49 protein-coding genes (1 of these 49 running past the window's edge) are annotated in these 57,671 nt (G+C 39.4%); 24 read left to right on the top strand and 25 right to left on the bottom strand.

Annotated elements, in window-relative coordinates:
• The 3 genes from F8B77_RS13565 to folA form a co-directional block, all read left to right on the top strand.
• Positions 1-767, top strand: the 3' portion of a protein-coding gene (locus F8B77_RS13565; RefSeq protein WP_151655829.1) for a threonine/serine exporter family protein. 1 nt of this gene lie to the left of the window's left edge; 767 of the gene's 768 nt are visible here — the last part of the coding sequence; only part of the start codon is in view: it crosses the left edge, with 2 bases visible at positions 1-2; the stop codon is at positions 765-767.
• On the top strand, positions 767-1,255 hold the full coding sequence (locus F8B77_RS13560; RefSeq protein ID WP_151655827.1) for a threonine/serine exporter family protein: 489 nt from the start codon (positions 767-769) through the stop codon (positions 1,253-1,255). The genes F8B77_RS13565 and F8B77_RS13560 overlap by 1 nt, the downstream gene beginning before the upstream one ends.
• A gap of 66 nt (positions 1,256-1,321) precedes the next feature.
• Positions 1,322-1,843 carry a type 3 dihydrofolate reductase gene (gene folA, locus F8B77_RS13555; RefSeq protein ID WP_167512825.1) on the top strand — a complete coding sequence of 174 codons (522 nt, stop codon included), beginning with the start codon at positions 1,322-1,324 and terminating at the stop codon, positions 1,841-1,843.
• A 203-nt stretch (positions 1,844-2,046) separates the two neighbouring features.
• On the opposite strand, the gene apaH is transcribed toward folA, so the two are convergent.
• The 5 genes from apaH to lptD form a co-directional block, all read right to left on the bottom strand.
• Complete coding sequence (apaH, locus tag F8B77_RS13550) at positions 2,047-2,862, bottom strand: bis(5'-nucleosyl)-tetraphosphatase (symmetrical) ApaH (RefSeq protein ID WP_151655825.1); 816 nt, start codon at positions 2,860-2,862, stop codon at positions 2,047-2,049.
• A 105-nt stretch (positions 2,863-2,967) separates the two neighbouring features.
• The gene (gene rsmA / locus F8B77_RS13545; protein WP_151655823.1) at positions 2,968-3,801 is read right to left on the bottom strand and encodes a 16S rRNA (adenine(1518)-N(6)/adenine(1519)-N(6))-dimethyltransferase RsmA; all 834 of its coding nucleotides are present in this window, start codon (positions 3,799-3,801) and stop codon (positions 2,968-2,970) included.
• Positions 3,798-4,787 (bottom strand): 4-hydroxythreonine-4-phosphate dehydrogenase PdxA, encoded by a 990-nt coding sequence (gene pdxA / locus F8B77_RS13540; RefSeq protein WP_167512824.1) that lies wholly within the window; start codon positions 4,785-4,787, stop codon positions 3,798-3,800. Before pdxA ends, rsmA begins: the two co-directional genes overlap by 4 nt.
• The gene (gene surA, locus F8B77_RS13535) at positions 4,780-6,090 is read right to left on the bottom strand and encodes a peptidylprolyl isomerase SurA (RefSeq protein ID WP_151655821.1); all 1,311 of its coding nucleotides are present in this window, start codon (positions 6,088-6,090) and stop codon (positions 4,780-4,782) included. Before surA ends, pdxA begins: the two co-directional genes overlap by 8 nt.
• Positions 6,091-6,160: 70 nt before the next feature.
• Entirely contained in the window at positions 6,161-8,518 is a 2,358-nt protein-coding gene (gene lptD / locus F8B77_RS13530) for an LPS assembly protein LptD (protein ID WP_151655819.1), read from the bottom strand.
• A gap of 290 nt (positions 8,519-8,808) precedes the next feature.
• Between lptD and djlA the strand changes: the two genes are divergently transcribed.
• Positions 8,809-9,657 carry a co-chaperone DjlA gene (djlA, locus tag F8B77_RS13525; protein WP_151655817.1) on the top strand — a complete coding sequence of 283 codons (849 nt, stop codon included), beginning with the start codon at positions 8,809-8,811 and terminating at the stop codon, positions 9,655-9,657.
• A gap of 13 nt (positions 9,658-9,670) precedes the next feature.
• Here the strand turns inward: djlA and F8B77_RS13520 are convergent, their stop codons facing one another.
• The 5 genes from F8B77_RS13520 to leuA all read right to left on the bottom strand — a co-directional run bounded on the left by F8B77_RS13520 (position 9,671) and on the right by leuA (position 15,312).
• Positions 9,671-10,450 carry a DUF547 domain-containing protein gene (locus tag F8B77_RS13520; RefSeq protein ID WP_151655815.1) on the bottom strand — a complete coding sequence of 260 codons (780 nt, stop codon included), beginning with the start codon at positions 10,448-10,450 and terminating at the stop codon, positions 9,671-9,673.
• Between the two features lie 96 nt (positions 10,451-10,546).
• On the bottom strand, positions 10,547-11,149 hold the full coding sequence (gene leuD, locus F8B77_RS13515; RefSeq protein ID WP_151655812.1) for a 3-isopropylmalate dehydratase small subunit: 603 nt from the start codon (positions 11,147-11,149) through the stop codon (positions 10,547-10,549).
• Between the two features lie 11 nt (positions 11,150-11,160).
• A complete protein-coding gene (leuC, locus tag F8B77_RS13510) occupies positions 11,161-12,576 on the bottom strand; it encodes a 3-isopropylmalate dehydratase large subunit (RefSeq protein ID WP_151655810.1) in 1,416 nt (471 codons plus the stop codon).
• Between the two features lie 15 nt (positions 12,577-12,591).
• Complete coding sequence (gene leuB / locus F8B77_RS13505; protein WP_151655808.1) at positions 12,592-13,683, bottom strand: 3-isopropylmalate dehydrogenase; 1,092 nt, start codon at positions 13,681-13,683, stop codon at positions 12,592-12,594.
• Positions 13,684-13,764: 81 nt separating this feature from the next.
• Positions 13,765-15,312 carry a 2-isopropylmalate synthase gene (gene leuA, locus F8B77_RS13500; protein WP_151655806.1) on the bottom strand — a complete coding sequence of 516 codons (1,548 nt, stop codon included), beginning with the start codon at positions 15,310-15,312 and terminating at the stop codon, positions 13,765-13,767.
• A 421-nt stretch (positions 15,313-15,733) separates the two neighbouring features.
• Here leuA and F8B77_RS13495 point away from each other — a divergent pair, with 421 nt between their 5' ends.
• Together F8B77_RS13495 and F8B77_RS13490 are read left to right on the top strand one after the other, a co-directional pair.
• Complete coding sequence (locus F8B77_RS13495; RefSeq protein WP_151655804.1) at positions 15,734-17,053, top strand: efflux RND transporter periplasmic adaptor subunit; 1,320 nt, start codon at positions 15,734-15,736, stop codon at positions 17,051-17,053.
• The gene (locus F8B77_RS13490; RefSeq protein WP_151655802.1) at positions 17,050-20,154 is read left to right on the top strand and encodes an efflux RND transporter permease subunit; all 3,105 of its coding nucleotides are present in this window, start codon (positions 17,050-17,052) and stop codon (positions 20,152-20,154) included. The genes F8B77_RS13495 and F8B77_RS13490 overlap by 4 nt, the downstream gene beginning before the upstream one ends.
• Positions 20,155-20,165: 11 nt before the next feature.
• Here F8B77_RS13490 and F8B77_RS13485 read toward each other — a convergent pair whose 3' ends face one another.
• Positions 20,166-20,882 (bottom strand): DUF481 domain-containing protein, encoded by a 717-nt coding sequence (locus tag F8B77_RS13485; RefSeq protein WP_242504803.1) that lies wholly within the window; start codon positions 20,880-20,882, stop codon positions 20,166-20,168.
• Positions 20,883-21,113: 231 nt separating this feature from the next.
• On the opposite strand from F8B77_RS13485, the gene F8B77_RS13480 reads away from it, so the two are divergent.
• The 4 genes from F8B77_RS13480 to pgi all read left to right on the top strand — a co-directional run bounded on the left by F8B77_RS13480 (position 21,114) and on the right by pgi (position 26,731).
• Positions 21,114-22,511 (top strand): replicative DNA helicase, encoded by a 1,398-nt coding sequence (locus F8B77_RS13480; protein ID WP_151655800.1) that lies wholly within the window; start codon positions 21,114-21,116, stop codon positions 22,509-22,511.
• A 9-nt stretch (positions 22,512-22,520) separates the two neighbouring features.
• The gene (gene alr / locus F8B77_RS13475) at positions 22,521-23,603 is read left to right on the top strand and encodes an alanine racemase (RefSeq protein ID WP_151655797.1); all 1,083 of its coding nucleotides are present in this window, start codon (positions 22,521-22,523) and stop codon (positions 23,601-23,603) included.
• A 10-nt stretch (positions 23,604-23,613) separates the two neighbouring features.
• Positions 23,614-24,840 (top strand): BamA/TamA family outer membrane protein, encoded by a 1,227-nt coding sequence (locus F8B77_RS13470; RefSeq protein ID WP_151655795.1) that lies wholly within the window; start codon positions 23,614-23,616, stop codon positions 24,838-24,840.
• A gap of 238 nt (positions 24,841-25,078) precedes the next feature.
• Entirely contained in the window at positions 25,079-26,731 is a 1,653-nt protein-coding gene (gene pgi, locus F8B77_RS13465; protein WP_151655793.1) for a glucose-6-phosphate isomerase, read from the top strand.
• Positions 26,732-27,108: 377 nt separating this feature from the next.
• Here the strand turns inward: pgi and F8B77_RS13460 are convergent, their stop codons facing one another.
• Both F8B77_RS13460 and zur read right to left on the bottom strand, forming a co-directional pair.
• Entirely contained in the window at positions 27,109-27,570 is a 462-nt protein-coding gene (locus tag F8B77_RS13460) for a chemotaxis protein CheX (RefSeq protein ID WP_151655791.1), read from the bottom strand.
• Positions 27,571-27,589: 19 nt separating this feature from the next.
• Positions 27,590-28,039 (bottom strand): zinc uptake transcriptional repressor Zur, encoded by a 450-nt coding sequence (gene zur / locus F8B77_RS13455; RefSeq protein ID WP_151655789.1) that lies wholly within the window; start codon positions 28,037-28,039, stop codon positions 27,590-27,592.
• A 179-nt stretch (positions 28,040-28,218) separates the two neighbouring features.
• Between zur and dusA the strand changes: the two genes are divergently transcribed.
• The 6 genes from dusA (at position 28,219) to F8B77_RS13425 (ending at position 34,836) form a co-directional block, all read left to right on the top strand.
• On the top strand, positions 28,219-29,205 hold the full coding sequence (gene dusA / locus F8B77_RS13450) for a tRNA dihydrouridine(20/20a) synthase DusA (RefSeq protein WP_151655787.1): 987 nt from the start codon (positions 28,219-28,221) through the stop codon (positions 29,203-29,205).
• Between the two features lie 119 nt (positions 29,206-29,324).
• The gene (locus F8B77_RS13445) at positions 29,325-30,020 is read left to right on the top strand and encodes a TIGR04219 family outer membrane beta-barrel protein (RefSeq protein ID WP_151655785.1); all 696 of its coding nucleotides are present in this window, start codon (positions 29,325-29,327) and stop codon (positions 30,018-30,020) included.
• Positions 30,021-30,163: 143 nt separating this feature from the next.
• A complete protein-coding gene (locus F8B77_RS13440) occupies positions 30,164-30,394 on the top strand; it encodes a hypothetical protein (protein WP_151655783.1) in 231 nt (76 codons plus the stop codon).
• A gap of 134 nt (positions 30,395-30,528) precedes the next feature.
• Positions 30,529-32,352: an assimilatory sulfite reductase (NADPH) flavoprotein subunit gene (locus tag F8B77_RS13435; protein WP_151655781.1), complete on the top strand. Its 1,824-nt coding sequence runs from the start codon at positions 30,529-30,531 to the stop codon at positions 32,350-32,352.
• Positions 32,352-34,082, top strand: coding sequence for an assimilatory sulfite reductase (NADPH) hemoprotein subunit (gene cysI, locus F8B77_RS13430; RefSeq protein ID WP_151655780.1), 1,731 nt, complete (start codon positions 32,352-32,354; stop codon positions 34,080-34,082). The genes F8B77_RS13435 and cysI overlap by 1 nt, the downstream gene beginning before the upstream one ends.
• Positions 34,075-34,836 carry a phosphoadenylyl-sulfate reductase gene (locus F8B77_RS13425; protein WP_151655778.1) on the top strand — a complete coding sequence of 254 codons (762 nt, stop codon included), beginning with the start codon at positions 34,075-34,077 and terminating at the stop codon, positions 34,834-34,836. The genes cysI and F8B77_RS13425 overlap by 8 nt, the downstream gene beginning before the upstream one ends.
• Before the next feature lie 172 nt (positions 34,837-35,008).
• Here F8B77_RS13425 and bamJ read toward each other — a convergent pair whose 3' ends face one another.
• Positions 35,009-35,629, bottom strand: a complete 621-nt coding sequence (bamJ, locus tag F8B77_RS13420) for a BamJ family beta-barrel-assembly machinery protein (RefSeq protein WP_151655776.1) — start codon at positions 35,627-35,629, stop codon at positions 35,009-35,011.
• Between the two features lie 139 nt (positions 35,630-35,768).
• On the opposite strand from bamJ, the gene F8B77_RS13415 reads away from it, so the two are divergent.
• Entirely contained in the window at positions 35,769-36,431 is a 663-nt protein-coding gene (locus F8B77_RS13415) for a LysM-like peptidoglycan-binding domain-containing protein (protein WP_151655774.1), read from the top strand.
• 18 nt (positions 36,432-36,449) lie between these two features.
• On the opposite strand, the gene F8B77_RS13410 is transcribed toward F8B77_RS13415, so the two are convergent.
• The 3 genes from F8B77_RS13410 to cpdB all read right to left on the bottom strand — a co-directional run bounded on the left by F8B77_RS13410 (position 36,450) and on the right by cpdB (position 39,936).
• On the bottom strand, positions 36,450-37,301 hold the full coding sequence (locus tag F8B77_RS13410; RefSeq protein WP_151655772.1) for a DMT family transporter: 852 nt from the start codon (positions 37,299-37,301) through the stop codon (positions 36,450-36,452).
• An 11-nt stretch (positions 37,302-37,312) separates the two neighbouring features.
• A complete protein-coding gene (locus F8B77_RS13405) occupies positions 37,313-37,765 on the bottom strand; it encodes a GNAT family N-acetyltransferase (protein ID WP_151655770.1) in 453 nt (150 codons plus the stop codon).
• Between the two features lie 191 nt (positions 37,766-37,956).
• Positions 37,957-39,936, bottom strand: a complete 1,980-nt coding sequence (gene cpdB, locus F8B77_RS13400) for a 2',3'-cyclic-nucleotide 2'-phosphodiesterase (RefSeq protein WP_151655768.1) — start codon at positions 39,934-39,936, stop codon at positions 37,957-37,959.
• A 370-nt stretch (positions 39,937-40,306) separates the two neighbouring features.
• Between cpdB and cysD the strand changes: the two genes are divergently transcribed.
• From cysD to cysC, 4 genes are read left to right on the top strand one after another with little or no spacing between them, the layout of a single operon-like run.
• Positions 40,307-41,215: a sulfate adenylyltransferase subunit CysD gene (cysD, locus tag F8B77_RS13395; protein ID WP_151655766.1), complete on the top strand. Its 909-nt coding sequence runs from the start codon at positions 40,307-40,309 to the stop codon at positions 41,213-41,215.
• Between the two features lie 28 nt (positions 41,216-41,243).
• Positions 41,244-42,680, top strand: coding sequence for a sulfate adenylyltransferase subunit CysN (gene cysN / locus F8B77_RS13390; RefSeq protein WP_130049117.1), 1,437 nt, complete (start codon positions 41,244-41,246; stop codon positions 42,678-42,680).
• A gap of 21 nt (positions 42,681-42,701) precedes the next feature.
• Entirely contained in the window at positions 42,702-44,429 is a 1,728-nt protein-coding gene (locus F8B77_RS13385; protein ID WP_130045940.1) for an SLC13 family permease, read from the top strand.
• 14 nt (positions 44,430-44,443) lie between these two features.
• On the top strand, positions 44,444-45,061 hold the full coding sequence (gene cysC / locus F8B77_RS13380; protein WP_151655764.1) for an adenylyl-sulfate kinase: 618 nt from the start codon (positions 44,444-44,446) through the stop codon (positions 45,059-45,061).
• 87 nt (positions 45,062-45,148) lie between these two features.
• Here the strand turns inward: cysC and F8B77_RS13375 are convergent, their stop codons facing one another.
• The 7 genes from F8B77_RS13375 to F8B77_RS13345 all read right to left on the bottom strand — a co-directional run bounded on the left by F8B77_RS13375 (position 45,149) and on the right by F8B77_RS13345 (position 50,421).
• Entirely contained in the window at positions 45,149-46,042 is an 894-nt protein-coding gene (locus F8B77_RS13375) for a TIGR03899 family protein (protein ID WP_151655762.1), read from the bottom strand.
• A gap of 307 nt (positions 46,043-46,349) precedes the next feature.
• Positions 46,350-46,835, bottom strand: a complete 486-nt coding sequence (locus F8B77_RS13370; RefSeq protein ID WP_130045943.1) for a DUF3299 domain-containing protein — start codon at positions 46,833-46,835, stop codon at positions 46,350-46,352.
• Between the two features lie 8 nt (positions 46,836-46,843).
• Entirely contained in the window at positions 46,844-48,103 is a 1,260-nt protein-coding gene (locus F8B77_RS13365; protein WP_130045944.1) for an ABC transporter permease, read from the bottom strand.
• On the bottom strand, positions 48,100-48,786 hold the full coding sequence (locus F8B77_RS13360; RefSeq protein ID WP_151655760.1) for an ABC transporter ATP-binding protein: 687 nt from the start codon (positions 48,784-48,786) through the stop codon (positions 48,100-48,102). Before F8B77_RS13360 ends, F8B77_RS13365 begins: the two co-directional genes overlap by 4 nt.
• A gap of 36 nt (positions 48,787-48,822) precedes the next feature.
• Complete coding sequence (gene zrgA, locus F8B77_RS13355) at positions 48,823-49,461, bottom strand: zinc uptake protein ZrgA (protein ID WP_151655758.1); 639 nt, start codon at positions 49,459-49,461, stop codon at positions 48,823-48,825.
• Positions 49,462-49,511: 50 nt separating this feature from the next.
• Positions 49,512-49,802, bottom strand: a complete 291-nt coding sequence (locus tag F8B77_RS13350) for a DUF2607 family protein (protein ID WP_122032932.1) — start codon at positions 49,800-49,802, stop codon at positions 49,512-49,514.
• 67 nt (positions 49,803-49,869) lie between these two features.
• Positions 49,870-50,421: a YtfJ family protein gene (locus F8B77_RS13345; protein WP_151655756.1), complete on the bottom strand. Its 552-nt coding sequence runs from the start codon at positions 50,419-50,421 to the stop codon at positions 49,870-49,872.
• A gap of 249 nt (positions 50,422-50,670) precedes the next feature.
• On the opposite strand from F8B77_RS13345, the gene F8B77_RS13340 reads away from it, so the two are divergent.
• Positions 50,671-50,889: a DUF1107 domain-containing protein gene (locus F8B77_RS13340; RefSeq protein ID WP_151655754.1), complete on the top strand. Its 219-nt coding sequence runs from the start codon at positions 50,671-50,673 to the stop codon at positions 50,887-50,889.
• Between the two features lie 52 nt (positions 50,890-50,941).
• On the opposite strand, the gene msrA is transcribed toward F8B77_RS13340, so the two are convergent.
• Positions 50,942-51,520 (bottom strand): peptide-methionine (S)-S-oxide reductase MsrA, encoded by a 579-nt coding sequence (gene msrA / locus F8B77_RS13335; RefSeq protein ID WP_151655752.1) that lies wholly within the window; start codon positions 51,518-51,520, stop codon positions 50,942-50,944.
• A 113-nt stretch (positions 51,521-51,633) separates the two neighbouring features.
• On the opposite strand from msrA, the gene tamA reads away from it, so the two are divergent.
• Positions 51,634-53,355 carry an autotransporter assembly complex protein TamA gene (gene tamA / locus F8B77_RS13330; RefSeq protein ID WP_151655750.1) on the top strand — a complete coding sequence of 574 codons (1,722 nt, stop codon included), beginning with the start codon at positions 51,634-51,636 and terminating at the stop codon, positions 53,353-53,355.
• Complete coding sequence (gene tamB, locus F8B77_RS13325; protein WP_151655748.1) at positions 53,352-57,149, top strand: autotransporter assembly complex protein TamB; 3,798 nt, start codon at positions 53,352-53,354, stop codon at positions 57,147-57,149. Before tamA ends, tamB begins: the two co-directional genes overlap by 4 nt.
• Positions 57,150-57,671: the final 522 nt, after the last annotated feature.

The following is a 57,671-nucleotide window of genomic DNA, read 5'->3' as shown; positions in this document are numbered from 1 at the left end:
TGGATGAGAAGCAAAGAGAGATATCCCGCTTAGTAGCAAAAGCAGGGCAAATGCTATTACAGCATGGAGCTGAAAGTAGTTTGGTTTCTGATGTCAGCCGTCGCTTAGGCGTTGCCGTCGGGGCAGATGATGTCGAAATATCATTGTCAGCAAGTTCACTAGTGATCACGACCATCATTAATGAGCATTGTATGACAACGGCTCGAAGAGCCCCCGATCGCGGCATTAATATGAGGGCAATTACTGAGATCCAACGGATCTGTATTATGTCGGAAAAAGGGTTATTGGATCGGCATGAAGCAACCGCTAAGCTAGATAATATTAGCCCTGAAAGATATAACCGCTGGCTTGTGGTTGTGATGATAGGTTTATCATGTGCCAGTTTTAGTCGTTTAGCAGGAGGTGATTGGCCTGTATTTATGATGACATTTTTAGCTTCTTCATTAGGCATGATTGTTCGTCAAGAAATAGGACATCGACAATTTAATCCTCTGCTTAACTTTGGTATCACTGCCTTTGTGACTACTCTTATCTCCTCTCAAGCTGTCATTTATCACATTGGTAATATTCCTTTTCTTGCAATGGCTTCTTCTGTTTTGATGCTTGTTCCCGGTTTCCCTTTAATAAATGCCGTTGCCGATATGGTGAAAGGGTACGTTAATATGGGAATTGCTCGATGGACATTTGCGACCTTACTTACCCTAGCAACCAGCATTGGGATTGTGGGTGCGATGAACTTGGTTGGTGTCTGGGGATGGATTAACTAATGAATGTTTTAATTAATTCGAATTTTGATTTATTCCTCGCTTTATTAAATGACATGTTTTTTGCCATGATCCCTGCAGTTGGTTTTGCCTTGGTATTTAATGTACCGGCTAAGGCTTTGAAATATTGTGCCATTGGTGGAGCAATTGGCCATGGGACACGATTTTTATTAATGCATCATGGTGCGCCTTTAGAGTGGGCAACACTATGCGCCGCAACTACGGTAGGTATGATAGGCGTACATTGGTCGCATCGATTTCTCGCACACCCTAAAGTATTTACGGTTGCCGCTTTGATCCCAATGGTTCCGGGAGTCTTTGCATTTAAGGCAATGATCGCCGTGGTCGAAATTAATCATCTTGGTTATTCTCCAGAGTTATGGGCCATGATGATTGATAATTTAATTAAGACCTTATTTACTATAGCAGCACTTGCGATTGGCCTTGCTATGCCTGGGCTACTGTTTTACCGTAGAAAATCTATAGTGTGATAAAGGTATTAATTTGTTATTCTACGGACCAGTTTTTTTTGCTTAATAAAATGAGATTTAGAATAAATGAAGATTAGTATGATTGCAGCCATGGCACATAATGGAAAAATTGATAAATCGTGCAATCTGTCAAATTCTCAACCTCTAGTTATTGGTAAAAATAATCAAATGCCATGGCACTTACCTGCTGATTTTGCTTGGTTTAAGCAGTGTACTATGGGTAAACCAATTGTGATGGGGCGTAAAACCTATGAATCGATTGGTCGTCCTTTACCAGGGCGTTTGAATATTGTATTAAGTCGCGATACTAATTTGAAAATCGATGGTGTGACTTGCGTAACTTCAATTGAAGAAGCGAAGCAAGTTGCAGGTGATATTGAAGAGCTGATGATTATTGGTGGTGGGTCAATTTACCAAGCGTGTCTTGCTGATGCGGATAAGTTGTATCTGACGTTTATCGATGCTGATATTGATGGCGATACGCAGTTCCCAGATTGGGGTGAAGGCTGGAATCGGACTCACTCTGAAACGTACTCGAAAGATGAAAAAAATCAGTACGATATGGAATTTGTGGTTCTTGAGAGGTAAGAGGCTATACGCTGCGCTAACTAGAGACTAGAGACTATAAGAGCGCGTATAAGTAGCATTGTGACAAATTAGGTTTCAGGACGCTGCGCTTGCAGGGTTCAGGTGTACTCGCTTTTGATTTTCCTGAAACCTGAAACCTCGCTCTTTGCTTTTATAGCTTCTAGTCAGCGAAGCGTATAGTTCCTAGTCTCTGCTCTTCCTCGTTACTGCTCTATTGCTTTTTGAGTAAAATACTTCCCATCATCAACACGATACATCGTCATATATTCCCCCCATACACAGCCTGTATCGAGCGCTATTACGTTATTTCCATCATGCCCCATCAATGCCGCCCAGTGACCAAAAATCACTTTATGCGAAAGAGGAAGACGATTTTCTAGCTCAAACCAAGGAAAGAGTTCATCATCACTAATCTCTTGAGGTGGCAGCTTACATTTCATATCTAAGCGACCATCAGAATAACAAAAACGCATGCGTGTAAAAGCGTTGATAATATAACGGTAACGCTCAATATCGGTAAGATCTTCTCTCCATACATCAGGCTGGTTATCATACATATTCTCTAATAACCAAATCCATTTGTCCGATTGTAAAATCGCTTCAACTTCATGCGCGCACTCAATGGCAGTATTAATATCCCATTGAGGGGAGATCCCTGCGTGACTCATTACGATATTATGTTCAGAGTTAACGGCTAATAATGGTTGATGACGTAGCCAAGTTAGTAACTCCTTACTATCAGGTGCCGTAAAGATAGGTGCTGTTTTGTCTTTTTCTTTAACACGAGAAATGCCCTGAGATACCGCCAGTAAATGCAAATCATGATTACCTAAAATAGTCACGGCTGCTGATCCTAATGACTTTACAAAGCGTAAAGTTTCTAATGATTTTGGTCCGCGAGCTACCAAATCTCCGGTTAGCCATAGTTGGTCTGTTTCTTTATTAAAATGGACCTGCTCTAATAAGATCTGTAGCTCATCTAAACAACCTTGAATATCTCCAACAAAGTAGGTCGCCATATATATTCCTTTAATTAATAAAGCTTACATCAATTGGTATTAGATAGAAAAAAGGTGACAATAAAGTCACCTTTTAATATGTATAATTTATGAATACAAACCCAGTTACTTAGACGTTTCTGTTTCAGCCTGATAATTGTCATTTAACCAGTTTGCCATAGTAACAAACTGCTCTAATGTAAGGTTTTCAGGGCGCATAGTAGGGTTAATGCCTAATTCTTCTAGCTGCTCTTTAGTCAGTAATGCTTTATAACAGTTACGAACAGTCTTACGACGTTGGTTAAAGCCTTCACGACACACGCGATCAAGCCACTTTAAGTTCTTCGCAGGGTACGGTAATACTTCATAAGGTACTAAGCGAACAACTGCTGAATCTACCTTCGGTGGCGGAACAAACGCTGTTGGTGGCACTTCTAATACAGGCATTACTTTACAGAAGTATTGCGCCATAACGGTTAAGCGACCATATGCTTTTGTACCAGGGCCTGCGGCCAAACGGTTCACCACTTCTTTTTGTAGCATAAAGTGCATGTCTAATACGTCTTTATGGAATTCAAATAGGTGGAACATTAGTGGTGTTGAGATGTTGTATGGCAAGTTACCGAAAATACGCAGCTTATTATTTTCTTTAATTAACTGAGTAAAGTCGAAACGCATAGCATCGCCTTCATGAATCGTCAGTTTACTGCCTAATTCAGGATGGTTACGAAGACGTTCTGCTAAGTCACGGTCAAGTTCGATAACAGTAAATTTATCAACTTCACGGCCAACTGGTTCAGTGATAGCACCAAGACCTGGACCAATTTCTACAAGGTTTTGGCCTGGCAGAGGGTTGATTGCAGATACGATTCCATCGATCACATAAGGGTCATTTAAGAAGTTTTGACCAAAGCGTTTTCTTGCTTTATGGCCTAAATGGACATCATTTCTAGTACTCATTTTTTCTCTACCAGTTCAATTGCATGGGTTAGTGCGGTAATAAAGCTTCCTGCATCTGCTTTTCCAGTACCCGCCAATTCCAATGCAGTACCATGGTCTACTGAGGTTCGGATAAACGGTAAACCTAATGTAATGTTTACTGATTTTCCAAAACCTTTAAATTTTAACACAGGAAGCCCTTGATCGTGATACATCGCTAGTACCGCATCCGCTTCTTGTAAGTATTTATCTTGAAATAGCGTGTCAGCAGGTAATGGACCAATAAGATTCATTCCTTCTTCTTCACGTAATTCATTTAATGCTGGCGTAATGATATCAATTTCTTCACGACCAAGACAGCCATCTTCACCTGCATGAGGATTTAAACCGCACACAAAAATTGATGGTTTGGCAATTCCAAACTTAGTGATTAAGTCTTGATGTAGAATTTGAGTCACTTGTTTTAAGCGATCAGCAGTAATGGCTTTTGATACATAAGCGAGTGGTATGTGAGTCGTTACTAACGCCACACGTAAGCCTTCAGTAGCAAGCATCATCACAACTTGTTGAGTGTTTGATTGCTCTGCAAAAAATTCTGTATGACCACTGAATGCCACTCCTGCACGATTAATGACGCCTTTATGTACAGGGCCAGTAACGACAGCATCGAATTCACCATCCATATTGCCTTGCGCTGCTCGACGTAATGTTTCAAGAACATAATGTCCATTGGCTTCATTGAGCTCACCTGCAATAACTTCTGCGCCTAAAGCAATATCATCGACAATTAAAGTGCCAGCTTGGTGGGCTTTGGCTGGAGATTGCACATTATATTCTTCAATTGAAATATCAATATTTAGTAACTTAGCTCTCTGCTCTAGCGCATTCTTATTGCCACAGACAACTAATTGATGCGGCCAATTTTGTTGTGCAATAGTAAGAACAAGATCTGGCCCAATACCTGATGGCTCTCCAGGAGTAATGGCAATTCGTTTAATCTTATTCATTATCTTCTTCACTATCATCATTTAGTATTTCAACATAAGCACTAGCTCGGATTTCTTGTAACCAAGCGCCAGCTTCTTCGTTAAATTTACGATTCATTAAAATACGGTATGCTTTGTTTTTCATTGCAGCATCAGTTCTATCAACTTGACGACGCTCTAATACTTCAACAATGTGCCAGCCATGAACAGTTTTAAATGGTTCACTGATTTGACCAACAGGCAAGGTCTCTACTTGGTGTTTAAATTCTGGAACATATAAATCAGGGGTTTGAAAGCCTAATTCACCATCTCTTGCTGCAGAACCTGGGTCTTGGCTATAGCGCTTTGCCATTTCAGAAAAGGTATCATTGCCTGCTTTAATATCAGCAATAATAGTGTTTAACTGACGTTTAGCGCCTTCATCACTCATGATAACTGAGGTTTTGATTAGAATATGACGCGCATTTACCTCAGTAACCGCAATAGTCTCAAGGCCTTTAACATCATCAATTTTCAGAATATGGAAACCTACACCAGAGCGGAATGGACCGATAATGCTGTTTTTTCCTTGTCCCGTAATTTGGTCTGCAAAAATGGTTGGCATTTCTTCTTTACGCATCCAACCCCAGTCACCACCTTGAAGTGCTTTAGGGCCTTTAGAGTAAGTATATGCCATGGTAGCAAAATCAGCGCCTTGTTTTAAGCGCTCGGTAAGCTCATCCGCTTGCTGCTCTAACACTTCTTTATCTGCTTGAGTTGCGCCATCTTCTGCTCGTAATTGGATGTGGCTGATTTTATATTGCACTGTTGCCTGAGTCTCTTCAGCAAGTAGTAGAGCAAGGCTTTCTACTTCTTGAGGAAGGATGTTAATACGACGACGTACTTGAGCGTTTCGAGCTTCACTTGCTGCTATCTCTTTGCGAATTTGTTCACGGAAGCTAGCGTATGAAAGCCCTTGAGCTGCGGTTTTTTGTTGCAGTTGCGCCAATGTCATGTTGTTTTCTTTGGCTATGTTCTTCAGTGCTTCCTCAAGTCGAGTATCGTCGATACGAATACCCATTTTTTCAGCTTGTTGGCTTTGAATCGTATCAACAATAAGCTTTTCAAGAATTTGTTCGCGTAGAACACTCTCTTCCGGCAAAGGTTGTCCTTTTTCTTGTGCGTTTATTTTTACTGTTTTAAGAGAGGTATCAATGTCGCTTTGTAATACAACGCCTTCATCAACAATCGCTACAACACGATCTAATTCAACCGGTGCTGCTTGTACATTCATGGTTAGCATAAGTAATAATGTGCTAACTAATGGGAGTTTCCAGTTTTTCATAGTGTCATCCAAGAGTAAGGAGAGTGAAGCGTCCGATTAACATAGGACGCTTCAGGTATATCCGTATAAATTAATTGTTTAAATAAAATGGGCGACCGTAGCCCAGTGCGTTAGTTGCTGAGCCAGAGGTGATACCAGTGTTACTTCCCAAACCTCGAATACTAATTGATAGCAACAGGTTACTTTCATATTCAGGTTCGTAACTCCCAATGGCTAATGTGGAATCATTTGTAGGAGCGATTAGCTGATCACTATACGTTAAACCAAATGACCAACAATCACTTAAATAGGTTACTCCTACTAAGGCCTCTATCATTTGGTCTTCTTTTGTATCATGGAAGTATTGTCCTTTAAGAGCCCAATTTCGGCCAAGATTATATTCACTCAGTAAGCCAGCTTGATAGATACCATGTTGGGTTATCTGCTCTATAGAATTATCCTCAAAGCGAACATTACTTTCGATGTAATTTTTACTTACATAACGATAGTTGGCCTGAACATAACCTTTTGCGAATCGGTATTCTAATGTGCTGTTTGCTATTTGAAGCTCACTGATATTTGAATCGTACTGAATACCGCCATGATAGAAAAGGTAGTCATTGAAGTTAAAGTCACTTTCTATAGCCCAAGCCGATGAGTTGCTAGTATCGTTTTCATTAGTGGTACCAGAACCATCCATATAAAGGATTTGACCAAAAGAGATGTTCATGCGCTCTTTATAGCTGTCATCATAAAACCGTGAGGTTGCACCAATACTGAATTGGTTCGCTGATGAAATATAATCAACACCACTGTACTGACGATCCCTAAATAATCCGTAGTAATCCAGTTGCAGTTTACTGCTGTCATAGCCGCCTTCACCTCGGCCACCATAGATCTCACTTTGGTCTACTTCTGGTACGTATAAATATTGTATTTTAGGCTCTAACGTTTGTAAGTACTCACCTAAGAATTTATGAGTGCTGTCTAAATAGATAGCACCATTAATACGAACTTCTGGAATGGTTCGAGATACTTCTTCTGATAAGCCTGATAGTGAGGTTTCTGAACGATCAAAATCTTGAGAATAATAGGTATAGAGTAAACTCGCCTCAGGCGTTAATGACCACCAAGTGGAGCTTAATGGTAAGCTTAACTTAGGCTCTAAGTGAACTCGTGTTGCTGATGGTTTTGCTTCGTCATCTATAGCAAATTTACTCACGTGGCTATGTAGGTTGAAGTCAAATTCTTTATAAAACTGAGGTGCATAATAGTTAAATTCTATTTGTGGCATTAGTCGGTATGGTGTTTGATCCTCAACCAATACTTGGAAGTCGCGCACACGCATGGTCATATCCCAATCCTGCGTACGATAAGAGACTTCGCCTGATTGACTTAATTGACCTTCATCACGAGTACCTATGTTTGAATTTAAGTCTTGGAAGTAATCGATATCGCTGACTTTGGAGTAGTCAACTTCAAACTTCCAGTGCTTTTGGTAGATCCCCGTATGATGCCAGCTTACCCCCCAACGAGCACCTTTGTCTTTGAATTTAGCATCATCATTAAGATATTCAACGTCGACAGTACCTTGCCCGAAGCTTTCTAAATAACGGAATTGAGCTTCTAACTGGGTACCACGCTTCTCCATGTAATTAATGGTTGTGGTTGCATCATAATTTGGTGCGATATTCCAATAAATAGGCACAGAGAGCTCAAAACCATTTTTACTATCAAGTCCTATACTAGGGATTAATACCCCTGTTTTACGTTGATCGCCAACAGGAACGGTAATATAAGGCAAGTAAAAAATAGGAACATCAAGCACTTCAAAGCGAGCATTGTAGAAGGTTGCCCATTCATCAGATTGGTCTAATTCGATATCACTGGCTTTAAAGCGCCAGCTATTGTCATCCGCAGGACAGGTAGTGAAAGAGGCGTCTTCTAATTGGTAGATTTCTTGTCCTGTTTTTAATACACGGCTTGCTGTACCACGAATAGGCTGACAAGACATCTTGTAGGCCGTATTAACCATAGTGGTATCTTCGGTAGTTAAATCCGTCGTGACTTTATCTGAGGTTGAGCGCATATCCATGCTTGAGTAATCAACATTACCTTCAGCTATTGCAATGTTTTCTTGCTGATGAAGAGTGATGCTATCGGCTTTAATCTCTTGTCGGCCTTTAATAATATGAACATTACCTTTATAAACGGCTTTAGAATTATTAATGGCTTCAACATTGTCTGCTTGAATTAAAACGGGTTGTTGTTCCTCTTCCTCTTGTGACATTTTATCAGTCACTTCGCAAGAGTTAATTGCGTCAGTTTTTAGAGGGAAGATTGTACTATTTTCTGGAGGTACAGGATTACCATCATCAGCGATGACGGGAGCTCCGTAAAGAAGGCATCCAGCGAATGAGACAAGTAGGCTGCGAGAAGTAAAAGGCATCGAGATAGACGTTCCTGTTCGTTATATTAATCCGCTGATATACTCAATGATATTAGACAGAGTCACTGCTTTATAATAAAGCAAAAGCTATGCCCAAACCACCTTAAGATGCGGCTATCATCTCATTCAACTCAGTTATTTTTCTGCAATTGCTTCTGTTGATGATACCCTGAATCCTGTATCTTGATGTTGGTTGGCTGCAAAGTAAGATGCTGCGTTTGCCCGTTATGTGGTTAAGTAGAATTATGTGACCGAGTAAAAATAGAATAATTCAATAATTGGAATATAAAATGCAAATATTTGGCAAAATATTAGGTGGTTTTTTTGGTTTCTTATTTGGTGGCTTTTTTGGCGCTGCATTAGGGATCTTTATTGGTCATCAATTTGATAAAGCAAAGCGCATGGCAAACCGTGGCTTTACTTTTCAAACTGGAGGAGCTTCTCAAACTCAAAAACAAGCAGAGTTTTTCCATGCCGCTTTTGCCGTTATGGGGCATATAGCGAAAGCAAAAGGGCAGGTGACAGCACAAGAAATCCAATTAGCATCAATGATGATGGATCGCATGAATTTAAGCGGCGAGCAGAAAAAAGAAGCTCAAGAAGCGTTTAGAGAAGGTAAAGAAAACGATTTTCCATTGCGTGAAACCTTACAGAAAATCCGCTCAATTACCGGTGGCCGCTATGATTTGTTGCAATTCTTTTTAGAGCTACAAATAGCATCTGCCATTGCGGATGGTGATATTCACCCAAGTGAGCGTGATATTTTACACATTGTTGCTGAAGAACTTGGCTTCAGTGCTGCGCAGCTTGAAAAGCGTTTAAAAATGCAAGAAGCGGCTTTTCGTTTTCAGCGCAGTGGTGGCTTTTCTGGTCAGGGTGGTTCACAACAAAATCATGGTCAATGGCAGCAAGCCAGTTCCGCTGATCAATTAAAAGATGCCTATAATTTATTGGGTATTAATGAAGATGCCGATGCTAAAACAATTAAGCGTGCCCACCGTAAACTAATGAATGAGCATCACCCAGATAAGTTGGTAGCAAAAGGTTTGCCACCTGAGATGATGGAAATGGCAAAAGAAAAAGCGCAAGAGATCCAAGGTGCTTATGACTTAATTAAAAAGGCCAAAGGGATTAAGTAATCCCTCTGTATTTTTATTGTTTATTCAATGACCAGTCGTAGTTATAGCGAATATCGCCTTTGAATGGTTTTAATTCTGGGCGATATTTTTTTAGGTGCTCAAATAGTTGTTGGTGATCCCCAAAATCGACAGCAAACCAATCATAAATAGAGGATAGTTGGACTTTATCTTCTTGAATCAATACTCCCTTGTTACTGTTAATGAATTCGGTTGCTGCTTTATCTAATAATTTATCGCTGTTTCTAGCGGTGAAGGCTTTTGGTTGTAAGTTAGGGCAGCCTAAACTTGCACAATTAACCGCATAATGCGTTCTAGGATCATTCCAAATAGGTCTTAAAATGCGATGTTCAATGTCATTAAGGGTCAGGATTTTTCCTGTAACAATAACGACTTCTTCATCCCAAGGCCCGAAGCTAAATAGCCCACCTAATTTAGTAATCGATTTGATAGGGTAATTATCCAAAATAATTTTTACTGTGATTGCATTGTAAAGGTTAGCCCAATAAGCGTATTGCTCTGCTTTTTTATACTCTCTCGGATCAATACGGCTCATTTGGCGTAAATAGCTGTTAAGAGTTCGTTCGTCGGCATCTGTGACGTTAGCATAATCAAAAAGCGTGAATTCTCCTTTATTAATGAGATATTTATCTAAGGTCTGTTGCCAATACTGGTGAGAGATGGTGGTGGCATTTTTTTCATTACTCACATCCCAATAATCCCAAAGTTCAGATTTTGGTGCAGCGAACGTATTGAATGAGAAAAGCAAAAGTAAAGAGGGAATAAGGATTTTCATAAAAGGTACCTGACTTTTGTTTACTAATAATTATTTAGTTTTATAGACAAAATAGAGGTTGATACGTTCATATCAACCTCTATTATTTCCTTAATCCTATTTTAAAAAGTCTGGAATCTTTGCTTCATATTCCGAAATTTTATCGGTGTGTTGCAGTGTCAGTCCGATATTATCCAAACCATTTAACAGACAATGGCGACGAAATTCATCAATTTCAAAAGAATACTGTTTATTGTTAGCAGTCACTAACATTGCTTCTAAATCAACGGTTACTTCAGCACCTTCATTCGCTTCAACGAACTGAAATATTTCATCAACTTCAGATTCGGTCAGGCGAACTGGAACCATTTGGTTGTTGATTGAGTTGCCATAAAAAATATCAGCAAAGCTTGGTGCGATCATCACTTGGATGCCGTAATCAGCCAACGCCCAAGGTGCGTGTTCACGAGATGAACCACAACCAAAATTTTCACGAGCAAGGAGAATACTAGCGCCTTGATAGCGTAGGGCATTCATTACAAATTCTGGATTTTCTTGCTCACCAGCATCATCAAGAAAACGCCAATCGTGAAATAAGTGTTTACCAAAACCAATGCGATTTACTTTTTGTAGAAACTGCTTTGGAATGATTGCATCAGTATCGATATTTGCCGTATCTAAAGGAACGACTAGACCTGTATGTTGCTTAAAACCTGACATAGTAAATTCCTTTATGCTTGTTCTGTAATAGTTCGAATATCAACAAAGTGGCCTGCAATTGCCGCTGCTGCTGCCATTGCAGGGCTAACTAGGTGAGTTCGACCATCACGGCCTTGGCGACCTTCAAAATTACGGTTAGATGTTGATGCACAACGTTCTTGTGGACCTAAACGGTCGTTGTTCATAGCAAGACACATTGAACAACCAGGTAAACGCCATTCAAAGCCCGCTTCTTTAAAGATCACATCGAGACCTTCTTTTTCAGCTTGTGCTTTTACTTGCTCAGAACCAGGAACAATTAACGCTTGAACATGAGCAGCGACTTTATTGCCCTTTGCTACGGCAGCAGCAGCACGCATGTCTTCGATACGTGAGTTAGTACAAGAGCCTACAAATACTTTATCTACATTGTAATCAGACAGGGATTTACCCGCTTCAAGGCCCATGTAAGCTAATGCTTTCTCAGCGGACGCTTTTTCTACTGGGTCAGAAAAACTCTCAGGAGCAGGAATTGGTTGATCAACGGCGATTACTTGACCTGGATTTGTGCCCCAAGTGACTTGAGGTTTAATTTCAGAGGCTTCAAGTGTTACTACCGCATCAAATTTTGCATTATCGTCCGTTTTTAGTGATGACCAGTATTCGATAGCCGCCGTTAAGTCTTCGCCTTGAGGTGAGAATTTACGGTCAGTAATGTAATCAAATGTGGTTTGGTCTGGTGCGATAAGGCCTGCTTTAGCACCTAATTCGATTGCCATGTTACATACCGTCATACGACCTTCCATCGTAAGGTCGGTAATTGCTTCACCACAGAATTCAACCACGTAGCCAGTGCCACCTGCAGCCGTTGTTTTACCTATGATCGCAAGCACGATATCTTTTGCTGTGATGCCTTCTGCGACTTTACCTTTCACTTCGATCTTCATGGTTTTCGCGCGCGCTTGTTTTAGCGTTTGTGTTGCTAGTACGTGTTCAACTTCAGAAGTACCGATACCAAATGCCAATGAACCAAATGCACCGTGAGTTGCAGTGTGTGAATCACCACAAACAATCGTCATGCCCGGTAGAGTAATGCCCAGTTCAGGCCCCATTACGTGCACAATACCTTGGTATTTATGGTTTAGGTCATAAAGGGTTACGCCAAATTCTTCACAGTTTTTAGACAGTGTTTCCATTTGGATGCGAGCCATTTCACCAGAGGCATTAATGTCTTTAGTTTGTGTCGATACGTTATGATCCATTGTTGCGAAAGTTTTACCTACTTGGCGAACTTTACGACCTTTTTCACGTAACCCATCGAACGCTTGTGGCGAAGTCACTTCGTGTACCAAATGGCGATCGATGTATAGAATAGGGGTTTCGCCTTTTGCTGCAACAGCAACATGGGCATCGTAAATTTTTTCGTATAATGTTTTTGCGTTAGCCATTGCTTCTTCCTTGAATTACGAATTCAAAATGTATTCAGCGATTTTATCGCCCATTGCTGAGGTGGTTAGTGCTGGTTTATCACCGGCAAGATCTGCTGTTAATTCAACTGCTGACAGCGCTTTAGATACGGCAGCTTCAATACTTTGTGCTGCTTCTTCTTCACCTAGGCTGTAGCGTAACATCAGTGCAGCAGATAAGATCTGAGCCACTGGGTTTGCGATGTTTTTACCTGCGATATCTGGTGCTGAACCACCTGCTGGTTCATACAGACCAAAGTTGCTTTCATTCAAGCTTGCAGAAGGAAGCATACCCATAGAGCCTGTGATCATTGCGCACTCATCAGAGATGATGTCACCAAAGATGTTTGAACATAGCATTACGTCAAACTGAGAAGGATCTTTGATTAACTGCATGGTCGCGTTATCAATGTACATATGGCTTAGTTTTACATCTGGATAATCTTGTGCCACTTCTTCTACTACTTCACGCCATAGAATAGAGCTTTGTAGAACGTTGGCTTTATCAATTGAGTAGACGTTTTTATTACGTAGACGAGCCGATTCAAAGGCAATCTTTGCAATACGTTCGATTTCGTAGCGGTGATAAATTTCAGTATCGTACGCTTTCTCTTGAGGGCCTTCGCCTTCACGACCTTTAGGCTGACCAAAGTAGATACCACCCGTCAGTTCACGAACAACGACGATATCAAAACCACGTTCAGAAATATCAGCACGTAGAGGTGAGAAGTTTTCTAATCCTTTGTGAATTTGTGCAGGGCGAAGATTACAGAACAGTTGGAAATGTTTACGTAGAGGAAGTAAGGCACCACGCTCTGGTTGGTCATTTGGTGGAAGATGTTCCCATTTAGGACCGCCAACTGAGCCAAATAATACGGCATCTGATTCTTCACAACCTTTGACTGTGCTCTCTGGTAGCGGACAACCATGGTTATCAATCGCAATACCACCTACATCGTGCTGCTCGCGTGAAAATGAAATTGCGTGTTTTTTCTCAATCGCATCTAGAACTTTATGTGCTTGTTCCATCACTTCTGGGCCAATGCCATCACCCGGTAAAATCGCAATTTTGTATGTTTTATTCGTCATGTTAATCCTTTAATCTTTTCTATCTAATTTGCTTAATCAGAGAAGAGTGATACTTCTCTGATTTAACATTCTTTTGGACACTTAAACTGCAGCAATTTTCTTTTGCTTAATTTCAGCAATTTGATCGGCACGGTGAATGCTATTAATTACGTGAAGCAGTGCTTGCCCTGATGCTTCGATAATATCGGTCGCTAAGCCGGTACCGTGATACTTGCGGCCTTTGTAATTAGCAATAATGTCTGCTTGTCCTAAGCCATCTTCACCTTCACCTTTCGCGGTTAAGTCAAACTTATCTAGAACAATCTCATAGCCTGTTAGCTTATAGATACACTGATAAAGAGCATCAACAGGACCATTACCGACAGCAGCTTCGCATTTCTCTTCATCACCACAAAGTAGTTTGATGCTTGTAGTTGCCATAACACTGCCTGATTGCACACTCAGGTAGTTCAACTTATAGAAGTCATCTTCATCGCGAAGATTAGCAAAATGCATTAGTGCTTCTAAATCGTAATCAAATACTTGTCCTTTGCGATCTGCCAGTTTTACGAAATCAGCATAAAGGGTATCTAGGTTGTATTCGTCTTCTTTATAACCCATTTCATCCATGTGGCTTTTTACTGCTGCACGACCTGAACGACTGGTTAGATTTAGCGCTTGGTTTTTAAGGCCAATCGATTCTGGTGTCATGATTTCGTAAGTGTTTTTATTCTTAAGCATGCCATCTTGATGAATGCCAGATGAGTGGCTAAAGGCGTTTGCGCCTACGATAGCCTTATTGCTCTGAATTGGCATATTACACAGTTGGCTTACCAATTTACTGGTGCGGTGGATTTCATCATTTTTAAGGCCCGTATGAACGCCTAGATAGTCTGACCGAGTCTGTAGAATCATCGCGATTTCTTCTAGAGAACAGTTACCTGCACGCTCACCAATACCATTAATAGTGCCTTCAACTTGTCGAGCTCCAGCTTGAACAGCTGCAATAGAGTTGGCCACTGACATACCCAAATCATCATGACAATGGACAGAGATGATTGCTTTATCGATGTTTGGAACACGATTGAATAATTGCTGAACAATACCCCCAAATTCACCTGGGATGGTGTAACCCACCGTGTCTGGAATATTGATGGTATTTGCGCCAGCATTAATGGCTGCTTCAACCATACGACAAAGGTTATCAATTGGGGTTCGGCCTGCATCTTCACAAGAAAACTCAACATCATCAGTATATTTACGAGCGTGCTTAACTGCTTTTATTCCCATTTCGACCACATCATCGTAGCTACGACGCAATTTATCTTGAACGTGAACCGTCGACGTTGAAATAAAGGTGTGGATTCTGAATGCTTCAGCGACTTTTAACGCTTCAGCTGCCGCATCAATATCTTTTGCAACAGCACGAGAAAGACCACAAATTCGACTGTTTTTAATGTGTTTTGCAATGGTTTGAACCGATTCAAAATCACCCGGAGATGACACAGGAAAGCCGGCTTCAATAACATCAACTCCCAGGCGTTCAAGTGCGTACGCAATCTGCAATTTTTCTTTTACGGTTAAACTTGCTGATAGTGCTTGTTCGCCATCACGTAAGGTGGTGTCGAAGATAATGACTTTATCGCTCATGGGCCTGCTTCCTTGTGTTTGTCATTCGCCTTGATGGCGGATATCCATAAAAAAACCCGCCATGGTTAGCGGGTTTTAAAATTTAGTTTATGGTTTCTTTTGGTCCATAACCTACCCGCGTAAGATGTTCACGATAAGGAGGAGGTTTAAAGCAAAAGAAGATAATGTTTTCATTTGAAATACAATCCATAAAAAATAATTAACAAAGTAATATCGTACTTGGTTAATATCGTCAACCTTTAATTGACTTTTTTACATCATGTGGATGTTTTTTTGATTAAATGTTAAAAAATGAAAGAAAACGATTGCTATGATGCGTTTTTATACAAAGGTAAGCGTATTTTTAATTCTTAAGAGTACAATTAAAAACTAGTAAGTATTTATCTGGTATGAAGTTAAGTAAACAGAAGAGATGCTCATAATGAAAATAAATAAAAAATTCCTCTTTTTTCCAGTTGTTGCGGTTGGTGTGATTGTTCTTATTACCATCACGAAATTGCGTCCCGATGCCGAAACTAAGCCGCTTGAAGACCGTTCAAAAGTCGTTAATATCCAAATGTTAGAACCTAAATTTATTGCCCCTCAAGCCATTGGTTATGGAAAAGTTAGACCTAAGTTTGAATGGAAAGCCATTGCTGAAGTATCAGGAAAAGTGGTTTATCGTCACCCTGAGTTAAATAAAGGAAATATCTTATTAGCCGGAACTGAAGTACTGAGAATAGACCCGCTTGATTATGAGTTGAAATTGGCTCAAGCAGAAGCGGACTTAGGGTCGAGCCAAACTCAATTAGCAAAAGTGGGCTTAGAAGAAAAAAATATTCGAAATACACTCAAAATAGAAAAGAACCGATTATCTATCAGTAAGAAAGAGCTTAGCCGTAAGGTTAATCTTCAGAAAAAAGGCCTGACATCTCTATCGGATTTAGATCAGCAGAATCAGTCTTATTTGGCGCAAAAAAAAGTCGTTCAAGATATTCAAAATCAAATTTTATTATTGCCTGATGAGAGAAAAGTGGCCGCGGCCATGGTTAAGGTAAACCAAGCAAAATTAGAAGAAGCGCAACGTTCTTTAGCAAAAACATCGATTATATTACCAGCGGATGTGCGTATTTCTGAGGTGGATATTGAAGCTGAACAAGTGGTTAATCTGCAGCAAATCATGTTCATTGCTCATGGAATTCAAACCATGGAGGTGGAAGCTCAAATCTCTATTCATGACATGCAAACATTAGCTCAGAGTGTGAAAGCCTTTGAGGTAAGTGATCGGGGCATGCCAAATATTGATTCATTACCATTAACGGCGAATGTGGAATTAAGCAGTGGTCGCTTTGATGCTGAATGGGAAGCGAAAGTCGCTCGTATTAGTGAAACGGTCGATTCAAATCAAGCGACGGTTGGCGTCATTTTAGAAATAGATCAAGACTACCGTGTTTTTCAACCCAACTCATTACCACCATTAGTGAATGGGATGTTTGTGAAAGCAAGGATAGAGGGTGAAGCGTCAGAGCAGTGGGTGATCCCTGAAAGTGCTTTGCATGGCGATAAGATCTATTTGTTGGGGCAAGATAACAAATTAACTATCCTTCCGATTGAGATTATTTATCGACGCACTAACCAAGTCGTCGTGATCGGAGATATTAAAAATAATGATCGTTTGATCTTAAATGATCTGCTTCCTGCGATTAATGGTATGCAACTGCGCTTGGCTAACTCAAATATTGATAAGGAGCCTGTGCAATGATCAAGTTTTTTGCTCGTCATCCAACCGCTGCTAACTTATTAATGCTCACTATATTGCTGCTTGGTTTGGTTTCTTTACCTCAATTAAAACGAGAGACATTTCCTGAATTTAGTCCTCCTTATATTTTAGCTGGTGTTGTCTACCCAGGGGCTTCTCCACAAGAGGTGGAAGAGAGCATTTGTATCCGTATGGAAGACGCCGTTGATGGCTTAGGTCATATTGAGGAAACCAAATGTGAAGCAATAGAAGGTTCAGCTCGGCTGATTATTAAGTTGAATGAAAAAGCCGATATTGGACGTATGTTGGTGGATGTACAAACTCAAATTGACTCAATTAGTGACTTTCCAAAAGAGATTGAATCCCCAATTGTTCAAGAGCTTGATTGGAACGAACCTGTGGTGGATGTTGCGATTACCGCAGATACCACATGGCCAGAATTAAAAGCATATGCAGAGAAATTAAAACAAAGCTTAAAACTTGATTACGATGTATCACTCGTTGAAGTGAGTGGTTTTTCTGATCATCAATATCGAGTGGAGTTGGATGAAAGTGCGATTCGTCAGTTGGGATTGAATGTCAGTGATATTGCCAATCAATTAGCTCAACAGAACATTAAATTGCCCAGTGGTAATATCGAAACGCCGGAGAAAAACTTTTTAATTCGCTTTAATGAGAGAAAAACTACGCCAGAAGAATTAGCAAAAACGGTGATTGGGGCATCAGAGAATGGCGCATTACTTCGTCTTGGGGATATTGCAACCATAACTGATCGCTTTGAACTTGATGAGCAGAAAGTGCTGTTTGATGGTAAGCCATCAGCGGTACTTAAGATCCGCAAAAATAAAGCCGATGATGCATTGAGAATTAAAGATCGTGTTTCTGAGTTTGTTGAATATCAGCAATCAGTCGCACCAGATGGTGTGACATTAGAGATGACTAACGATCTATCATCACTGCTTTGGGATCGTTTAACCATGATGGTAAAAAACGGGTGGCAGGGGATCATTCTTGTTTTTCTAACCATGTGGTTGTTTTTTACTTTCCGTTATTCTTTCTGGGTTGCAGCTGGTTTGCCCGTGGCTTTTTTAGGTGGACTGTTCTTAATGGCGAGCTTGGGGCTTTCTATCAATATCATGTCTCTCGTCGCCTTATTAATGGCCATCGGGATCATGATGGATGATGCGATTGTGATTGCAGAATCCATCGCTTCTCATCTCGATAGAGGGCAAGAGATTGATGATGCGGTCTATAACGGTGTTAAAAAAGTCTTTCCTGGTGTTTTATCTTCTTTTTTAACGACGGTCTGTATTTTTGGTAGCTTGATGTTTTTGCAAGGAGAAATGGGGGCAGTATTAAAGGTTATTCCACAGGTTCTTATTTTAGTGCTTTCCTTGAGTCTTATTGAAGCATTTTTAATCCTACCGAATCATTTAAGCCATTCATTACACAGAGCAAAAAACGAAAAACCTATTGCTGGATTTAAAACGAAAGTATTGGAGCGTTTTGAGCACTTTAGAAATACCACCTTGGTTAATGCGGTAACTAAGGTGGTAGAGTGGCGCTACGCATTTTTAGGTGCCGTTATCGCCAGTTTATTGGTTTCTTTTTCTTTGATATCTGGTGGCGCGTTAAAGTTTGTTGGTTTTCCAGAGTTAGATGGAGATATCGCCGAAGCACGTATTATTTTACCGCCGGGTTCTTCGTTATCTCAAACTGAGTTAGTAGTAGATAAGATTGTTAATGCAGCGAATAAATTGAATAAACACTGGAGTGAAGAAAAGGAAGGTGGCACACCATTAGTTGAGCATATTACCGAGCAATTTAACACTAACGCTGACGCCAATGAATCTGGTCCGCACTTAGCGACCATTCGTTTAGATTTATTAGGGGCTGAAAAACGAAATACCTTAATTGATGATTTTATTGATGCATGGCGTGAAGAAGTCGGAGATTTAGCAGAGCCAATAATTATGGTTTTTAAGCAGCCAACCATGGGACCGGGTGGAAGGGCGATTGAAATTCGCATGATGGATGATAACTTACACACATTGAAGTCAGCATCGTTAGAAGTTCAAGCTTATTTGAATGATTTTGCAGGCGTTTATGGTGTGCTTGATGATATGAGAATGGGGAAAGAAGAAGTATTAGTAAAACTTCGCCCAGGAGCTGAAGCTTTTGGTGTGACGGGTCAACTGATTGCTAATCAATTACGCGCGGCTTACTTTGGACAAACGGCGGATGAAATTCAATTTGGTGTTGAAAATATTGAAATTGAAGTGCGTTTAAATAAACAACAAGCGGGTGACTTGCATACCTTAGAGAATTTCCCAATCATTTTGCCTACCGGAGAACAAATACCTCTAGCCTCTATCACAACACTGGATTTTCAACGAAATTACGTGCGAATACAGCGAATTAATGGGTTAAGAACTTTAAGTGTCTTTGGAGATATTCATGCATCTCAGGTGAGTTCAACAGAAATATTGAATCAATTTAAAAAAGAACTCGCACCGGAATTAAAAAAGAAATATCCAGGGCTGCGTTTTGATTTTGAAGGGGAAGCGAAAGATTCAGCCGAAACCGGGCAATCTATAGGTACTGGATTTATGCTTGGGCTGTTTGGGGTATTTGTTATTCTCAGCTTCCAATTTAGAAGCTACTTAGAACCGTTTGTGGTGATGCTAGCGATACCATTAGCGCTGATTGGCGTGTTATGGGGACACGTTTTATTAGGTCACCCATTAAGTATGCCAAGCATTATGGGGTTTGTTTCTTTAGCGGGTATTGTGGTCAATGATTCGATTTTATTGGTGCAGTACATACGCCACCATGTTGATGATGGTGATTCCGTTTATGAGTCAGTGGTCAAAGCAAGTCGTGAGCGTTTTAGGGCGGTATTTTTAACCTCAATTACGACAGCTGCAGGGTTATTACCCTTGTTATTAGAAACCAGTTTGCAGGCGCAAGTTATTCAACCCTTAGTTGTATCGATTGTCTTTGGTATCTTTACTTCAACCTTATTGGTGTTGTTTATGATACCAGCCGCTTACGCCATTTTAGCTGACTTTGGTTTAGTGAAGAAACATGAAGAGCTTCATTAAACTGGAAGAGTCTAAAATGAAAACAATAAGTTAATTGAAAAAACAGAGTCGGTTTGACTTAGCCCAGGGGGAACACGATCAAGATACTCTTGTGATTGTGCAATTTTTAGGGCGATTTCTTCAGTAATGTTATTCGTAACGCTGACTTCAGAATCGACACGAGTATTACTATGACCTGCGGTAATGGTAACTTCACCCGCTAAGGTTAAGTTATCGAGCGCTTTCCAAGACATATTAACGTTGGTACGAACAATAGGTTCTTGGACGGTTTCAGGCAAAATTAAATCATCATCATCAATTTCATCTAAGTTGGGGTTTTGGTAACGAAAACCGGGACCCACTTCTAATTCTAATAATAATTTCTCTGTATTACTGATCTGATAACCCAAACCACCAGAAAAAGTATAGTCGTTAAAGTAGGCGCTGTATTTTGTGTTTAGCCCTTTAAAGTTGGCATATAAGTAGTAATCAGGACTGATCTTATAGTCACTTTGCAAATTAATGCTTAGTTGATCTTTATCGGCTTCACCGTCTTTTTCTGATAAGTAATATTTTATTTCACCAGTATGACGGTGCTGTCCAGATGTGTAGCTGCCCTCAAATCGGCTATTGAGTGATTGAGAGTCGCTGTTACCAGTATTTGATTGGTAACCAAACTCTACTTGGCTTTCCCACGGTGATGGGGGCGACGTATCCGTGTCTTCAGTATCGAGCTCACTAGCATGCACTGATGCACCTATAGTAATAAGCCCAGTTAGAAACACTTTTTTTAACACGCATCAATCTCAAAAAGAATAAAAGAGGTCAGATAGTATAGGTGTTTTCTTGATTCAAATAGTTAAATTTGAGTCAAAATCTTTATTTTGCGAATGGTAAGGTTGCTAGAGAAGGATTGTTATTTCATCCATGTTTCTTTTGGTTATAATGTAGAGCTAAATTTAGGATGGTGAAAAGTAGTAATGGCTGATAATCGAAATCAAAACCGCAAACCAGACGCACAAGTAGACGCGTTAAAAGTACCGCCGCATTCATTGGAGGCAGAGCAATCTGTCCTTGGTGGTTTGTTACTTGATAATGAGCGTTGGGATACCGTTGCAGAAAAAGTGGTGGCAGGAGATTTTTATAGCCGACCGCATCGACTTATCTTTGAGTCAGTTAAATCCATCCTAGAAAATAGTATGCCTTTGGATTTAATTACCTTATCTGAGCACCTTGAACGTCATGAGAAATTAGATTCTGTTGGCGGTTTTGCGTATCTGGCGGATTTAGCTAAAAATACCCCAAGTGCTGCAAACATTAATGCTTATGCAGATATCGTGCGTGAGCGTGCAATGGTACGTAACCTTATTGGTGTTGCAAATGAAATTGCAGATGCAGGTTATGATCCACAAGGTCGAACATCAGAAGATTTACTCGACATGGCAGAGAGTAAAGTCTTTGCCATTGCAGAAGAGCGTACTACTGAAAATGAAGGCCCTCAAAATGTCGATTCAATTTTAGAGAGAACCTTAGAGCGTATCGAGATCTTATATCAAAGTCCGCAAGATGGTGTGACAGGGGTATCGACGGGGTTTACTGATCTCAATAAGAAAACCGCAGGCTTACAAGGTTCTGATTTAATCATTGTTGCTGCTCGTCCATCGATGGGTAAAACGACCTTTGCGATGAACTTGTGTGAAAACGCCGCAATGGACCAAGATAAACCCGTACTTATTTTCTCACTAGAGATGCCCGCAGAACAGCTGATGATGCGTATGTTGGCTTCGATGTCTCGTGTTGACCAAACTAAAATTCGTACCGGTCAGTTAGATGATGAAGATTGGGCTCGTATTTCGTCTACGATGGGCATTTTGACGCAAAAGAAAAACATGTACATCGATGACAGTTCAGGCTTGACGCCAACTGAATTACGTTCACGCGCTCGTCGTGTGGCTCGTGAAGCGGGTGGTCTAAGTATGATCATGGTCGATTACCTTCAGTTAATGCGAGTTCCTGGTTTACAAGATAACCGTACGTTAGAAATCTCTGAAATTTCACGTTCATTAAAAGCATTAGCCAAAGAGTTGAACGTTCCTGTTGTCGCTCTATCTCAGTTGAACCGTTCCCTAGAGCAACGTGCCGATAAGCGCCCAATTAACTCGGATCTTCGTGAATCGGGAGCGATCGAGCAAGATGCCGATTTAATCATGTTTATTTACCGTGATGAGGTTTATAACCCTGAGAGTAATCGTAAAGGCATCGCAGAAATTATTTTAGGTAAGCAACGTAATGGTCCAATCGGCTCAGTAAGTCTGACATTCCAAGGACAATTTTCACGCTTTGATAATTACGCAGGCCCTGCGTTTGATGATGAATAAGGCAATAATATGAGCTACATGAAAGCGGCGGCTGCCCAAGTTGATATGTCAGCGTTAGCACATAATTTGCAAAAGATTAAACAACAAGCGCCACACAGTAAGCTTCTTGCTGTTGTTAAAGCAAATGGTTATGGTCATGGGCTACTGAATATAGCAAAAGGAGCGCAGGGTGCTGATGCGTTTGGCGTGGCTCGTATAGAAGAAGCATTACAACTTCGTGCTGGTGGTATCGTTAAGCAAGTATTGCTACTTGAAGGTTTTTACTCGGCTGGTGACTTACCTATTTTGGTCACAAATAACATTCAGACTGCGGTACATTGTAAAGAGCAATTAGAAGCGCTAGAAGGCGCTGAACTTGAAGGCCCAGTAGTTGTTTGGTTAAAAGTGGATTCAGGAATGCATCGTTTAGGTATCCGACCAGAAGAGTATCAAGAATACGTAGATCGTTTGCACGCATGTAAAAATGTTGCGAAGCCACTGCGTTACATGAGCCATTTTGGTTGTGCTGATGAGTTAGATAATCCGACAACCAATAAGCAAATAGAGACCTTTATGTCACTAACGGATGGTTGCCAAGGTGAGCGATCTCTGGCGGCATCCGCAGGGTTATTAGCATGGCCTGATAGCCAATTAGATTGGGTTAGACCGGGTATTATTATGTATGGCGTTTCACCATTTGCGAATCAGTCAGCACAAAAGCTAGGTTATTTGCCAACCATGACCCTTACCTCTCATTTAATCGCAGTTCGTGATGTAAAAGCAGGTGAAAGTGTTGGTTATGGAGCAATGTGGACCAGCGAACGTGATACCAAAATTGGGGTTATTGCGATTGGCTATGGTGATGGTTACCCTATTGCAGCACCTAACGGTACACCTGTTTTAGTTAATGGGCGCAAAGTCTCGATTGCTGGCCGAGTATCTATGGATATGCTTACTGTTGATCTTGGTCCTGATGCTCAAGATAAAGTGGGTGATGAAGCTATTTTGTGGGGACGAGATCTCCCTGCAGAAGAAGTTGCAGAGCACATAGGAACCATTGCTTATGAGTTAGTGACTAAACTAACATCACGAGTACAGATGCAATATATTTAATGAGATTACTTTGAATTCATTCCCATCTAAAAGCGCTACTGGTTTAGCGCTTTTTCTTATTATGCCTTTTTCTTTTTTGAGTGATGCGTTTGCCAAAGAAGATATTTGGCCAACTTCGTTACCTGAAACCTCAGCAGTTCCTTTCCTATTTTCGTCTGAAAGCTTGGGGACTACCATAGGCGCCGCCGCGGTAATGAAAGGCGTCGGCCAACCTCAAGCGACATTATTTGCAGCGGGGCTTTATTCTAGTAAAGGCTCTTATATGACGTACTTGTCTGCAAATAATTTTCAAGTCGGTCATTCATGGTTAGTCGGGGCTAATGCGTATAATGCTAATTTCAAAGATATGGATTATCACCTAGGCTCTGCCGGTAGTAATAACTCCAATGTGAATGACGAAGTGTTTACCGACAGCATCGAAGCACAATACCATTTAACGGCTAATTACATTTTACCGGTTGGTAATGCAAAAACGATTGGAGCGAGAGCAGCCTATCTTCCTGAAAGAAAAATAAAAGGATTTAACCCATTAGAAAGTGGTGTATCGAGTATTGAGTTTAGCCCTTTTTATTACTCTCGAAAATTAGCGGATGTTGCAAATTGGAATGAGCCTGACTCTAATTGGGGAATGAAAGTTAATTTTGATTGGGACAATCGAAATAGCGTAAGAAATACCACCCATGGTTCTCGTACTGAATTGGATTTTACTTATTCACCACAAACCGGTGAACAAGAAGAGTGGTGGACATGGGAGTTCCAACAAAGTGCCTTTTTTGATCTAGGTAATCTCGGTGAGATTATTAATAAGCAAGTATTGGCATTGGATGTTTATCTTGCTGATACACCAAGTTGGCAAGATGGTAGTCATCATCAGCCTCCAGAATATGCAGGCATAAAGCTTGGTGGGTTATATCGATTAAGGAGCTACAGCAGTGGGCGTTTCCATGGTCGTTCAGCTATTCATTACTCAGCAGAATATCGAGTGATGCCTGATTGGCAACCGCTAGAAGATTGGCCTATCTTTAATCTTTATGATGTACCTTGGTGGCAATGGGTTATTTTTGTTGATTCAGGTCGAGTTGCAGATGAATTCTCACTTTCAACACTGCATGAAGACATGAAGTGGAGTGCAGGCGGAGCAATACGCTTTCAAGTTGAAGGTATTGTTGTTCGAACTGAGATGTCAAAAGGCAGTGAAGAAAGTTTATTTAGAGTGATGATCAACCAACCATTTTAATATTTTAGTAAGAAAAATGATCTCAACACTAGTGTTCAGTAGTTTTGATAGAGATAATGTTTACTACTAGAAGTTTTAATGTGACCTAACTCAAAAAGGGTGAGCGTAGTTTTGGTCATAATACCTAAATATAAAGCTCACTAAATAATACCGAGCATCAAATTTTAGATTCGTATAAACGGGGCGTTCATTAATTTTTTTTTGAACCATTAAGTATATTACACGGGATATTTTTACCATGTTAAAAAACATCAACCCAACAGAAACTCAAGCTTGGGCAGACTTAACTGCACACTTTGAAACAGCACAAGATTTTAGCCTATCTGAATTATTCGCTGCAGATGCACAACGTTTTGATAAATTTTCAACGACGTTTGGTCAAGACATTCTAGTGGATTTCTCTAAAAACTTAGTTACCGAAGAAACAATGGAAAAATTGTTCGCATTAGCAGAGCAAACAGAGTTGTCTTCAGCAATGAAAGCGATGTTTAACGGTGAGAAAATCAACAAAACAGAAGACCGTTCAGTTTTACATATTGCACTTCGTAACCGTAGAAACACGCCAATTATGGTTGATGGTGAAGATGTAATGCCTGCAGTAAATGCAGTATTAGAAAAAATGAAAGGCTTCACAGAGCGTCTAATTTCTGGTGAGTGGAAAGGTTACACTGGTAAAGAAATTACGGATATCGTAAACATCGGTATCGGCGGTTCAGATCTTGGCCCTTATATGGTTTCTGAAGCGTTAGCACCATACAAGACTCGTTTAAACATGCACTTTGTTTCAAACGTAGATGGTACACACATTGTTGAAACATTGAAGCCATTAAACCCTGAAACTACGTTATTCTTAATTGCATCTAAAACATTCACAACACAAGAAACAATGACAAATGCACACAGTGCTCGTGATTGGTTCCTTGCTGAAGCTGGCGATCAAGCGCATGTTGCTAAGCACTTTGCTGCACTATCAACAAATGCACAGTCTGTTTCTGAGTTTGGTATTGATACTGATAACATGTTTGAATTCTGGGATTGGGTTGGTGGTCGTTATTCTCTATGGTCAGCAATCGGTCTTTCAATTGCACTAGCGGTTGGTTTTGATAACTTTGTTGAGCTTCTTGAAGGTGCTCATGAAGTGGATAACCATTTCGCTAATACGGATCTGAAAAATAACGTGCCTGTTATTCTTGCACTTATTGGCCTATGGTATAACAACTTCCACGGTGCTGAATCAGAATCAATTCTTCCATACGATCAATATCTACATCGTTTTGCTGCGTACTTCCAACAAGGCAACATGGAATCAAATGGTAAATGTGTAGACCGTAACGGTAACCCTGTTGATTATCAAACGGGTCCAATCATTTGGGGTGAACCAGGTACAAATGGTCAACACGCGTTCTACCAATTGATTCACCAAGGTACAAAATTAATCCCTTGTGATTTTATTGCGCCTGCAATCAGCCACAACCAAGTGGGTGATCATCATCAGAAATTGATGTCTAACTTCTTTGCTCAAACAGAAGCATTGGCTTTTGGTAAAACAGAAGAGACCGTTCGTGCAGAGTTTGCAGCAGCAGGTAAAACTGAAGCAGAAATGGCTGAGTTAGTGGCATTTAAGGTATTTGAAGGTAACCGCCCAACAAACTCAATTCTTGTTAAGCAAGTAACGCCTAAAACTCTAGGTAACTTGATTGCAATGTACGAGCACAAAATCTTCGTACAAGGTGTGATTTGGAATATCTTCAGCTTTGACCAATGGGGCGTAGAACTAGGTAAGCAACTGGCTAACCAAATTCTTCCTGAACTGGCTGACGATAGTGCGGTGACTTCTCACGATAGTTCAACAAACGGTTTAATTAACGCATTTAAAGCATACAAAGCTTAGTTGTTAATAATAAAAAAGAGCTGACTTCGGTCGGCTCTTTTTGTATTGATACCAATCCACATAAATATTTGATCATTCTTACTTGTTAAAATCGATTATAGCTGTGTTATAAATTTTGTAATTAGAGCCACTAGTTACTACAATTTATGCCTTGCTCTAATCGATTTTTCCTACGTAATTATCTGGTCAACTACTTATCCGGATTGGTATTATTTATCGATATTACAGGTAATAAAAAAGGCTGATACCTAAATATCAACCTCTATCATTTCCTGAATCCTGAATCCTGAATCCTGAATCCTGAATCCTTTAGTTCTTGCTTCTGCTCTTATAGAAGCGCAGCGTTCTAGTCTCTAGTCTCTAGTCTCTAGTCTCTGTTACTCAAAACAGATCTCAATAAACGCATTACCCCACTCAGAAGTAAATGGCATGATAATAATCGCACCATCGCATTTATGAGTAATCGTATGGCCCTTACCAGAAACAACCATAGGCGTTGCCATGCTAAATTCAAAACCACTTTCAGAAAGAATACGCTTTGCGCCACCAGTAACCATATTGGTGATTTCACCTACCATATCCGTCACTTCTTCATTGATGCGGTTTGGACGCTCACCTAACATATTTTGCATGATTTGCAGAGCAAGCTGCTCATCAAAAGTAATCGACATTGAGCCCTTACTTTGTGGAGCAACCATGCCTATTAAACCAGAAACATCACCACGAGCAATTTCATCTTTTTTAATACGAGGCTTTTGTGGTTTTAAATCCATTGAAGCCATCGTTTTAAGTACATTCATCAGTGAAGCTAAGAATGGGTTTACAAATTCAGCGCGCATGGTAGGTAATGTCCTTTAATTAATTTTTATTGTTGTTACTTAAACAAGCTTTGCAAGTACCATGAGTTTCAACAATATGGTTTTCGACAGAAAAGCCAATTTTTTCAGCATGCTTTGTTAGCTGATCTGTTATTTTAATATCATGGAACTCAACAACATCATCGCAAGTACGACAGATAAATAGTTGTGAAAAATGAGCGTGTTCGCCAATGACACAACAAGAAATATAACTATTTATTGATTCGACCTTATGAACAAAACCTTGAGTCACTAAAAAATCTAAAGCACGATAGATAGTGGGTGGTTTTGCTTGGGGTTCTATTTTCTTTAATTGCTCTAAAAGATCATAAGCACTTATTGCCCCCTGGTGAGAGACAATGAGCTCTAAAACTGTTAATCGTTGTGGTGTAAGTCTTACTCCACGTTGTTGGCACAATAGCTCAACTTTTTGTTTTTGCGTACGATTCAAGGATTATGTGTCTTATTTTCTGAACAGACCAGTGAGTTTATCATAAGTTATCGGTTATTTTAGTGACTATTTTGCAGAATGCCATTTCTTTTCTTGAAGGTTTTATCGTAGTAATAGGTTGGCTGTTTCTATTCTGATCATGTTAGAATTGCGGCATTGATCACTGAACGAATTTATTTATGAGCTCTTATCCACTACAACGCTTTTCTGTTGCCCCTATGCTTGATTGGACAGACCGTCACTGCCGTTATTTTCATCGTCAATTATCTGAGCATGCGCTTTTATATACAGAGATGGTGACGACTGGTGCTATCATCCATGGTAAAGGTGATTTTCTTGCTTATAACGAAGAGGAGCATCCGATTGCATTGCAGCTAGGTGGCTCGAACGTTAAAGATTTAGTTCATTGTGCAAAATTGGCAGCCGAGCGTGGCTATGATGAAGTTAACCTAAATGTAGGTTGTCCATCTGACCGAGTTCAAAATGGTCGCTTTGGTGCTTGCTTAATGGGTGAGCCCGATCTAGTTGCCGAATGTGTCGCTGAGATGAAAGCGGTTGTTGATATTCCTGTAACGGTGAAAACCCGTATTGGTATTGACGACCAAGACAGCTATGAGTTTTTAACTAAATTCGTTTCAACGGTTCATGAGAAGGGTGGTTGTGATCAATTTACTATTCATGCTCGTAAGGCGTGGTTAAGTGGATTAAGCCCGAAAGAAAACCGTGAAATTCCACCACTTGATTACCCACGCGCATATCAAATCAAGAAAGATTTTCCTCAGTTAGTGATTGCAGTTAATGGCGGCATTAAAACATTAGCGGAAGCGAAAGAGCATTTAGCGCATTTAGATGGAGTAATGATTGGTCGTGAAGCGTATCAAAGCCCTTATTTATTAGCTGAAGTTGATCAACAACTTTTTGGTAGTGATAAGCCAATCAAAAAGCGTCGTGAAATTGTAGAATCAATGTACCCATACATTGAGCGTCAATTAGAAAATGGTGCACACCTTGGTCATATTACTCGTCATATGCTTGGCTTATTCCAAAGTATGCCAGGTGCTCGTCAATGGCGTCGCTACATTAGTGAAAATGCTCATAAACCAGGCTCAGGTATTGAAGTGGTTGAAGCGGCATTAGCCAAAATTCCAGCAGAGTTAGATGTTTAAGCTTTTTTACCGTTAGAGAAACGGCATTAAAACAGAAACAAAAAAAAAGTACATAAATAAACCAGATCGTTTATTCTTACCGCATATGAAACAAATAGCGTCGCAAATGGAGACTACGCATGAACAAACTATCCCTTACCGCTGTTGTTGCTTCAACTGCCTTAGTATTGGCAGTACCAGCACATTCAACAGAAAAGGAATTTACCACTAAAGTTGAAATTGATGCGTGGTTCGCTGATGCAAAAGTGGGATCTAAAGGTGATGCTATTCGTAAAAATGATGTTGATGCATCGCAAGCGTTCTCAATCGCTTTTGAGCACCCATTTGCTTATGTGCCAAATATTAAAGTTCGTTATACCCCAGTAAGGTCTGAGCGTTTTGAATATGATCAAATTGACTACACTGGTTACTATAAATTATTAGATACTAACGGCCTTCAGTTTGATGTGGGTTTAACACTGACACAGTTTGCTAATGGCGAATTTAATAAAGGTGGCTCTGTTGATTCAACTCAACCAGCAGATCAAAGCTTTAGTGAAACAGCAATGAACATGTACGCCGATGCGTCACTGCATATTCCCGATACGCATTTCCACATTTTTGGTCAGTATGATTTTGGTAGTAGTAGCGGTACTCGTACAATGGATGGTCAAGCTGGGGTAAAATACATTCTTCCTGTTGATGCAATCGATCTAGAAATCAAAGTAGGCTATCGCGTAATGGATCATGAATTTGGTTACTTTGAAGGCTTTGATAGCAACCAAGCAAACGTAATGGTTGATGGTTGGTTCGGTGGTTTATCATTTGATTTCTAATCAGAGATAACCAGAATATTAAAAATGGCGATTCAGGCGACTGAGTCGCTATTTTTTTATTTTAAATTTGCTCAATCTCTGTTTATTGACCATGCTTATAGAATGGATATTACTATGATATTCATATTTGGTAAGGAGCAGTTATGACGACATTAAGTGAATTAAAATTGATGTACCAAGAAGACCAATTAGTTGAAGCAGTGATAGAGCCTGTCGTGGTTGAGGAATCTTGGATTGTAGAATTTCGCCATGTGCGTGGAGGCCTTGTTCTGCTTACTGATATGAAAGGTGGTGAGATGACATACAGGGATTTAGAATCAGCCTCTAAGAGTGCATTAGCGGTTGGATTTAACCAAGTCAGGATTAATGATTAACTTTATTTTCACCTTAAATTGATTAACGCAAACATTTCTTTCTTCCAAAAAGTTATAAAACATACCTATCTATTCTTTCTTGTTATAGAAAAGAGTCGCTAATCTAATATGACGCAATGAATAGGGATGTCGTCATGTTATTAAAGGAACTCTCCGCACTCGCTAGCCCACTTAATGATCAACAAATAGGTCAATTACAGCTAGCGGCTTCAGAATTATCTTCGCAACAGCTTGCTTGGGTAAGTGGCTATTTTTGGGGTGTGAGCCAAACGTCAGGTGCTGTACAACCAATCAATCAAGCCGCTGCCGCAGTATCAAGTGAACCTGCTGGTAAATTATCAATTATTTATGCCTCACAAACAGGTAATGCAAAAGGGGTTGCTGAAGCTTTAAAAGAAGAAGCATCGGTAGCAGGTATTGCTGTTGATCTTTTTGATGCCAGTGACTACAAAGGTAAAAACCTAGCTAAAGAAACTCACGTTATTATTGTGGCATCAACCAATGGTGAAGGTGAAGCGCCGGATAATGCGATTGAGTTGCATGAATTTCTTCAATCTAAAAAAGCGCCTAAATTAGATAATTTAAAATACGCGGTTATTGGTTTAGGTGATTCAAGTTATGAGTTTTTCTGCCAAACGGGTAAAGATTTCGATGCTTACTTATCCAAGAAAGGAGCTACGCCATTTTTAAATCGTATTGATTTAGATGTGGATTATGAAGCACCAGCAGCTGAATGGCGTAAACAAGCGTTAGAGAAAGTAAAAGAAACATTGGCAACAAGTGATGACTCTAACAATGGACAGGTTGTGCAATTGCCAGTAGGACAAGCTGCTCATGCTGTTTTGCAATACACTAAACAGAACCCATATACCGCTACGTTATTAGCTAGCCAGAAAATCACGGGTCGAGATTCAGGTAAAGACGTTCGTCATATTGAAATTGATTTGGATGGTTCAGGGTTAATTTATCAGCCGGGTGATGCACTTGGGGTTTGGTTTGAAAATAGCCCTGAACTTGCCGCAGCAATATTAAAACAAGTAAGCCTTACTGGTGAAGAGCAAGTGGATGTTGATGGTGAGCAGATTTCGCTTCACAAAGCGTTAGTTGAAAAGTACGAAATTACGTCATCAAACCCACAACAAGTTACGGCATTTTCAGAGTTATCAGGCAGTAAAAAACTAGAGAAACTGACCGCAAACAAAGACAAATTACGTCAGTATGCAGGTAATACTCAAGTCATTGACCTACTATCCGAAAAGAAAACAAAATTAACGGCAGAGCAATTAGTGAGTTTGCTTCGTCGCTTAACCCCTCGTTTATATTCGATTGCCTCAAGCCAAACAGAAGTCGATGAAGAAGTTCATTTAACGGTTGCTGTAGTTGAATACCAACAAGGAGATGAGACTCGATTTGGTGGCGCCTCTAGCTTTTTATCTCATCGTCTAGAAGAAGGCGATGAAGTGAAAGTGTTTATTGAACACAACAATAATTTCAAACTTCCTCAAGATGATAATGTTCCTGTGATCATGATAGGCCCAGGTACGGGTATTGCACCATTCCGCTCATTTGTGCAAGAGCGTGACAACCGTGATGCAGAAGGAAAAAACTGGCTATTCTTTGGTGATAGAACCTTTACGCAAGATTTCTTATACCAAGTGGAATGGCAAAAATACCTTAAGTCAGGCGTTGTAAATCAATTAGATGTCGCATTCAGTCGTGATCAGCAAGAAAAAGTGTATGTACAGCATCGTATCCTAGAGCACTCAGCACAAGTGTGGCAGTGGCTTCAAGATGGCGCTTATATCTACGTGTGTGGTGATGCAACTCGCATGGCAAAAGATGTACATGATGCGTTAATTACCATTGTTGAGCAGCAAGGAAAGAAGAACAGAGAAGAAGCAGAACAATTTGTAAATGATCTGCGTAAGGCGAAACGTTACCAAAGGGATGTGTACTAATGAGCGAGCAAATAGCAGTAAAAACAATCTTATCAGGCACTGAACTTGGCCCATTAGCGGATAATGAGCGCCTAAAGCGTGAAAGTAAAAATCTTAGAGGAACGATCGTGGAGGATCTTCAAGATCGCATTACAGGTGGTTTTACCAAAGATAATTTCCAGTTGATCCGTTTCCACGGTATGTATCAACAAGATGATAGAGACATTCGCGCTGAGCGTGCAAAACAAAAATTAGAGCCTCTACATAACGTAATGCTACGTGCGCGTATGCCGGGTGGAATTATCACCCCAAAACAGTGGCTAGCGATTGATAAGTTTGCAGAAGAAAATACCTCTTATGGCAGTTTGCGTTTAACCACTCGTCAAACGTTTCAATTTCACGGTGTTCTGAAACCAAACATTAAATTAATGCATCAAACATTAAATAGTATCGGTATTGATTCAATTGCCACAGCAGGTGATGTAAACCGAAACGTGTTGTGTACAACTAACCCGGTAGAATCTGAATTACATCAAGAAGCGTACGAGTGGGCGAAAAAAATCAGTGAACACTTGCTACCAAAAACACGTGCCTATGCCGAGATTTGGTTGGATGGTGAGAAGCTAGAAACGACTGATGAAGAGCCAATTTTAGGCAGTAACTATCTTCCTCGTAAATTTAAAACGACCGTTGTGATCCCGCCACAAAATGATGTGGACGTGCATGCGAATGATCTGAACTTTATTGCTATTGCAGATAACGGAAAGTTAGTTGGCTTTAATGTACTGGTCGGTGGTGGTCTTGCGATGACCCATGGCGATACTGCAACTTACCCACGTAAAGCGGATGATTTCGGTTTTGTATCACTAGAAAAAACGTTAGAAGTCGCCGCCGCTGTTGTGACGACTCAGCGTGATTGGGGTAATCGTTCAAATCGTAAAAATGCAAAAACAAAATATACGTTAGATCGTGTAGGTGTTGATGTATTTAAAGCCGAAGTGGAAAAACGTGCTGGTATTCAATTTGAAGCAAGTCGCCCTTATGAGTTAACAGAGCGTGGTGATCGAATTGGTTGGGTTGAAGGCATTGATGGTAAGCATCACTTAGCATTATTTATCGAAAATGGTCGCTTATTAGATTATCCGGGAAAACCACTAAAAACAGGGGTTGCTGAAATAGCTAAGATCCACCAAGGCGATTTTAGAATGACTGCCAACCAGAATTTAATCGTTGCTGGTGTACCAGCGGAGCAAAAAGATCAGATAGAGCAAATTGCTCGTGAGCATGGCTTAATTGACGATGGGCATTCAGAGCAGCGTAAAAATTCAATGGCGTGTGTGGCGTTTCCTACTTGTCCGTTAGCAATGGCTGAAGCAGAGCGTTTCTTGCCTGAGTTTGTTACTGAAATTGAAGGTGTGTTGAAAAAGCATAACTTGCCAGAAGAAGATAATATCATCTTCCGTGTGACAGGTTGTCCAAATGGCTGTGGCCGTGCGATGTTGGCTGAAATTGGCTTAGTTGGTAAGGCGCCTGGGCGTTATAACTTCCATTTAGGTGGCAATCGTAGTGGTACTCGTGTGCCTAAAATGTATAAAGAGAATATTACAGACCGACAAATTTTAGCAGAAATTGATGAGTTAGTAGGACGCTGGGCTACAGAGCGCCAAGGTAATGAAGGGTTTGGTGATTTTACCATTCGAACCGGCATTGTGGATGAAGTGAAAGTATCAAAAAGGGACTTTTATGCCTAAATTGCAATTATCAGAGCTGCTGTCATTAACTAAAGTTGAGCAAATATTACGATTATCGGAAGTCAATGCAGAGCTTGAAACGCTAACCGCTCAAGAACGAATCTTATGGGCGTTAGAGAACTTAGAAGGAAACCCTGCGGTGTCCTCAAGTTTTGGGATTCAAGCAGCAGTGATGTTGCAATTAGTCACTGACGCAAAAGCGGATACTCCGGTGATTTTAACCGATACAGGATATTTATTTCCTGAGACTTATCAGTTTGTTGACCAACTCACTGAGCGACTAAAACTAAATCTGCATGTGTTTACCGCGGAAGAAACGCCAAATTGGCAAGAAGCACGTTATGGTAAATTGTGGGAGAAAGGGGTTGAGGGAATTGAGCAGTATAATAAGCTAAATAAAGTTCAGCCGATGCGCCGAGCACTGGATCAACTTGAAGTCGGTATTTGGTTTTCAGGTTTACGTCGTGAGCAATCAAACTCTCGTGCAAACTTACCAGTGCTTAGTATTCAAAATGGGGTGTTTAAATTTTTACCTGTGTTGGACTGGAGTAATAAAGATGTTCATTACTTTTTAGAAGAACGTAGTTTGCCTTACCACCCATTGCGTGATGAAGGTTATCTCTCTGTAGGTGACACTCATACGACTCAGAAGTGGGAGCCGGGTATGAAGGAAGAGGAGACTCGCTTCTTTGGTTTAAAAAGGGAGTGTGGCTTGCATGAAGATAACGGAGAGACAGCTGGTTCAGGAATATAACTAGTTTGTTTTCATGAAAAAAAGACAGCGAAATCATCGCTGTTTTTTTCATTGTCATATCCTTTTAATATTATTTGCTTTTTTTTATAGCATTTTGTTTTTATAACATAAAAAAAAGCGATGCATATAGTCATCGCTTTTTAATTCTATTTTTAATCTTTTTTGAGAAAGATTAGATGATGTCTAGTAGTTCTACTTCGAATACTAGTGCTGCATATGGAGGGATTGCAGCGCCAGCGCCACGCTCACCGTATGCAAGGTTTTGTGGAATAGCAAGTTTCCACTTAGAACCTACAGGCATTAGTTGAAGAGCTTCAACCCAACCAGCGATAACGCCAGTTACTGGGAACTCAGCAGGTTGACCGCGCTCTACAGAGCTGTCAAATACTGTACCGTCAGTTAGCATACCGTGGTAATGAACACGTACTGTTTTATCAGAAGTTGGAATCTCACCAGTACCTTCAGTTAGTACTTCATATTGAAGGCCTGACTCAAGTACAGTTACTTCTGAACGAAGAGCGTTATCAGCTAGGAAAGCTTCGCCATCAGCAGCGGCAGCTTTAGAAGCTTCAGCACGAGCTTCTTCAGCGCGCATGTGAAGAGCTTGAAGTGCTTCGTTGATCGCGTCAACTTCGATTTCTGGCATGTCGCCAGTTAATGAAGTAGCGATACCTTTAGCGATAGCTGCAACGTTTAGGCCTTCAAGACCTGACTGTGCAAGTTGTTGACCCATTTGAAGGCCAATACCGTAGCTTGCTCTCTGTTCTACTGTTTCTAATTTTACTTCAGACATGCTGTCTCTCTTTCTTTATATGGTATAAACGAAAGACTAAAGGATACAGAGATCTAAGCTTAAGGTAAACTTTTGTACTTCTTTGTACTCTGATATTAGAATAAAACGTGAGCTCACCAGTTTCGCATGAGGCGATGGTATGAATAAAAAGAAAAAAATGAATATAAAACGCCCAGATTTTTCTGAGCAATTGGCTAATTTAAAGGAAAAGTGTGAGCCTCTGATAGAACAAGTCTTACCTTATTGGCAGCGCTTACCTCAATTTCATCAAAAAGCATTACGTATTTTAGTGCCAGTGACTTTTGTTTTAATTCTATTACCAAGCGGTGCAGAGGAAGCGGTTGAGAGCATTCAGCCTACGATGATCCCTGCACCTGAAATGCAAAGACAAAGTGTCAGCTTAAATTTAAAAGGTTTGAGTGAGCAAGAAGCAGCACTTCGTAATACGCCTTCTGCTTATGACGTCGAAAAAGAGAACATAGAAGCAGAGCCAGAAAAAAAAATAACGGAAGTTAAAGCCTCGCAATCAACTCAAACTTCTGCAAAGTGGCATGATTATCAAATTCAAGCGGGTGATACGCTGTATCAAGTATTTAGAAAAAATAATCTGTCGCTCACAGAACTAAACAAGGTGGTTAAAATCGAAGGTGCCGATAAACCATTGAGCAATATTAAAAAAGGTCAATTATTTCGTTTTAAGCTTAATCCGCAGGGTGAATTAGACATCCTTCAGATAGAGCGAGATAACCAAGCAATTATGTACTTTAGAATGTCAGATGGTAACTTTGGCCGCAGTAAATAAAGTTCTTATTCTTTCCTATTAACGCCTCCCTCTTAAGTTCTTTAACCATGTTTTAGGCATTAGAGGGAGAATGATTAACGCAATTCCCGCCGCAGTTAATGCATCTGGCACTTCATCAAACCAAATTACGCCAAATAAAACCACAAATATAAGCCCTGAATATTCAGCTAAAGAAATCTGAGTTGCCGGGGCTTTTTTGTATGCCATGGTTGCTAGGCCATTATAACTAATAATAAAGGCGGCGCTTAATGTAATCCAAAGCACTTCATTATGAGTTAATGGTTGCCAATAGAACCATGCCAGGCCTCCAGCAACAGGTAGGGATAGACTGGTTGTCCAAAACAGCGTGGTAATAACGGATTGGTCATTGGGGATTTTTCTAACTAAAAGATTATATAGCGCTAGCGTTGTTGCCGTTCCTAAAGCAAAAATAGCTGCCCAATGAAATTGAGAAGGGCGAAGAATAATTAGAACACCAATAAACCCAATAACGGTTTGAAGCACTTTCTTTGCTGATGGCCTTTCATTAAGCAACAGCATTGAAAGTGGGATCATTAATAAAGGTGCTGTATAAAAAACGGCATTGGCAGTCGCAAGGGTTAAATAAGTGATAGATACCACCATACAACAACTACCAATTAAGAGAATATGGGCTCTTAATAGCGTTATTTTGGGGTTACTTAAATTTCTTACTGTTGGTGGTTGGCGAACCCAAAATGGAAAAAGAAGAGCGAGAGAGACTAATTGACGTAAGAAAATATATTGAAAAGGTGAGACCCCACCATCAAGAACTTTTACAGCTACATCAGATAGCGATGCCAGTAAATTGCCTAATATAAGTAAGACAATAGCAAGGTTGATAGGGGTCATTATAGGTTTCATTATTTTATTAATCGCATGTCGACATGAGGGATATCATCCTCAAGGTACATATCGGAAATTACATTAAAACCATGCTTTTGATAAAAGTGAGTTAAATGTTCTTGAGCCCCAATATCAATACTTTCCCCTGGCCATAATTCTTCACAATTCAGTAAAGCTTGAGAGATGAGTTCGTGACCTAAACCATTACCTCTTGCTGTTTCTTTTGTTGCTACGCGACCAATACTGACATTGCTATAACTAATCCCTGCAGGCAATAATCGAGCGCAGGCGATTATTTCATTATTTTTCATCCCAATTAAATGATAAACCCCATCTTGGCAATCTTTGCCATCCAATTCAGGATATGGACAAGTTTGTTCAACCACAAAAACATCGACTCTTAAGCGGATAAGTTCATACAGTTGGACGGTAGTTAAGTTATTAAATGGTATTTTTTGCCAATGAATCATAGGTGTTATCTCGATTTAAAATGAATACTCTCAAGATACCTATGTTTGTTTTTTTAGGCATCAATTAATCCTTATTTTTTTATTTTCTTTTTCTGCGTAATAAATAGGTCATCTAATTAATTACATAGGTATAAAAAAATAGCATGGTGAAATCACCATGCTATTTATGCTGTAGAAAATGTAAATTTTATTTATTTTGCTAAATCAATTTGGTATACCGCAAAGCCAACATCATCAGTCGCTACATGCTTCATTGGGTATTGGCCTTTGTCTTTGATGAACTGAGCTGCTTTGTCACTTGGTGATGTTTCAAAACGGATATCCAGTTTTTTGTTGCTCTTAATTGGAGCAAAAGACCAGTTGTTATCTGCTGCTGGTTTTACTTGACCTTCTTCTTTGCTTACACGAGAAATGTAGCTCGCAAGCACTGTGCGGTTTTCATCTGGTGCATCAAAAGCGATGAAATCAGCACCTGTGCCAGGGAACTTGTTGCTGTAAGCTCGGTAGTTGTTCGTCGCAATGATAAAGTCTTGCTTCATGTCAATTGGTTTACCTTGGTAAGTAAGTCCAACTATACGCTCAGAACCTTCGTTAACAAGGTTACAGTCACCATCATATTTTGCTGGTTGAGTTACATCGATTTGGTAATTAACGCCATCCATTACATCAAAGTTATAAGTACGGAAGCCATCCCAATCAATTAATTGTTGTGGTGCTGTGCTATTGATATCAATTTGTTTAAATTGGCCAGCAGAACATTCAAGCCACTCTTTTACTTCTTTACCTGTCACTTTCATTGCCACTAGGGTATTTGGGTATAGGTATAAATCCGCTGCATTACGGAAAGTTAATTGACCTGATTCAACTTCAGTAAAGTTTGTTGGATCATTGCCACGACCGCCTGCTTTAAATGGAGCAGCAGCAGAAAGTACAGGAGTACCATCTAAATCAGGATCTCCTTGAATAAAGCGCTCAACGTAATCTTTTTGCGCAAGGTTAACAATCTGAACTGTTGGGTCGTCTTGAACTAAGGCTAAGAAGCTATACATCACGTCATCAGCTTTACCAATTGGTTGGTTAACGAACTCACGTGTGCCTTTATGATCTGATTCTAATGCTTTAACAATACCTTCATCAGCCGCCGCTAATGATTTTTTGTTGTTTTTATCAAAGATAGGGCGAGCTTCTGATTTACCGTTAGCAACAACCCACTCACCATCTTTTTGTTCAAGAGTTAAATCCATTACACCAACATGGCTACCCCAACGTCCAGGCATAACAGCGGCAACGCCATTGATGGTGCCATTTTCGTTATCGATACCTTGCATGTTGTCGAACCCTTTACCTGGGAAAACAGCATGAGAGTGGCCAAATGCGATTGCATCAATGCCTTCGACTTCAGATAAGTAGTAAGTAGAGTTTTCTTCGCCTTGTTTGTACGGGTCAGTTGATACACCTGAGTGAGGAATCGCAACAATAACATTCGCACCTTCCGCTTTCATTTGAGGAATTAACTCTTCTGCGGTTTCTTTGATATCACGAGCGTAGACTTTACCTTCAAGATTTTTTTTATCCCATACCATGATTTGTGGTGGAACAAAACCGATGTAGCCGACTTTGATTTCGTGTTCTACGCCGGCAGTATCTTTAAATGTATGTGTCTTAATGATGTATGGCTTGAAGTAATGCTCTTTGGTTTCTACATCATAAACGTTAGCACTGATGTATGGGAAATCTGCATCGTTAATTGATTCTGCTAAGAACTCTAAACCATAGTTAAATTCGTGGTTACCAATGTTACCTGCATCGTAATCTAATTGATTCATGGCTTTATATGCAGGGTGAACTTCGCCAGCTTCAATCCCTTTATCTGCCATGTAGTCACCCATTGGGCTCCCTTGCAGTAAGTCACCGTTATCAACAAGAACACTGTTGGTTACTTCATTACGAGCTTCTTTAACTAACGTGGCTGTGCGCGCTAAACCGATTTTTTGAGATGGCTTATCTTTGTAGTAATCGTAATCCATTAGGTTGGTATGGATATCTGTCGTTTCTACAACACGTAGCTTAATTACTTCATTTGTGTCTTCTGTTGTTGTACAGCCAGACAAGGTTAGTAAGCCTAAGCCAGCAAGAACGGCTAGCGATACAGGTTTAGCTGAGAGTTTCATAGTGTTCTCCAAAAGGTGATAATCATAAAAGCGCCAATGAAGATAACAGATTGGTTATGTTATAAATGTAATTTGTCTTCTAATGTGTGCGCTTGATCTTCTTTCCGTGTGGTTTACGGTAACAAGATCACAGCTTAACCATGAATTTATATGTTGTTTTTTGTGTCCCGTTTTATTTAAGAAAAACTTCGTTAGCATTAAATCGAATAAAAAATGAAATTTTAGAATTTCAGGTAATAAAGTAACCCGTCTATAGTGACTTTATTGGAATGAAAAATAGCCACCATGTAAAAAGAGAATTGATGCTTGTTAGAGCAATTAATTCCATTAATGGTGTCATTACCAAATTTAGCCTAAAGGACAAAAATACATGGACGCAAAACGATTAACTCACCTACAACAGCTAGAAGCTGAAAGTATCCACATTATTCGTGAAGTTGCTGCTGAGTTTGATAACCCAGTAATGATGTACTCGATTGGTAAAGACTCTTCAGTCATGCTGCACCTTGCACGCAAAGCCTTTTATCCTGGAAAAATCCCATTCCCACTTCTTCATGTTGATACGGATTGGAAATTCAAAGAAATGATTGAATTTCGAGAAAAAACGGCAGAAAAATACGGTTTTGACTTATTGGTACATAAGAACCCAGAAGGCTTAGCAATGGGGATTAACCCATTTGTTCATGGTTCATCAAAGCATACCGATATCATGAAAACTCAGGGCTTAAAGCAAGCGCTAAACAAGTATGGTTTTGATGCGGCTTTTGGCGGTGCACGTCGTGATGAAGAAAAATCTCGAGCTAAAGAGCGTGTGTATTCTTTCCGAGATAAAAATCATACGTGGGACCCAAAAAATCAGCGTCCAGAGTTATGGAATACCTATAACGGACAAGTTAATAAAGGGGAAAGCATCCGAGTTTTCCCATTATCAAATTGGACTGAATTGGATATTTGGCAATACATCTATTTAGAAAATATTGAAATTGTTCCGCTTTATTTATCTGAGAAGCGTCCAGTGGTTGAGCGTGATGGCATGTTGATCATGGTAGACGATGAGCGTTTAGAGTTAGAAGAAGGTGAAGAAATCCAACATAAAGACATTCGCTTTAGAACCTTAGGTTGCTACCCATTAACAGGGGCGGTGGAATCAACAGCAAACACCTTATCTGAAATCATTGAAGAAATGCTGGTTGCTACCTCAAGTGAGCGTCAAGGTCGTGCGATAGATCATGATTCATCTGGCTCTATGGAGCTGAAAAAACGCCAAGGTTACTTTTAATATCAAGCATCTAAGGAAGGATTAAATAATGAATAGTGCAGTAGAGCAACAATTAGAAGAGCTTGGTATTGAAGCTTATTTAAAAGAACATCAATACAAATCATTACTTCGATTTTTAACTTGTGGTTCGGTGGATGATGGTAAAAGTACCCTCATAGGCCGATTACTCCATGACTCAAAACAAATCTATGCAGATCAGTTAGATGCGGTTCATGCCGATAGCCAACGCGTCGGTACAACAGGTGAACGTCCTGACTTGGCATTATTGGTTGATGGCCTGCAAGCTGAGCGTGAACAAGGGATCACCATTGATGTTGCGTATCGTTATTTCTCAACCCAAAAACGTAAGTTTATTATTGCCGATACGCCGGGGCATGAGCAGTACACTCGTAATATGGCAACCGGTGCATCTACCTGTAATGTTGCGGTTATTTTGATTGATGCACGTAAAGGGGTGCTTGATCAAACACGTCGTCATTCTTATATCGCGAACCTTTTAGGTATCCGTCATTTTGTGGTAGCGGTAAATAAAATGGATTTGGTCGATTATTCTGAATCTCGCTTTGAAGAGATTAAAGAAGAGTATTTAACTTTTTCCAAAAAGCTAAATAATCCAAACCTAGATATTTCTATTCTTCCGCTATCTGCTCTAGAAGGAGATAACGTAGTAAACCAGAGTGAAGCGCTGGCTTGGTATCAAGGTGTGCCTCTATTAGAGGTGCTTGAGAACATAGATATCGATTCAGACAGAGGCAATGGTGAATTTAGATTTCCAGTGCAATATGTGAATCGTCCAAATCTAGATTTCCGTGGTTTTGCAGGCACCGTTTCATCGGGTGGCATTGCTGTTGGTAATGAAATTGTAGCGCTACCATCGGGTAAAAAATCAAAAGTGGCGCGCATTGTGACGTTTGATGGTGATTTAGAATCAGCACAAGCAGGTCAAGCAGTGACATTAACGTTAGAAGATGAGATTGATATTAGCCGTGGTGATTTGTTAGTGAAGGCAAACTCTAGCTTACAAGCGACAGATCAATTTAAGGCTGAGATTGTATGGATGACAGAAAAAGGACTAGAACCAGGTCGTCAGTACGATATTAAAATTGCCGGTAAGAAAACGGTAGGTCAAATTGATGCGATTCATCATCAGGTAAATATCAATAGCCTAGAAACCTTTGATGCACCAGAGCTGCCATTAAATGGTATTGGCTTGTGTGACGTATCATTAACAGAAGCGGTAAGCTTAGATCGTTACCAAGATTGTGCAGAAACGGGTGGTTTTATCTTTATTGACCGTTTAACTAACGTGACGGTAGGGGCTGGGATGATCCAAAACCTATCTGAGTTAAGCGATGTGAAGCCTATCAATGATAATGTCAGTGCTTTTGAGGTGGAGTTAAATGCGTTAGTTCGTAAACATTTCCCTCATTGGGGAGCACAAGATATTTCTAAGCTTTTAAGTTAATGGCTTAAAAAGGAACCGTCTATGGCATGGGAACAAGGATTCGTTCTGGCTTTATTGGCTCTAATTATTGTGAGTCTATTAGCAAGTAAATTAAAACCAAGTGTGATTTTTGCAGGGGCAGCGTTTATTGCTTTTATGCTAGGGATGATTGATTTACCTAGTTTGGCAAAAAACTTTACTAACTCGTCACTATTAACCTTGGTGTTATTAATCCTGAGTTCTTGTGCTTTAGAAAAAACACGCCTTATCAGTTGGGTTGGGCGTCATATTTCGGAAGGAAGGTTAGGGAGTGTGGTAGGCAAATTGGGCTTATCAACCGCTATTCTTTCTTCTTTTACTAATAATACCGCAGTGGTGGTGTCTTTAATTGGTGCGATAAAGCGTAATCAACGCCACGCACCTTCTCGCCTGCTTATTCCTCTTTCTTACGCTGCAATTTTAGGTGGTACCCTAACTCTAATTGGTACTTCTACCAATTTAATTATTAATAGTTTTGTCGAAGATGCAGGTTTACCAAGTTTAAGTTTCTTTGCACCAACAACCATTGGTATCGCTGTGCTACTTGGTGGGTTATTCATTCTAATACCACTAAGTTATTTATTGCCCCAGTACGATGAAGGCCATCAAGATGAGTTGCCTTATTTTTTAGAGGCAAGAGTCGAAGGTGGCTCGCCATTGGTTGGTAAGTCGATTGCAGAAAATAACTTAAGAGCATTAAGAAAATTGTTTTTGGCTGAAGTGATTAGAGAAGGAAAAACAATAGTATCAGTTGATCCTGAGATGGTGCTATTAGCCGGTGATAGATTATTGTTTTGTGGTGACATTGAAAGTGTGACTACATTACAAGAAATTAATGGCTTAACGCTCTTTGGGCAGCACCATTTAAATGGGCAAAACTTAATTGAAGTGGTGGTGAGCCAATCGGCCTCCATTCGTGGCAAAAGCATTAAATCTTCGAAATTTAGAGATCGTTTTGATGCCGTGGTGGTTGCGATTCGGCGTGGACACGAACGCCTTGAAGGTGGTTTAGGTAAGATTGAACTGCAAGCGGGAGATACGTTAGTTTTAGTACCGGGAAAAGATTTCGAACAGAGTAAACAGCAGTTAAAGCGTGAATTTGTCATTATTAGTGATCTTGATTCGGCAGCAAAACTGGATGGTGATAAAAGTGCGCTGGTTTTGTTGGGTTTTGCTGGTGTTATTGCTGCTGAGTTATTGAATATATTCCCAATTATCAAAGGGTTGTCGGTCTATCTTTTGGCATTGTTAGCGCTTGGCGTGATTAATATTGGAGAACTACGCCGACGTTTCCCTATCGACATTGTCGTTATTGTTGGGGCTGCGCTCTCTATTGCTCAATTAATGTTGTCATCGGGTTTGTCGGTACAGCTCGGTAATATGTTCATGGAGTTATTTAACGGTTGGGGAGTGATTGGTGCCTTGATTGCGGTTTATTTAATTACCTTAGTGCTAACTGAGTTAATTACTAATAACGCAGCAGCGGCTTTGGCTTTCCCTATCGGGTATAGCATGGCGCTAGGTTACGGGGTTGATCCAATGCCATTTATTATGGCGGTATTATTTGGGGCAAGTGCTAGTTTCATATCTCCTTATGGCTATCAAACCAATTTATTAGTATTTAGTGTGGGTAATTACACGCTACTTGATTACGTAAAAGTGGGGTTACCCATGTCGATTATTTATTCGGTTTTGGTACTTACGTTAATCCCTTATTTTTTCCCATTTTAATTCAAGGATGAAACATGACTGTCAAAGACGTTGTGAAAGATGAAAATATTGTTTGGCACCAACATTCAGTAACTAAAGACACTCGCTCTACATTGAAAAACCAGCAGCCAGCAGTGCTTTGGTTTACTGGGCTATCTGGCGCAGGGAAATCAACCATAGCTGGAGCATTAGAAAACAAATTAGCAGAGCTTGGTTATCATACTTATCTGCTAGATGGAGATAATGTTCGTCATGGCTTGTGTAACGATCTAGGCTTTTCGGATCATGATAGGCAAGAAAATATCAGACGTATCGGAGAGCTTTCAAAATTGATGGCTGATGCCGGGTTAATTGTATTAAGTGCGTTTATTTCACCTCATAGAGCAGAGCGCCAAATGGTTCGAGAATTACTACCAGAGGGCGAGTTTTTAGAAGTCTTTGTGAATACTTCCTTGGATGAATGTGAAAAAAGGGACCCTAAAGGCTTGTATAAAAAAGCACGAGCAGGGGAAATAAAACACTTCACAGGGATTGATTCTGAATACCAACAGCCGTTAAATCCTGAGATCGATTTGCCTGCGGGTAAAGAGTCAATTGATGCACTTGTTGAGCAATGCTTAATAGGCTTGAAGGCAAGAGCGATTATTCAGTAAGAGTGATTTTTCTCATCGCATTACCTAAACATAAGCCCTTACATATTTGATTATTTAAGGGCTTTATTATGAAAAGAAGAAAGACAATTAAGCGGTTGTTGAAATGGTTTTCTTTACGTCAGTTTCCACAATGAACTTTTGACTTAGCAGGCTAATGAGATTGTCGTAATAATTTTCATTAGGTTTATTCCCTAATAACTTACATAGCTCAGAACCTGTTGGACTGAAGCGGTAATAAACAAGTCTAGCCCCTTTTTGCATTGGTTTTATTGCAATGTTTTTACCCTGATATTGCAGCGGTAATGCGGGTTCAAACTCTATTTCTCCAGACTCTAATTCAGTACCAAGCAATAAACCTAACTCTATCAGCAGTAATAAACTGGAGTAAGGAAGCTTATAGTTACCTAAATGAACCAGTTGTGGGCCTTCTGTTTTATACAGATTGAAGAGAGTGCCAGCGCATTTATAGCCGAGAAGTAATTTTTTACTGTTGTCTTGTCCAAAACTACAGGCTAATGAGGCTGCTCGCTGAAATGTTTGTGCTTCTCGTTGAGTCATGTCTTTTAACACTTTAAGTGCTTTCATTGACGTTGAGCCGGGAGTGATAATTTCTTGCTTAAAGATCTGGCTCCATAAACGTTGCATGGATGGGTCATGAATGTCTTTAGCCATTTCAAAAAAACGATGAAGCCAATCAGGATCGGGCTCTCCCGCTGTCTCATCATTACAATAATCATAAGCAAATTTAATTATTTGTTCTAAGTTTTGCTGTTGCTGCTCACGTAATAACTTCTCTCGATACAAAGCGCGTTTTAGAAGTGTTTCTTCTGGTTTCGGTGTTTGCAGTTTTGCAGCAAGACCTTGTTTTACCGCGATCTCAGTAAGTCGTCGAGCACTGCTTACAACGTAATGCTCTTTTTTGTGTGTTGGCTGTTCTTTTATTTGCTCATCTTTTGTGATGATTTTTTGTGGTGAGTTCATGATTAACCTAGCCCTGAGTAACGGTTCTCTTTTTATATTATCGGTATTAGAAAATAAAAACTTTAATCTCAAAGCAATAATTAAGAAAAACTAACAAAAAGAAAGAGTCTAAGCGTGGTTAAATGATAATTTTTTGTTAAAATAATAAGTGTGTTTTTTATAAGGGGGATTTCATGAAAGGATCAAATTTAAAAAAAGTACTGTATAGTGTAGTGATTGCAACGGGTTATACTGCAACGCTCGTCTATCTTTCCCATTATATATAACAATAGGAAAGATAAACGCGAGTTTACATATATGTTACATTTTATTCGTCATCGTATTCTTCTAGGCTAACTCCTTCAATAAGATAGCCAGTTTCTGCTAATTCACTATTGATGGTTTCTGTTTTTAGTGTCCCTACTATATAAATGACATCCCATAATTGTTGTATTGGTGCACCTTTTTCAAATTTTACATAAATGATTTGATTTGGTGGTGGTGGTGGTACGTGAATACAAGCCCCAAAATAAGGTACAAGTAAAAACTCAGTGATTACTTTGTCATCACCTTCTAAAGGAATAACAAACCCTGGTATTTTTACCATGCTACCATTTAATTCTTGTCGAACTCCGCCAACAAGAGATTGCTGCATTTGGGCACCATTATGATCAACTTTAGGCATACCTACCGCATCAAATTGATTTCTTTCCTGTTCAGGAACTAAGTCAATCCAATCGAGTTTTAATACTTCATTACTTATTGCACTAAAGGGCAGAAGTAATAAGAAACAGAGTAAGAATTTCTTTTTCATGTTTATCCTTAAAGTCTAATTGTCATACCGTCACTCAACGAGTGTCGATATGCTTGAATGGCAGGTATGACGCCAATAATAAAACCAGAGCACAGAACAAGAGCTAATAGCTTTAATTCGTATAAACTTGGTAATGTAAGTTCAATGGCGATGCCATAATACTGTTGGATTATGGGTTGTAATATAGATAAAGAAAGATATAAACCCAGTAGGCCTACGATGATCCCAAAGGTCGTTATTACGACAGCTTCACTAACAAGTAGGGCAAAAATATGTTTAGGTTGAGCTCCCATTGATCTTAAGATAGCCATTTCTCGTCGCCTTTCTTGTAAGCTAGTTAATAAGCTAGTGAGCATTCCCATTAATCCTGCAATGACCACGAAAACAGAGACAGCTAATAAAGCTTGTTCTGCCATCGACATCATTCCCCATAGTTCATGTAAAGCGATACCAGGAAGAATGGCACTAAGGGGTTCTTTGCTGTAATCATTAATATAGCGCTGAAGAGCAAAAGTCTGAATCTTTGAGTTTAGCCCTAACATGAATGCGGTAATTTCTTTAGGCTCAAACTGGTGTTGCTCTAATGTTTTTGCATCAGGGGTATTACCTAAATGAGCTCCGCTCTCCCAGCCAACATGTATCGCTTCTATCGCGCCTAAAGAAACATGTAGAGTTTTATCTACTGGTGTTCCTGTTGGAGCTAAAATACCAGTAACGGTAAAAGGTAAATTATCATGGCGAGTAAAGGATTGATCACTAATTCCATGAGCAATAACTAATTTATCACCTAATTGGTAGTTTAGTTTCTTTGCCACATCGGCACCGAGAACAACATCAAATAAGTGTGAGAATGGCTTACCTTCTTTAAACGTTAGTGGTTGTTTTTTTCCATATTGGTAAAAACGAAAGTAATCTTGATTGGTCCCCATGACTCTAAAGCCTTTATGAGAGTCGCCTAGAGAGATTGGAATTGACCATTTTACTGACTTTTGATTGCTGATCTCTTGATAGCTTTTCCAATCAATATTGTTGGTGGCATTACCGATACGGAAAACCGAATAAAGCAGTAGGTTAACCTGACCAGAGCGTGCACCAACAATTAAATCTGTGTTAGAGATGGTATTGGCAAAGCTGTTTTTTGCTTGAGTTCGAATGCGCTCAACGCCCATCAACAGCATGACAGAAATAGCGATAGTGAGAACGGTTAATATTACGGTGGTTTTACGGTTTTTTAAGCTCTTCCACGCTAATTGAGCAATACCAATCACTGTATGCCTCCCACATTATTTAAGGTTCTTAAATCAATACAACGATCAAAAAGAGATTCTAAACTTGGATCATGGCTAACAAAAAGCAATCCAGCACCACTGCTTTCACACTCTTCCATTAATAGCTGAATAAAAGCAAAGCGACTGTCGTGGTCTAATGCTGAAGTTGGCTCATCTGCAATGATCAATTTTGGTTTTCCAATAAACGCTCTTGCCGCTGCAACTCGCTGCTGTTGACCAATACTTAAATCAGTAATGGGTTTGTTAAAATGAGAAACAGGCAATTGAAGTTGATTGAGTAGGCGCTCAGCTTCTTTTATCAGTTCTTGTTTTGATAGGTCTTTTTGTGATGAAAATTGATATGGCAAAATTACATTATCAACAACAGAAAGATAAGGAAGTAGGTTAAATTGCTGAAATATATAGCCAATATTATCCGCTCTAAATCTGTCTCGCTGATTTGATGTTAACTGATTAATATCAGTACCATTAATGCTAACCGTTCCTTCTGTAGGGGACAAGATCCCTGTAAGCAGGCTAAGTAAAGTAGATTTACCACTGCCACTTGGGCCTTTGATAAATACCTTCGTTCCTTGTTGTTGTTGGTAACTTGGAATATTAAGAGTTTGCTCTGTGTGGTTTGGCCAACAAAAAGTCAGATTTGATAATTCAATTATATTCATATTAATAATGACGGTGTTGCCACCGCCATGCCTAAATTATAGAGCGAGAACGGCTTTTTTAGCGGTGAATGTTGCCGCTTTCTGTCCTGAATCACCTAAGTATTGAACTGTCATTTTTTGAGTATGAGAAAATACACTAAACCACTGTGTTTCTATTTGATTTAATTTCGACATTGTTTCGCAATGATATTCATATTGAGCAGTAAATTCACCATGTTCACCTTGATGTTCTTCATGGTGAGCATCATCATCATGATGGTCATGGTCATGGTCATGGTCATGGTCATCGTGGTCTTCGCTTTTCATATTATGAGAAACATGTATATCCGAAACTTCACAGTTAGCAGACTCTGGTAGAGAGAAAATTGCATTTGGTTTTTTTAGTTTAGCAATAGCTTGCTCTAATAACTGCTCTTGCTCTTTGTTTTTAGGAGCGTGTTCAAATCCTACAACGTCAGAGCCTGGAGCTGTGATTTCAAAAAGTAAATGGTCACCATCTTGAGCTATATTTGTTTCTACAACACCATGAACGTGTGCTCCGTGTTGACGATGCTCTGAATGATCGTGTCCATCATGATTGTCATGGTGATCCGCGGCATAAGTCATTAGTGGTACTGAAAATAATGTAGTAGAGATGATGAGTCGTAGTGCATTTTTTTTGTTACAGATAAGCATAATGGCTTCCTATTATCTAAGAGTTATAAATGTGATGTAATTTATGAATGTTAGACGATAGAGAGAGGAGGTGCTCGCGAGTGAACGGTAATTGAAAATGGAGAGCTATTTTCGACAGTAGAGAATTCAAAATGAATAATAACTTGAGGAATAATAGAGGGAGAGCTGACATGAATAACAAGACCAGATCCAATAGAATGAAATAATTGACAGTGGTGGTGTTCATGATGTTGAGTGTTGGAATCAATTTGATGATAAGCAACCAAGACACTAAATAGCGCTAGAGTAATTGCTAAACTCCAATTTAACCAACGCTGTTTAGTAAAAAAGTACGATTGCATTGTACCACCCGAAAGAAACTTGAGTGGTAAATGTAATAATATAACAATTTATAAGCAAGGCATTTATTTATAGCTGAGCGTGAATTAAGCTAATGACTTGTTTTATTTCATCAGAAGTTAGTTTGCCTTCTTTTACAAAAAGTACATTCCCTTTTTTATCTTGGACAATGATTGCAGAGCTTTCAGGCTGAAGATCCCAAGCTGTAGCTACCTTGCCATTTTCATCAAGAACCATCGATGACCATGAAAATTCTTTTTTGCTTTCCTCAGCAGAAGATTTTACAAACCCACCAGTACCCCAAATAGAATCGTCTTGATTAATAATTGTTGTAGTTTGATATTTTGATTCAGGGAACTTTTCTAAGGTTATAGCACTCATAAGATCGGCGTTCATTGCTTTTGCACTGCTTCGGCCTGCAATGGCTTGTAAAACTCCAACTTTCCCTTTTAGCTGATTACTGTTCCATTTTTGATAAGTAGGGGTGTCGTTGGTGTAAGTAATTTCACCATATTGACTAACCGTTACTGGTGGTACTGGTTGGTTTAATGAAATGTTGTGAGCAAAAGAAAGAGAAGGTAATAGATAAGCACTAAGAGCGAATAGTTTGACTGTGTTCATTTTTATTATCCTGAGAAATAAGTCTTTGTAGTGTAGTGCAGAGTATAATAAAAAGCGATTCGACCAGTATAAATCTATCAATTGTAAATTGTTGTAAAAAAGTAAAATCTAGCTTGTTGCACGCTGTTTTGCGAACTATAGTGTTAACAAATGTTTAATTTAAATGCTGTTTAGAACGTGAATGGCAAAGTGGTTTATTTTTGATGGACGTTTAATTAACACCTTATATGGATTATTGAGGTAATGGCTATGTTTAGAAATTTTAAGGCTTATAGACCACTTCAAGTGGCACGCTTTGTTAAAACCTTATTTAAAGGTCAGCTTCACATTGAGGGAGTGGGCTCTTTTGAATTTGATGGAGGTAAACTACTGATGCCAAATAAAGAGAATAGAAAAATGTTATCAGTAATGAGTGAGGTTAATCAGCACATTCGTCAACTATCGGTAATGCCGTGTGATAATATATAGAGGTTGTTAATCATATTAAGATGAAAGGTGCTCGTGATGAGTACCTTTCTGTTTATAGAAAACAGACTCCAGTTCCACCTAACCCGCAGTAACCATTAGGATTTTTAGCTAAATATTGTTGGTGGTACTCTTCGGCAAAATAGAAAATATTTATAGGCAGTATTTCTGTTGTTATTGGTGCATTAATGCCTTGTTTCTCTAGTGCGGATTGATATTGCTGCTGTGTTTCTTCTGCAATTTGCCGTTGTTGTTCTGAGTTAGTATAAATAACCGAGCGGTACTGTGTTCCTATATCATTACCTTGACGCATTCCTTGTGTTGGATTGTGGTTCTGCCAAAAAGAATGTAGCACAGTTTCCAGAGAGATAAGGGTAGGATTAAAGACTATTTTTACTACTTCTACGTGGTTTGTTGTTCCTGTACATACATTTTTATAGCTCGGATTTAGTGTATTTCCACCAGTGTATCCCACGGCAGTTGAGTAAACTCCTGGTAATTGCCAAAACAAGCGTTCTGCGCCCCAAAAACATCCCATACCCACATAAATTACCTCATGGTCTGGAGGTGTTATTTCTAAAGCAACCTGAGAAATAAAATGAGAGGGGAGTGAGTCTTGTTTATTTATAGTCATGTCACATCCTTCAACTGAGTTATTTAGAAGACTTTTACCTTGTGCTACTCTACTAAGTGAGTAAGTTACCATTACATAGAATGCATTCATGAATCAATAGAATAATTATAAGTATGATAAATAAGTTGCACCTCTTATTTATTTTCTGTTTGACTCTACTTTCAGTAAGAGTATCAGCGCAAACAGAATTAGAGCTCGAGGGTTTAGAAGGACCTTTGCTGAGTAACGTTGAAGCGTATATATCAGCCATACCAGAAGAGGAGTACTCTACTTCACTTCGTTTCCAATCTCGTCTTGAAAACAATGCCCGAGATGCACTTAAAGCGTTAGGTTATTACGATCCATCGATGAATTTCTCTATTAAAGGCCATGAAGGTGAGCACACATTAGTGTTTAGCGTGAATGCTGGCGAACCTGTTTATATCTATGTCAGTGATATTACTATAGCGGGAGAAGCAAAAACGGATATTGATTTTATCAATGCCGTTGATAATTCAGGGTTAAATCTAGGTGAAATAATTAATCATGGCAAATATGAAGATCTAAAAAGAACTTTGCAGAACTTAGCGTTAAGAAAGGGTTATTTTGATGGTGGATTTACTTTAAGCCGTTTAGAAATATCACCAGGACGGCACCAAGCTTTGGTTCTTTTGCATTATCAAAGTGGTCAGCGCTATCATTTTGGCAAAACGAAGATTGAGGGAAGCCAAATTGAAGATCAACGCGTTCGCTCAATTATCCCTTTTAAAGAGGGTGACCCATACCTTGCAAGTCAAATTGGTGAGTTAAACCAGTCGTTATCTAATACAGAATGGTTTTCGTCTGTCTATGTTGAACCAGAACTGAAATCGGCTAGAATGAGTCAACAGTTGCCAATTAATGTCTATGTAGCGCCTCAAGTTCGAAATCAATTAGAGACCAGTATAGGTTATTCAACTGATGTTGGTGTTAGAGGGAAAATCGGTTGGAAGAAACCATGGCTCAATAAATACGGACACAGTTTAGATACAGGGCTTTCTATCTCAAAAGCTGAACAAGAAGCAACTATATCGTACAAAATCCCACTAGAACAGGTGCTTAAAGATTACTACATTGTTAAGTATGGTTTAAAGAGTATAGATAATAGAGATACTGATAGTTTAGAGTCAAATTTAGCTTTCGAACGTCACTGGGTATTGGATTCTGGTTGGCATAGAGCCATTTTTACTCGCTTTCTTTATGAAGAATTTACTCAAGGGGTTCAAGATGGTACTGCATGGTTAGTTTTACCCGGAGTGTCATTTTCTAAAAGCCGCTCACGTGGAGGTACTATGCCTATGTGGGGAGATAAAAAATCGTTCAGCATAGAAGCAACGGACCAAGCATTAACATCTGATGCAAAATTACTGCGTCTTTTAGCTCAAGGGGCAATTGTCCGAAGTATTGGTGAAAATCATCGCGGTGTAGCAAGAGGCGAGATCGGAGCCATGTATACGGATAATTTTTATAAACTCCCCCCTTCTATTCGATTCTTCGCAGGTGGCGATAATAGTGTGAGAGGCTATGGCTATAAAGAGATATCACCAAAAGATAAAAATGGTTATTTGACCGGTGGTCAATTTATAGCAACCAGTAGTTTAGAATATCAATATCGAATGGTTGGTAATTGGTGGTTAGCAACGTTTGTGGATTATGGTGATGCGTGGATATCAACGCCTGATTGGAAAACGGGTGTAGGCTTTGGTATTCGATGGGTATCGCCAGTTGGGCCTGTGCGTCTCGATTTTGCTTGGGGTTTGGATGCTGAACCAAGAGACCAATTTAAAGTACATTTTGCTTTAGGGCCTGAAGTATGAGTTCTTTAGAAGAAAACCAAGATCAAGTAATCGATGCAAAGCAAAAGAAAAAGCGTCGTTTTAGCCGTCATTGTATTTGTTTAGCACTATTTTCCCCAATGTTAATCTTAGTACTACTCTTATTGGTAGGTGCAATTGTTTTTACTAACCCGGGATTAAAGTTGCTTGTTTGGGGGGCAGAAAAAGCATTACCTTCTTTATACATAGATAAAGTGGAGGGGAGTGTATTACCTGAGTTTTCATTAAACGGAATATCCTATCAAGATAAAGCGCATATTGATGTCAAAGTGCATAATCTAAGTGTAGCTTTAACTCCTGAGTGTTTAATGCAACCGGCGCTTTGTGTTGATGATATATCAATTGATGGTTTGACATTAGTCTTGCCTGAGTTACCTGAAGCTCAAAAAACCGAAGAGCCGGAGCCAGTAGAACCAAGTCTTCTATCTATGCCTATCCCTATCAATGTAACGAATATTAGTTTAAATAATATTGATATGGACATTTTAGGTAACCGTATCCAATGGCGTTCATTTAATACTGGTATAAAGCTGCACCATAGCGACTTAACAATCACTCCTCTTACTTGGGAAAAGGTAAGTGTTACGTTGGCTAAACAAAAAAAAACTGGAGAAAAGCCAGACCAATCACCAAAAGAAAAACCAATCTCAAAAATTACTCTACCCTCTATTTATATCCCGTTAAATATTAATGTTGAGAAATTTACCTTACGAGATTTTACGTTACAGCAAGACCATCCAATTCAAGTTAAGCGTCTCGATTTTAATGCCAAGCTCGGAGAACATGATGTTCATTTGAAAGGTCTTTATTTAGATATGCCGCAAGCAAGTTTAAGTGTAGACAGCGACGTTAAGCTTGATGGCGATTATCCTTTAACACTAAACGCTATTTTAAAAGTTAAAGAAACTGAGCTGAAAGGACATAAAATTACCTTAGATGCAGAGGGAAGTGTTACTGATTTAAAGGCCTCAGTTAAATTGAGTGGTGGATTACAAGCAAATATTGATGCTGATATTCAGCCTTTAAAATCGACATTGCCTTTTAATATTAAAGTATCAAAAGGGGATATGTATTGGCCTCTTATTGGCGACAAAATCATAACAGCATTAATTCCTACTATAAGAGTAAAAGGTGATTTAAATAAATATCAATTTTCTGGTTCTCTTCATACAGAGGGAAAAGATATTCCTCAAGCAAACATTCGCCTAGAAGGTAAAGGAGATACAAGATCGGTAAATTTATACGATTTACTTATCGAGACATTAGGTGGTCAGGTTTCAGGTGGTCTTCAGATAGATTGGCGTTCATTACTACAGTGGAAAGGAGATATTGATCTTCAAAACATCCAGCCGGGTATCCAATGGGAAGCTGCAGAAGGGAATATTAGTGGAAGGATTGAGACTAGTGGTTCACTTACCGATAAAGGTGGTTGGAATGCTTTGATACCTGTGATTGATATTAAAGGCATATTTAGAAAGTATCCATTAGATGTTAATGGTTCTCTTTTTACTTATGATAAGGATGGTAAAGGAGAGATTAATATCAATATCCCAAGTTTAGCATTGCATCATGGTGATAATGGTATTGAAGTTACTGGTGAAGTTAATAAAGAGTTGGATTTGAATGTCGATGTTAATTTTCCTGAATTGTCAGATAGTGTTCCTGATTTATACGGTAAGTTGCTTGGCGAAGTGGCATTAACTGGAAAAGTAACAGAGCCTAAAATTGAACTTGATATAGATGTGCTTGGGCTAAAGTGGAAAAAAGAAGCAACATTAAAAAAAGCCTCTATCAACGGATATATAGTACCAATGCCAAAAATTAATGCTGATCTTCGTGTTGATTTAAGTAAAGGCCAATATAAAAAGCAGACACTTGAAGCATTAAAAATTAAATTTAGCGGTAAAGAAGAAAAGCATCGCTTGAGTATAAATCTAAACTCAAATGTTATTGATGCTAATCTTTTGATTAATGGTGCCCTAGATAGAAAAAAAGCTTGGAAAGGGGAACTATCAAAAACCGAAGTCAAAACTCAAATTGGCCCTTGGAAGTTAGACAATAAAGTAGCATTATCCTATGACATCCAAACATCAGAAGTATTTGTTCAAGCTAATTGCTGGAGCCAGGGGGTAACGTCGCTTTGCTTAAATAAAAATTTATTAGCGGGCAAATCAGGAATTGTTGATTTAAGCGTAAATCACTTCGAATTTAGCAAGTTAAAAGCTTTCCTTCCAGAAGAGAAAAAAGTTACTGGGGAAGCTAATTTGAACCTAATTGCAAAATGGGAAGAGCAAAAGAAACCTCATGTAAAGGCGGCTTTGTATTTACCAAAAGGAAATGTTGAGCAAGAAATGGAGCAACCATTAATTATTGGTTGGGATGAAATAAAAGTTAATGCAGAAATGGAAAATGATGTTCTTAATGTAGATTGGCTTATTGGTCTGACTGATAACGGCCAACTAAGTGGACAGATGTTAATTGATGATTTATTAGGAAAGAAAACAATAAAAGGAATATCCAATATAGAGGCGTTGTCATTATCGATGTTTGAACCAGCATTAGGTGAATACAGCCAACTTCAAGGGATTATTAACTCAAAGATTAACTTTTCAGGCCCGGTACTTCATCTCAAGTCAGTTGGTGAGATCATTATTAATAAAGTCGTAGTTAAAGGAGGCGGTTCACCTGTTGATATTTCTGATGGTGATATCAACATTAAGATGAATGGTCACGATGGAGAACTTGTTTCCAAGCTAACGACACCTGATGGTGATTTGAATATTAATGGTTTAGCAGACTGGCATGATTTAAAGAATTGGAAAGTAGGACTCGATGTTGCTGGTAATGAACTACAAGTTAATGTGCCCCCAATGGTTAAATTAAAAGTCAAGCCAGATATGAAAATTCATATTACTCCGACATTAGCAAGGGTCACTGGCAGTATAGGCATCCCATGGGGGAGAATTGTTGTTAATGAGCTGCCAGAAAGTGCAGTTGTTGTATCAAAGGATGAAGTGATTTTAAATAATGATCTTCAACCGGTAGAAACTAAAACCCAATTGCCAATGGAAGTGGAGACTAGTATTAAAATCTCAATAGGCAATAATGTTCTTCTTTCTGCATTTGGTTTAGAAGCAGGGCTTGTTGGTCAACTAAATGTAACTCAGAAAAATAAAGCGCCATTTATTATAGGGGAAGTAAATATTGAAGGCGGTACTTATCGCTCTTTCGGACAAGATCTACAAATCAAAACAGGAAAGATTTTATTCAATGGCCCTGCAGATCAACCTTATCTAGACATCGAAGCTATACGAAATCCAGCGAATACAGAGGATGATGTTATTGCAGGGATTAAAGTGAATGGCTCTGCTGATTCACCGACAGTAAAAATATTTTCATCTCCACCTATGCCTCAAGCAAATGCGTTATCTTACTTATTAAGAGGACAGGATATAGGTAGTGACGCTGGTGGTAACGCCATGACGACAACGTTAATCGGTTTAAGTCTAGCTAAAAGCGGAAAGGTAGTTGGGGAGATTGGACAAGCATTTGGTGTTCAGGATCTACAATTAGATACAGCTGGATCTGGTGACGATTCACAAGTGACAATAAGTGGTTACATAGCGCCAGATTTACAAGTTAAGTATGGGGTCGGTATTTTTAATTCACTTGGTGAATTTACGCTAAGGTATCGAATTATTAGTGACCTATATATAGAAGCCATATCTGGAGTAGATAGCGCTGTGGATTTAATTTATCAGTTTAGTTTTGATTAAATTCAGTACCTGTGGATAACTTTGTGGGTAAGCTGTTAGACTGTTAGGGGTAATAAAGTATAAGTTTTCTATTGATTAAATGACCATCAAACAGAAAGAAAACATACAAAAAAATGCATTTAACGCTTGCTAATGTGATCGAGTTCCCTATAATGCGACCTCACTGACACGGAGTGCTCAACCTAGAGTAGCAAAGGGTTGGTGGAAATATGGTTAGAAAGTTTAGTTTAAAATAAGTGTTTGACACTGAAACTTAAATGGATAAAATAACCGTCATCTTCATGGAAAAGCGTAAGCGCTTTAAAAGTAGAAGAAAAGCTCTTTAATAATTTGAAACCTATTAATCTGTGTGGGCACTTGTGAGTTGATAATCACTAGTTTGCTTTTACTTCTCGAAGTAAATTCAAACAAAATAATCAATGAACTGAGTGACTACACAAAATTACTTTTATGTAACAATCAGTATTAATCATTGAGCTGGTTTTGTTTCTGCTTCTCTTTATAGAAAAGACAGAGCAGCCA

Origin of the sequence: Aliivibrio finisterrensis (assembly GCF_008933155.1) — a bacterium.
Taxonomy (GTDB): Bacteria; Pseudomonadota; Gammaproteobacteria; order Enterobacterales; family Vibrionaceae; genus Aliivibrio; species Aliivibrio finisterrensis.
The sequence above is the reverse complement of the archived record's forward strand: the minus strand, read 5'-3'. Positions and strand labels throughout refer to the sequence as shown.

What these genes read in the sequence shown, in the direction of transcription:
- F8B77_RS13560 (WP_151655827.1), top strand. Translation starts at nt 767, where the DNA reads ATGAATGTTTTAATTAATTCGAATTTTGATTTATTCCTCGCTTTATTA.
- folA (WP_167512825.1), top strand. Translation starts at nt 1,322, where the DNA reads ATGAAGATTAGTATGATTGCAGCCATGGCACATAATGGAAAAATTGAT.
- apaH (WP_151655825.1), bottom strand. Translation starts at nt 2,862, where the DNA reads ATGGCGACCTACTTTGTTGGAGATATTCAAGGTTGTTTAGATGAGCTA.
- rsmA (WP_151655823.1), bottom strand. Translation starts at nt 3,801, where the DNA reads ATGAGTACTAGAAATGATGTCCATTTAGGCCATAAAGCAAGAAAACGC.
- pdxA (WP_167512824.1), bottom strand. Translation starts at nt 4,787, where the DNA reads ATGAATAAGATTAAACGAATTGCCATTACTCCTGGAGAGCCATCAGGT.
- surA (WP_151655821.1), bottom strand. Translation starts at nt 6,090, where the DNA reads ATGAAAAACTGGAAACTCCCATTAGTTAGCACATTATTACTTATGCTA.
- lptD (WP_151655819.1), bottom strand. Translation starts at nt 8,518, where the DNA reads ATGCCTTTTACTTCTCGCAGCCTACTTGTCTCATTCGCTGGATGCCTT.
- djlA (WP_151655817.1), top strand. Translation starts at nt 8,809, where the DNA reads ATGCAAATATTTGGCAAAATATTAGGTGGTTTTTTTGGTTTCTTATTT.
- F8B77_RS13520 (WP_151655815.1), bottom strand. Translation starts at nt 10,450, where the DNA reads ATGAAAATCCTTATTCCCTCTTTACTTTTGCTTTTCTCATTCAATACG.
- leuD (WP_151655812.1), bottom strand. Translation starts at nt 11,149, where the DNA reads ATGTCAGGTTTTAAGCAACATACAGGTCTAGTCGTTCCTTTAGATACG.
- leuC (WP_151655810.1), bottom strand. Translation starts at nt 12,576, where the DNA reads ATGGCTAACGCAAAAACATTATACGAAAAAATTTACGATGCCCATGTT.
- leuB (WP_151655808.1), bottom strand. Translation starts at nt 13,683, where the DNA reads ATGACGAATAAAACATACAAAATTGCGATTTTACCGGGTGATGGCATT.
- leuA (WP_151655806.1), bottom strand. Translation starts at nt 15,312, where the DNA reads ATGAGCGATAAAGTCATTATCTTCGACACCACCTTACGTGATGGCGAA.
- F8B77_RS13495 (WP_151655804.1), top strand. Translation starts at nt 15,734, where the DNA reads ATGAAAATAAATAAAAAATTCCTCTTTTTTCCAGTTGTTGCGGTTGGT.
- F8B77_RS13490 (WP_151655802.1), top strand. Translation starts at nt 17,050, where the DNA reads ATGATCAAGTTTTTTGCTCGTCATCCAACCGCTGCTAACTTATTAATG.
- F8B77_RS13480 (WP_151655800.1), top strand. Translation starts at nt 21,114, where the DNA reads ATGGCTGATAATCGAAATCAAAACCGCAAACCAGACGCACAAGTAGAC.
- alr (WP_151655797.1), top strand. Translation starts at nt 22,521, where the DNA reads ATGAGCTACATGAAAGCGGCGGCTGCCCAAGTTGATATGTCAGCGTTA.
- pgi (WP_151655793.1), top strand. Translation starts at nt 25,079, where the DNA reads ATGTTAAAAAACATCAACCCAACAGAAACTCAAGCTTGGGCAGACTTA.
- F8B77_RS13460 (WP_151655791.1), bottom strand. Translation starts at nt 27,570, where the DNA reads ATGCGCGCTGAATTTGTAAACCCATTCTTAGCTTCACTGATGAATGTA.
- dusA (WP_151655787.1), top strand. Translation starts at nt 28,219, where the DNA reads ATGAGCTCTTATCCACTACAACGCTTTTCTGTTGCCCCTATGCTTGAT.
- F8B77_RS13445 (WP_151655785.1), top strand. Translation starts at nt 29,325, where the DNA reads ATGAACAAACTATCCCTTACCGCTGTTGTTGCTTCAACTGCCTTAGTA.
- F8B77_RS13440 (WP_151655783.1), top strand. Translation starts at nt 30,164, where the DNA reads ATGACGACATTAAGTGAATTAAAATTGATGTACCAAGAAGACCAATTA.
- F8B77_RS13435 (WP_151655781.1), top strand. Translation starts at nt 30,529, where the DNA reads ATGTTATTAAAGGAACTCTCCGCACTCGCTAGCCCACTTAATGATCAA.
- cysI (WP_151655780.1), top strand. Translation starts at nt 32,352, where the DNA reads ATGAGCGAGCAAATAGCAGTAAAAACAATCTTATCAGGCACTGAACTT.
- F8B77_RS13425 (WP_151655778.1), top strand. Translation starts at nt 34,075, where the DNA reads ATGCCTAAATTGCAATTATCAGAGCTGCTGTCATTAACTAAAGTTGAG.
- bamJ (WP_151655776.1), bottom strand. Translation starts at nt 35,629, where the DNA reads ATGTCTGAAGTAAAATTAGAAACAGTAGAACAGAGAGCAAGCTACGGT.
- F8B77_RS13415 (WP_151655774.1), top strand. Translation starts at nt 35,769, where the DNA reads ATGAATAAAAAGAAAAAAATGAATATAAAACGCCCAGATTTTTCTGAG.
- F8B77_RS13410 (WP_151655772.1), bottom strand. Translation starts at nt 37,301, where the DNA reads ATGACCCCTATCAACCTTGCTATTGTCTTACTTATATTAGGCAATTTA.
- F8B77_RS13405 (WP_151655770.1), bottom strand. Translation starts at nt 37,765, where the DNA reads ATGATTCATTGGCAAAAAATACCATTTAATAACTTAACTACCGTCCAA.
- cpdB (WP_151655768.1), bottom strand. Translation starts at nt 39,936, where the DNA reads ATGAAACTCTCAGCTAAACCTGTATCGCTAGCCGTTCTTGCTGGCTTA.
- cysD (WP_151655766.1), top strand. Translation starts at nt 40,307, where the DNA reads ATGGACGCAAAACGATTAACTCACCTACAACAGCTAGAAGCTGAAAGT.
- cysN (WP_130049117.1), top strand. Translation starts at nt 41,244, where the DNA reads ATGAATAGTGCAGTAGAGCAACAATTAGAAGAGCTTGGTATTGAAGCT.
- F8B77_RS13385 (WP_130045940.1), top strand. Translation starts at nt 42,702, where the DNA reads ATGGCATGGGAACAAGGATTCGTTCTGGCTTTATTGGCTCTAATTATT.
- cysC (WP_151655764.1), top strand. Translation starts at nt 44,444, where the DNA reads ATGACTGTCAAAGACGTTGTGAAAGATGAAAATATTGTTTGGCACCAA.
- F8B77_RS13375 (WP_151655762.1), bottom strand. Translation starts at nt 46,042, where the DNA reads ATGAACTCACCACAAAAAATCATCACAAAAGATGAGCAAATAAAAGAA.
- F8B77_RS13370 (WP_130045943.1), bottom strand. Translation starts at nt 46,835, where the DNA reads ATGAAAAAGAAATTCTTACTCTGTTTCTTATTACTTCTGCCCTTTAGT.
- F8B77_RS13360 (WP_151655760.1), bottom strand. Translation starts at nt 48,786, where the DNA reads ATGAATATAATTGAATTATCAAATCTGACTTTTTGTTGGCCAAACCAC.
- zrgA (WP_151655758.1), bottom strand. Translation starts at nt 49,461, where the DNA reads ATGCTTATCTGTAACAAAAAAAATGCACTACGACTCATCATCTCTACT.
- F8B77_RS13350 (WP_122032932.1), bottom strand. Translation starts at nt 49,802, where the DNA reads ATGCAATCGTACTTTTTTACTAAACAGCGTTGGTTAAATTGGAGTTTA.
- F8B77_RS13345 (WP_151655756.1), bottom strand. Translation starts at nt 50,421, where the DNA reads ATGAACACAGTCAAACTATTCGCTCTTAGTGCTTATCTATTACCTTCT.
- F8B77_RS13340 (WP_151655754.1), top strand. Translation starts at nt 50,671, where the DNA reads ATGTTTAGAAATTTTAAGGCTTATAGACCACTTCAAGTGGCACGCTTT.
- msrA (WP_151655752.1), bottom strand. Translation starts at nt 51,520, where the DNA reads ATGACTATAAATAAACAAGACTCACTCCCCTCTCATTTTATTTCTCAG.
- tamA (WP_151655750.1), top strand. Translation starts at nt 51,634, where the DNA reads ATGATAAATAAGTTGCACCTCTTATTTATTTTCTGTTTGACTCTACTT.
- tamB (WP_151655748.1), top strand. Translation starts at nt 53,352, where the DNA reads ATGAGTTCTTTAGAAGAAAACCAAGATCAAGTAATCGATGCAAAGCAA.